The 56,579-nt window shown below is 67.0% G+C and carries 49 protein-coding genes, 1 tRNA gene and 1 riboswitch (1 of these 51 running past the window's edge); of the genes, 24 read left to right on the top strand and 26 right to left on the bottom strand.

Annotated elements, in window-relative coordinates; all coding sequences use genetic code 11:
• Positions 1-684 carry the beginning of an exodeoxyribonuclease VII large subunit gene (gene xseA / locus ACOYJQ_RS15455; protein ID WP_433459663.1) on the bottom strand. Its footprint begins 921 nt before the window's first position, so only the first 684 of its 1,605 coding nucleotides appear in the window; it begins with the start codon at positions 682-684; its stop codon lies off the left edge, out of view.
• Between the two features lie 116 nt (positions 685-800).
• Here xseA and purD point away from each other — a divergent pair, with 116 nt between their 5' ends.
• From purD to groL, 7 genes are all read left to right on the top strand, one after another.
• Positions 801-2,075: a phosphoribosylamine--glycine ligase gene (purD, locus tag ACOYJQ_RS15450; RefSeq protein ID WP_433459660.1), complete on the top strand. Its 1,275-nt coding sequence runs from the start codon at positions 801-803 to the stop codon at positions 2,073-2,075.
• A 58-nt stretch (positions 2,076-2,133) separates the two neighbouring features.
• Positions 2,134-3,657, top strand: coding sequence for a histidine--tRNA ligase (gene hisS / locus ACOYJQ_RS15445; protein WP_433459659.1), 1,524 nt, complete (start codon positions 2,134-2,136; stop codon positions 3,655-3,657).
• Between the two features lie 39 nt (positions 3,658-3,696).
• On the top strand, positions 3,697-4,848 hold the full coding sequence (locus ACOYJQ_RS15440) for an ATP phosphoribosyltransferase regulatory subunit (protein ID WP_433459658.1): 1,152 nt from the start codon (positions 3,697-3,699) through the stop codon (positions 4,846-4,848).
• Positions 4,845-5,831, top strand: coding sequence for an ATP phosphoribosyltransferase (gene hisG, locus ACOYJQ_RS15435; protein ID WP_433459657.1), 987 nt, complete (start codon positions 4,845-4,847; stop codon positions 5,829-5,831). Before ACOYJQ_RS15440 ends, hisG begins: the two co-directional genes overlap by 4 nt.
• A gap of 198 nt (positions 5,832-6,029) precedes the next feature.
• Positions 6,030-6,512: an META domain-containing protein gene (locus tag ACOYJQ_RS15430; protein ID WP_433459656.1), complete on the top strand. Its 483-nt coding sequence runs from the start codon at positions 6,030-6,032 to the stop codon at positions 6,510-6,512.
• 257 nt (positions 6,513-6,769) lie between these two features.
• The gene (gene groES, locus ACOYJQ_RS15425; RefSeq protein WP_433459654.1) at positions 6,770-7,057 is read left to right on the top strand and encodes a co-chaperone GroES; all 288 of its coding nucleotides are present in this window, start codon (positions 6,770-6,772) and stop codon (positions 7,055-7,057) included.
• A 51-nt stretch (positions 7,058-7,108) separates the two neighbouring features.
• A complete protein-coding gene (gene groL, locus ACOYJQ_RS15420) occupies positions 7,109-8,743 on the top strand; it encodes a chaperonin GroEL (RefSeq protein WP_433459652.1) in 1,635 nt (544 codons plus the stop codon).
• Positions 8,744-8,873: 130 nt separating this feature from the next.
• Here the strand turns inward: groL and ACOYJQ_RS15415 are convergent, their stop codons facing one another.
• Positions 8,874-9,920 carry a methyl-accepting chemotaxis protein gene (locus tag ACOYJQ_RS15415; protein WP_433459650.1) on the bottom strand — a complete coding sequence of 349 codons (1,047 nt, stop codon included), beginning with the start codon at positions 9,918-9,920 and terminating at the stop codon, positions 8,874-8,876.
• 337 nt (positions 9,921-10,257) lie between these two features.
• Between ACOYJQ_RS15415 and ACOYJQ_RS15410 the strand changes: the two genes are divergently transcribed.
• From ACOYJQ_RS15410 to ACOYJQ_RS15370, 9 genes are all read left to right on the top strand, one after another.
• Entirely contained in the window at positions 10,258-11,058 is an 801-nt protein-coding gene (locus ACOYJQ_RS15410; protein WP_433459648.1) for a class II glutamine amidotransferase, read from the top strand.
• Between the two features lie 14 nt (positions 11,059-11,072).
• Complete coding sequence (murJ, locus tag ACOYJQ_RS15405; protein WP_433459645.1) at positions 11,073-12,635, top strand: murein biosynthesis integral membrane protein MurJ; 1,563 nt, start codon at positions 11,073-11,075, stop codon at positions 12,633-12,635.
• Between the two features lie 90 nt (positions 12,636-12,725).
• Entirely contained in the window at positions 12,726-13,769 is a 1,044-nt protein-coding gene (gene trpS, locus ACOYJQ_RS15400; protein WP_433459644.1) for a tryptophan--tRNA ligase, read from the top strand.
• Positions 13,770-13,896: 127 nt separating this feature from the next.
• Positions 13,897-14,457: a NifU family protein gene (locus tag ACOYJQ_RS15395; protein WP_433459643.1), complete on the top strand. Its 561-nt coding sequence runs from the start codon at positions 13,897-13,899 to the stop codon at positions 14,455-14,457.
• A 152-nt stretch (positions 14,458-14,609) separates the two neighbouring features.
• A complete protein-coding gene (locus ACOYJQ_RS15390; RefSeq protein WP_433459642.1) occupies positions 14,610-15,218 on the top strand; it encodes a malonic semialdehyde reductase in 609 nt (202 codons plus the stop codon).
• Positions 15,219-15,504: 286 nt separating this feature from the next.
• Positions 15,505-16,266 carry a tRNA (adenosine(37)-N6)-threonylcarbamoyltransferase complex dimerization subunit type 1 TsaB gene (tsaB, locus tag ACOYJQ_RS15385; protein WP_433459640.1) on the top strand — a complete coding sequence of 254 codons (762 nt, stop codon included), beginning with the start codon at positions 15,505-15,507 and terminating at the stop codon, positions 16,264-16,266.
• A 63-nt stretch (positions 16,267-16,329) separates the two neighbouring features.
• Positions 16,330-16,830: a ribosomal protein S18-alanine N-acetyltransferase gene (gene rimI, locus ACOYJQ_RS15380; protein ID WP_433459792.1), complete on the top strand. Its 501-nt coding sequence runs from the start codon at positions 16,330-16,332 to the stop codon at positions 16,828-16,830.
• 252 nt (positions 16,831-17,082) lie between these two features.
• Entirely contained in the window at positions 17,083-17,457 is a 375-nt protein-coding gene (locus ACOYJQ_RS15375) for a Fur family transcriptional regulator (RefSeq protein WP_433459791.1), read from the top strand.
• 7 nt (positions 17,458-17,464) lie between these two features.
• Positions 17,465-18,289 (top strand): lysophospholipid acyltransferase family protein, encoded by an 825-nt coding sequence (locus tag ACOYJQ_RS15370; protein WP_433459638.1) that lies wholly within the window; start codon positions 17,465-17,467, stop codon positions 18,287-18,289.
• A 39-nt stretch (positions 18,290-18,328) separates the two neighbouring features.
• On the opposite strand, the gene ACOYJQ_RS15365 is transcribed toward ACOYJQ_RS15370, so the two are convergent.
• On the bottom strand, positions 18,329-20,566 hold the full coding sequence (locus ACOYJQ_RS15365) for a primosomal protein N' (protein ID WP_433459636.1): 2,238 nt from the start codon (positions 20,564-20,566) through the stop codon (positions 18,329-18,331).
• 139 nt (positions 20,567-20,705) lie between these two features.
• Between ACOYJQ_RS15365 and ACOYJQ_RS15360 the strand changes: the two genes are divergently transcribed.
• Positions 20,706-21,677, top strand: a complete 972-nt coding sequence (locus tag ACOYJQ_RS15360; RefSeq protein ID WP_433459634.1) for a tyrosine recombinase XerC — start codon at positions 20,706-20,708, stop codon at positions 21,675-21,677.
• Positions 21,678-21,681: 4 nt separating this feature from the next.
• Here the strand turns inward: ACOYJQ_RS15360 and ACOYJQ_RS15355 are convergent, their stop codons facing one another.
• From ACOYJQ_RS15355 to ACOYJQ_RS15320, 8 genes are all read right to left on the bottom strand, one after another.
• The gene (locus ACOYJQ_RS15355) at positions 21,682-22,380 is read right to left on the bottom strand and encodes an orotate phosphoribosyltransferase (protein ID WP_433459632.1); all 699 of its coding nucleotides are present in this window, start codon (positions 22,378-22,380) and stop codon (positions 21,682-21,684) included.
• A gap of 93 nt (positions 22,381-22,473) precedes the next feature.
• A complete protein-coding gene (locus ACOYJQ_RS15350; RefSeq protein WP_433459629.1) occupies positions 22,474-23,076 on the bottom strand; it encodes a nitroreductase family protein in 603 nt (200 codons plus the stop codon).
• A gap of 269 nt (positions 23,077-23,345) precedes the next feature.
• Positions 23,346-23,747 carry a F0F1 ATP synthase subunit epsilon gene (locus ACOYJQ_RS15345; protein ID WP_433459627.1) on the bottom strand — a complete coding sequence of 134 codons (402 nt, stop codon included), beginning with the start codon at positions 23,745-23,747 and terminating at the stop codon, positions 23,346-23,348.
• 76 nt (positions 23,748-23,823) lie between these two features.
• Entirely contained in the window at positions 23,824-25,275 is a 1,452-nt protein-coding gene (atpD, locus tag ACOYJQ_RS15340; RefSeq protein ID WP_433459625.1) for a F0F1 ATP synthase subunit beta, read from the bottom strand.
• 121 nt (positions 25,276-25,396) lie between these two features.
• Complete coding sequence (locus ACOYJQ_RS15335; protein WP_433459623.1) at positions 25,397-26,275, bottom strand: F0F1 ATP synthase subunit gamma; 879 nt, start codon at positions 26,273-26,275, stop codon at positions 25,397-25,399.
• 69 nt (positions 26,276-26,344) lie between these two features.
• Positions 26,345-27,874, bottom strand: a complete 1,530-nt coding sequence (atpA, locus tag ACOYJQ_RS15330; RefSeq protein ID WP_433459622.1) for a F0F1 ATP synthase subunit alpha — start codon at positions 27,872-27,874, stop codon at positions 26,345-26,347.
• Complete coding sequence (locus tag ACOYJQ_RS15325; RefSeq protein ID WP_433459620.1) at positions 27,874-28,437, bottom strand: F0F1 ATP synthase subunit delta; 564 nt, start codon at positions 28,435-28,437, stop codon at positions 27,874-27,876. Before ACOYJQ_RS15325 ends, atpA begins: the two co-directional genes overlap by 1 nt.
• Positions 28,438-28,770: 333 nt before the next feature.
• Positions 28,771-29,538 carry a YggS family pyridoxal phosphate-dependent enzyme gene (locus ACOYJQ_RS15320; protein WP_433459618.1) on the bottom strand — a complete coding sequence of 256 codons (768 nt, stop codon included), beginning with the start codon at positions 29,536-29,538 and terminating at the stop codon, positions 28,771-28,773.
• A gap of 215 nt (positions 29,539-29,753) precedes the next feature.
• Here ACOYJQ_RS15320 and leuS point away from each other — a divergent pair, with 215 nt between their 5' ends.
• From leuS to holA, 3 genes are read left to right on the top strand one after another with little or no spacing between them, the layout of a single operon-like run.
• A complete protein-coding gene (leuS, locus tag ACOYJQ_RS15315; RefSeq protein WP_433459616.1) occupies positions 29,754-32,390 on the top strand; it encodes a leucine--tRNA ligase in 2,637 nt (878 codons plus the stop codon).
• On the top strand, positions 32,377-32,967 hold the full coding sequence (gene lptE, locus ACOYJQ_RS15310; protein ID WP_433459615.1) for an LPS assembly lipoprotein LptE: 591 nt from the start codon (positions 32,377-32,379) through the stop codon (positions 32,965-32,967). Before leuS ends, lptE begins: the two co-directional genes overlap by 14 nt.
• Before the next feature lie 6 nt (positions 32,968-32,973).
• Positions 32,974-34,011 carry a DNA polymerase III subunit delta gene (gene holA, locus ACOYJQ_RS15305; RefSeq protein WP_433459614.1) on the top strand — a complete coding sequence of 346 codons (1,038 nt, stop codon included), beginning with the start codon at positions 32,974-32,976 and terminating at the stop codon, positions 34,009-34,011.
• A gap of 117 nt (positions 34,012-34,128) precedes the next feature.
• Here holA and ACOYJQ_RS15300 read toward each other — a convergent pair whose 3' ends face one another.
• The 3 genes from ACOYJQ_RS15300 to ACOYJQ_RS15290 all read right to left on the bottom strand — a co-directional run bounded on the left by ACOYJQ_RS15300 (position 34,129) and on the right by ACOYJQ_RS15290 (position 37,236).
• Entirely contained in the window at positions 34,129-35,280 is a 1,152-nt protein-coding gene (locus ACOYJQ_RS15300; RefSeq protein ID WP_433459613.1) for a CobW family GTP-binding protein, read from the bottom strand.
• A gap of 108 nt (positions 35,281-35,388) precedes the next feature.
• A complete protein-coding gene (locus ACOYJQ_RS15295; RefSeq protein ID WP_433459611.1) occupies positions 35,389-36,663 on the bottom strand; it encodes a D-alanyl-D-alanine carboxypeptidase family protein in 1,275 nt (424 codons plus the stop codon).
• Between the two features lie 192 nt (positions 36,664-36,855).
• Positions 36,856-37,236 (bottom strand): BolA family protein, encoded by a 381-nt coding sequence (locus tag ACOYJQ_RS15290; RefSeq protein WP_433459609.1) that lies wholly within the window; start codon positions 37,234-37,236, stop codon positions 36,856-36,858.
• 109 nt (positions 37,237-37,345) lie between these two features.
• Here ACOYJQ_RS15290 and ACOYJQ_RS15285 point away from each other — a divergent pair, with 109 nt between their 5' ends.
• Positions 37,346-38,011, top strand: coding sequence for a J domain-containing protein (locus ACOYJQ_RS15285; RefSeq protein ID WP_433459607.1), 666 nt, complete (start codon positions 37,346-37,348; stop codon positions 38,009-38,011).
• Positions 38,012-38,027: 16 nt separating this feature from the next.
• Here the strand turns inward: ACOYJQ_RS15285 and ACOYJQ_RS15280 are convergent, their stop codons facing one another.
• Positions 38,028-39,053, bottom strand: a complete 1,026-nt coding sequence (locus ACOYJQ_RS15280; protein WP_433459604.1) for a nicotinate-nucleotide--dimethylbenzimidazole phosphoribosyltransferase — start codon at positions 39,051-39,053, stop codon at positions 38,028-38,030.
• 300 nt (positions 39,054-39,353) lie between these two features.
• Between ACOYJQ_RS15280 and ACOYJQ_RS15275 the strand changes: the two genes are divergently transcribed.
• A tRNA-Gln gene (locus ACOYJQ_RS15275) sits at positions 39,354-39,428 on the top strand.
• 61 nt (positions 39,429-39,489) lie between these two features.
• Here ACOYJQ_RS15275 and ACOYJQ_RS15270 read toward each other — a convergent pair.
• The 4 genes from ACOYJQ_RS15270 to ACOYJQ_RS15255 all read right to left on the bottom strand — a co-directional run bounded on the left by ACOYJQ_RS15270 (position 39,490) and on the right by ACOYJQ_RS15255 (position 44,590).
• Complete coding sequence (locus tag ACOYJQ_RS15270; RefSeq protein WP_433459603.1) at positions 39,490-40,389, bottom strand: HD domain-containing protein; 900 nt, start codon at positions 40,387-40,389, stop codon at positions 39,490-39,492.
• A gap of 193 nt (positions 40,390-40,582) precedes the next feature.
• Complete coding sequence (locus ACOYJQ_RS15265) at positions 40,583-43,099, bottom strand: DUF4214 domain-containing protein (RefSeq protein ID WP_433459602.1); 2,517 nt, start codon at positions 43,097-43,099, stop codon at positions 40,583-40,585.
• A 115-nt stretch (positions 43,100-43,214) separates the two neighbouring features.
• A complete protein-coding gene (locus ACOYJQ_RS15260; protein ID WP_433459600.1) occupies positions 43,215-43,619 on the bottom strand; it encodes a GtrA family protein in 405 nt (134 codons plus the stop codon).
• Positions 43,616-44,590 carry a glycosyltransferase family 2 protein gene (locus ACOYJQ_RS15255; protein ID WP_433459598.1) on the bottom strand — a complete coding sequence of 325 codons (975 nt, stop codon included), beginning with the start codon at positions 44,588-44,590 and terminating at the stop codon, positions 43,616-43,618. The genes ACOYJQ_RS15260 and ACOYJQ_RS15255 overlap by 4 nt, the downstream gene beginning before the upstream one ends.
• Positions 44,591-44,893: 303 nt before the next feature.
• Between ACOYJQ_RS15255 and ACOYJQ_RS15250 the strand changes: the two genes are divergently transcribed.
• Positions 44,894-46,198 (top strand): hypothetical protein, encoded by a 1,305-nt coding sequence (locus ACOYJQ_RS15250; protein WP_433459597.1) that lies wholly within the window; start codon positions 44,894-44,896, stop codon positions 46,196-46,198.
• A gap of 18 nt (positions 46,199-46,216) precedes the next feature.
• On the opposite strand, the gene ACOYJQ_RS15245 is transcribed toward ACOYJQ_RS15250, so the two are convergent.
• The 5 genes from ACOYJQ_RS15245 to ACOYJQ_RS15225 form a co-directional block, all read right to left on the bottom strand.
• Positions 46,217-46,930 (bottom strand): ABC transporter ATP-binding protein, encoded by a 714-nt coding sequence (locus tag ACOYJQ_RS15245; RefSeq protein WP_433459595.1) that lies wholly within the window; start codon positions 46,928-46,930, stop codon positions 46,217-46,219.
• 66 nt (positions 46,931-46,996) lie between these two features.
• Entirely contained in the window at positions 46,997-47,782 is a 786-nt protein-coding gene (locus tag ACOYJQ_RS15240; RefSeq protein WP_433459594.1) for an ABC transporter ATP-binding protein, read from the bottom strand.
• Positions 47,783-47,784: 2 nt separating this feature from the next.
• Complete coding sequence (locus ACOYJQ_RS15235) at positions 47,785-48,651, bottom strand: branched-chain amino acid ABC transporter permease (RefSeq protein ID WP_433459592.1); 867 nt, start codon at positions 48,649-48,651, stop codon at positions 47,785-47,787.
• Between the two features lie 2 nt (positions 48,652-48,653).
• On the bottom strand, positions 48,654-49,535 hold the full coding sequence (locus ACOYJQ_RS15230) for a branched-chain amino acid ABC transporter permease (RefSeq protein WP_433459591.1): 882 nt from the start codon (positions 49,533-49,535) through the stop codon (positions 48,654-48,656).
• Between the two features lie 123 nt (positions 49,536-49,658).
• Complete coding sequence (locus ACOYJQ_RS15225) at positions 49,659-50,807, bottom strand: ABC transporter substrate-binding protein (protein WP_433459590.1); 1,149 nt, start codon at positions 50,805-50,807, stop codon at positions 49,659-49,661.
• A gap of 306 nt (positions 50,808-51,113) precedes the next feature.
• Positions 51,114-51,202, top strand: a riboswitch (glycine riboswitch).
• Between the two features lie 171 nt (positions 51,203-51,373).
• Between ACOYJQ_RS15225 and ACOYJQ_RS15220 the strand changes: the two genes are divergently transcribed.
• Complete coding sequence (locus tag ACOYJQ_RS15220; protein WP_433459589.1) at positions 51,374-52,645, top strand: D-amino acid dehydrogenase; 1,272 nt, start codon at positions 51,374-51,376, stop codon at positions 52,643-52,645.
• A gap of 40 nt (positions 52,646-52,685) precedes the next feature.
• On the opposite strand, the gene ACOYJQ_RS15215 is transcribed toward ACOYJQ_RS15220, so the two are convergent.
• Positions 52,686-54,626, bottom strand: a complete 1,941-nt coding sequence (locus ACOYJQ_RS15215) for a methyl-accepting chemotaxis protein (protein ID WP_433459588.1) — start codon at positions 54,624-54,626, stop codon at positions 52,686-52,688.
• Positions 54,627-55,049: 423 nt separating this feature from the next.
• Positions 55,050-56,435 (bottom strand): methyl-accepting chemotaxis protein, encoded by a 1,386-nt coding sequence (locus ACOYJQ_RS15210; RefSeq protein ID WP_433459586.1) that lies wholly within the window; start codon positions 56,433-56,435, stop codon positions 55,050-55,052.
• Between the last annotated feature and the right edge of the window lie 144 nt (positions 56,436-56,579).

Here is a 56,579-nt window from a genome sequence, read left to right as displayed (position 1 = left end):
CCACAGATCCTCCAGCGAGCCGCCGCCGCGCGCCACGATCAGCACGTCGGGACGCGGGACGGAGCCATCCACAGCCAGCGCATTGAAACCGCGAATCGCCGCCGCCACCTCCGCCGCGCTGGTTTCGCCCTGCACGCGCACCGGCCACACCAGCACGCGGCGCGGAAAGCGGTCGGCCAGCCGATGCAGGATGTCGCGGATGACCGCCCCCGTTGGCGACGTCACCACGCCGATCACGGCGGGCAGATAGGGCAGCGGCCGCTTGCGCGTCTCGTCGAACAGCCCTTCCGCCGCGAGCTTCTTCCGGCGCTCCTCGAGAATGGCCATCAGCGCGCCGACGCCGGCGGGCTCGATGCTCTCGACGACGATCTGGTAGCGCGAGGAAGCCGGGAAGGTGGTGATGCGCCCGACGGCGATCACCTCCATGCCCTCCTCCGGGCGGATTTTCAGCCGCTGGAACACGCCCTTCCAGATCACGGCATCGATGCGCGCGCCCTCGTCCTTGAGGCCGAAATAGGCATGGCCGGAGGAATGCGGCCCGCGATAGCCCGTGACCTCGCCGCGCAGGCGCACATGGCCGAAAGAATCCTCCAGCGTGCGCTTCAGCGCGCCCGACAGGGAAGAGACGGTCCATTCCGGCGCGTTGGTTGCGGATGTTTCCGGCGTGACAGGCTTGCGATTCATGCTCCCCACTTTAAGGGAAGGCGGGCGGCGCGTCATCCGCATATGGCGCGCGGAAATAATGCATGCTAAACGCCGCCGATGATCGACAGGACCACTCAAGGCATATGGAGCGCCGGATGAACATTCTGCTGCTGGGTTCCGGCGGGCGCGAGCACGCGCTCGCCTGGGCGATCGCCCGAAGCCCGCTCACCGGGCGGCTGTTCATCGCGCCCGGCAATCCCGGCACGGCGCAGGTGGGCGCGAATGTGGCGCTCGACATCGCCGATCACGCCGCCGTCGTCGCCTTCGCCCGGGAGAACGACATCGGCCTCGTCGTCGTGGGGCCGGAAGCGCCGCTGGTGGCCGGCATCGTCGACGATCTTCTGGCCGCCGGCATTCGGGCCTTCGGTCCGCGAAAGATTCCCGCGCAGATCGAGGGTTCGAAAAGCTTCACCAAGGCCTTGTGCGACGAATTCGGCATTCCCACCGCGGCTTATGCCCGTTTCACGGAGGAAGCGCCGGCGCTGGCCTATGTGCGTGCGCGCGGCGCGCCCATCGTGGTGAAGGCGGACGGCCTTGCCGCCGGCAAGGGCGTCGTGGTGGCGGAGACGGTGAGCGAGGCCGAAGACGCTGTGCGCACCGTCTTTTCCGGCGCGTTCGGCGCGGCGGGCGCGGCCGTCGTCATCGAGGATTTTCTGGCCGGCGAGGAAGCGAGCTTCTTCGCCGTCAGCGACGGCGACACGGCCGTTCCGCTCGCCTCGGCGCAGGATCACAAGCGCGCCTACGACGGCGACCAGGGGCCGAACACCGGCGGCATGGGCGCCTATTCGCCCGCGCCCGTGGTGACGCCGGAGATCGCGGAGCGCGTCATGCGCGAGATCGTCAATCCCACCGTGGCCGGGCTGAAGGCGCGCGGCACGCCCTATTGCGGCGTTCTCTACGCCGGGCTGATGATCGGCGCGGACGGGCCGAAGCTCATCGAATACAACGCCCGCTTCGGCGATCCCGAATGCCAGGTGCTGATGCCGCGCCTCAGGAGCGATCTCGTCGCGCTGATGCTCGCCGCCGTCGAGGGGCGACTTTCGGAAGCCGCCGTGGAATGGTCGGACGACGCGGCGCTCACGGTGGTGATAGCCGCGCGCGGCTATCCCGGCGCGGTGGAGAAGGGCAGCCGCATCCGCAACATCGAGGCGGCAGAAGAGGTGGAGGGCGTGACCGTGTTCCACGCCGGCACCCGCGCCGTCGATGGCCGCATCGAGGCGGCGGGCGGGCGCGTGCTCGCCGTCACCGCGCTCGCGCCGACCATCGCCGGGGCGCAGGCGCGCGCCTATGAAGCCGTCGCGAAAATCGACTGGCCGGAAGGTTTTTGCCGCTCCGATATCGGCTGGCGGGCGATTGCGCGCGTGACTTGAGCGCCTGCCTGCGCTAGAGGCTGTTTCGTCTTCATGAATATGGAACGTATTGCCTGCCATGTCCGGGTCGCCGAAAAGCCAACCGCAAAAACCTCAGTCCCCGAAACTTCTGGCCCGCCAGCCGCGCGGCTTCGCCGATCGCGGCCCCGCCGATATCGCCGCCACCGAGCGCATGCTCGCCCATATCCGCGAGATCTACGCGCTCTACGGCTTCGACGCGCTGGAAACGCCCTTCGTCGAATATACCGATGCGCTGGGAAAATTCCTGCCGGATCAGGACCGCCCCAACGAAGGCGTGTTCTCGTTTCAGGACGACGACGAGCAATGGCTGTCGCTGCGCTATGACCTGACAGCCCCCCTCGCCCGTCATGTGGCGGAGAATTACGACGCGCTGCCGAAGCCGTTCCGCAGTTACCGCGCCGGCTGGGTGTTCCGCAACGAGAAGCCGGGGCCGGGGCGTTTCCGCCAGTTCATGCAGTTCGACGCCGACACGGTCGGCGCGCCCTCCGTCTCGGCGGACGCCGAAATCTGCATGATGGCGGCGGATACGCTGGAGAAGGTCGGCATCGCCCGCGGGCGTTACGTCATCAAGATCAACAACCGCAAGGTGCTCGACGGCGTGCTGGAGGCCATCGGGCTGGGCGCGGACGAGCACGCCGCGCGACGTCTCGTGGTGCTGCGCGCCATCGACAAGCTCGACCGGCTGGGCGCGGAAGGCGTCGCGCTGCTGCTGGGTCCGGGGCGCAAGGACGAGAGCGGCGATTTCACCAGGGGCGCCGGGCTCGCGCCGGAGCAGATCGCGCGCGTGCTCGCCTTCACCGACGCGCGCGGCGACAACGCCGGGACGACCCTCGCCAATCTGGAAAAGGTGGTGGAAGGTTCCGCGCGCGGGCTGGAGGGCGTGGCGGAGCTGCGCGAGATCGCGGCGCTGGTGGAGGCTGCCGGCTACGACGACGGGCGCGTCTCGATCGATCCCGCCGTGGTGCGCGGCCTCGAATACTACACCGGCCCGGTGTACGAGGCGGAACTGACCTTCACCATCGCGGGCGAGGACGGCGCGCCGGTGCGCTTCGGCTCGGTCGCCGGCGGCGGGCGTTATGACGGGCTCGTGGCGCGCTTCCGCGGCGAGGCGGTGCCGGCGACGGGCTTCTCCATCGGCGTGTCGCGGCTGCTCGCCGCGCTCAAGATCGTCGGCAGCCCGATCGTCAGCGACACCGGCCTCGCCGGGCCGGTCGTGGTGCTGGTGCTCGACCGCGCGGAGATCGCCCATTACCACGCCCTCGTCGCCCGTCTGCGGGCCGCCGGCATCCGGGCGGAAATGTATCTGGGCGGCTCCGGCATGAAGGCGCAGATGAAATACGCCGACCGGCGCAACAGCCCCTGCGTCGTCATTCAGGGCTCGGACGAACGCGCGGCCGGCACCGTGCAGATCAAGGATCTCGTCGCCGGCGCGGAGCAGGCGGAAACGACGCGCCAGCTCGACAACGCCGCCTACAAGGCGCAGCGCCTGGCGCAGTTTTCCGTGCCGGAGGCGGAGATGGTGGAAGCGGTGCGCGGCGTGCTCGCCGCACGGCAGAGCTGATAAAAGACCGGGCTGATCGCGAATCAGGAGACGCGGCCGATGTCACAGGTATCGGAAGAAAATGCGGCCGACCGCGCCGGGGCGTTGCTCGCGCTTTTCGCGCGCGAGGGCTACCGGCGCATCGAGCCCGCCGTGCTGCAACCGGTCGATGTGTTTCTCGATCTCTCCGGCGAGGATATCCGCCGCCACATGTTCCTGACGCAGGACGCGGACGGCAACGAGCTGTGCCTGCGGCCCGACTACACCATCCCGGTGAGCCGTGATTACCTCGCCCGGCACGCGGCCGGCGGCGTCGCCTCCTTCAGCTATCTCGGGCCGGTGTTTCGCCAGCGCGCGGGGCGGGCGGGGGAATTTCCGCAAGGCGGCATCGAATCCTTCGGCCGCGCCGACCGCGAGGCGGCCGATGCCGAAATCGTGGCGCTCGGCGTCGAGGCGCTGACCGGCCTCGGCGTGGCGGAGCCTTCCGTGCGCATGGGCGACATCGGCCTGCTCACCGCGCTGCTCGACGCGCTTTCCGTCTCACCGCCGCAGCGCCGGCGCATCCTGCGCGCGGTGGCGGAAGGGCGCGCGCCGGATGCCTGCAACGGCAACGGCAACGGCGCCGATCACGCCGGCCTGCTCGCCGCGATCGAGGGGCAGGATCCTACCGCCGCGCGGGCCTTCGTGGAAGACGTGCTGTCGATCGCCGGCATCAGCAGCGTCGGCGGCCGTTCGGCGGGCGAGATCGCCGAACGCTTCCTGGCGCGCGCGACGGAGCGCAACGGCGGCCATCTCACCGACACGCAGCGCGAGGTGCTCGACCGCTATCTCGCCATCGAGGGCGATCCCGACAATGCGGCGGGCGCCATCCGCGCGCTGGCTGGCGACGCGGGGCTCGACATCGACGCGGCGCTCGCCGCCTTCGAGGCGCGTACCGGCTTCATCGCCGCGCGCGGGCTCGATGTGGGCGCGATCACGTTTGCAGCCAGTTTCGCGCGCAACCTCGATTATTATACCGGCTTCATCGTGGAGATGCACGACGGCACGCGGCCGGATACGCGGCCCATCCTGGGCGGCGGCCGCTACGACAGCCTCCTGACCCATCTCGGCGCGCCGCAACCCGTGCCGGCGGTGGGCTTCGCCGTATGGATCGACCGGCTCGACCCGGACAACACGCTCGATTCCAGCAATGCCCCCGGAGACGCCGCATGAGCACGCCGCTGATCATCGCCGTTCCCTCCAAGGGCCGTTTGCAGGAGAACGCCTTCGCCTTCTTTTCCCGCGCCGGTCTCCAGCTCGTGCGGCCGGGCGGCGAGCGCGACTATCGCGGCGCGATCAAGGGCGTGCCGGATGTCGAGGTGGCGTTTCTGTCGGCGTCCGACATCGTCGGCCAGCTCGCCACGGGCGCGGCGCATTTCGGCATCACGGGCGAGGATCTGCTGCGCGAGCAGCTCGCGGATGCGGATGCGGCGGTGGAGTTCGTCTCGCCGCTCGGCTTCGGCTTCGCCGACGTGGTGGTCGCCGTGCCGAAGGCGTGGATCGACGTGCGCACCATGGCCGACCTCGACGACGTCGCCGCCGACATCCGCCAGCGGCACGGACGCCGGCTGCGGGTGGCGACGAAGTACATCAACCTGACGCGCCGCTTCTTCGCCTATCACGGCGTCGGCGACTACCGCATCGTCGAGAGCCTCGGCGCGACCGAAGGCGCGCCGGCGGCCGGCACGGCCGAGATCATCGTCGACATCACCACCACCGGCGCGACGCTCGCCGCCAATGCGCTGAAGATCGTCGACGACGGGGTGATCCTGCGCTCGCAGGCCAATCTGGTGGCCTCCGTCTGCGCGCCGTGGTCCGCCGCCGCGCGCCGCGCCGCCCGCACCATCCTCACCCGGATCGCGGCGGAGGAGGAGGCGCGCAACACGCGCGAACTCACCGCCGTGCTGCCCGACGGCGCGCTGTTGCCCGACGATCTCGAAACCCGTTTCAGTGCCACCCTGCCGCTGGGCCTTCCCGACGCGCAGGGGCGCGTGACGCTGCATTGCCCCGGCCCGCAGGTTTTCGCGCTGGCGGATGCGCTCGCCGGCGCGGGCGCCGATCCCGTCACGGTCCGTTCCGTCGACTGGGTGCTGCGCCGCTCCAACCCGTTGATCGAAAAGCTGCTCGCCCGCATCGGCACGGGCGCTTCGGCCTGAGTCGAGCCATCCGACCCGGCGCGGTGCAGACTTCGAGGTTGCCTGCCCCGCCGCCGACAGTTATGGTCGGCGGCGCGTAGTTCCTGTCATGACGGTCGGACGACCGCGAAGCGTTCGGAATAGATGAAGTCCATGAAGCCTGTCCGTCTTTCGTTCCCTACCCGACTCATGGCCCTTCGATTCTCGGCCCGTGAAGAAATGCGCGCCGGCGCCGTTCTCGCCGCCGTTGCCGCCGCGCTGCTCGGGGCGTCGTCGGCGCAGGCGCAGATCAACAACGATCCGGGCATGCTGCGCGGCAACGAGGCGGGCGGGAAAAGCTCGGCGGTTCCGCAGCAGAAGGAAAAACAGTTTCCGGTGGGGTCGTCCTGGGCCGCCATCAGCCTCAACGACAAAACCTATCCCATCGGCCCCAGCCGCCCCTACTTCACGCTCGACAGCCAGTTCCAGCTACGCGGTTTCGGCGGCTGCAACACCTTCTCCGCCACGGCCTATCCCCTGCGCAGCCAGGGCTTCGCGGTGAGCCCCTTCGCCATGACGCGCCGCAGTTGCGGCCCGCAGATCGACGCCGCCGAACGCGCCTTCATGCTGGCGCTGCGCATGGTCCAGAAATGGGATCTCGTGAAGGGCCAGCTCGTGCTGCAAGGAATGTCGGGCACCATCCGCGCCGACCGCTCCCTCTGAGACCGCGAGCCGGAAAACGTCCGCCTTCCCCGGAAGAATGTGACGTCAAAACAAACGGTTGAAGCGGAATTGCGCTTCATTTCGCGCCGAACGCCAAAAATCGCCTCTCTCCCCGTCGGCGCGGCCTTGACATGATCCGGGCGCGTTACTAACTTCCTCTCCAGTTGTTAGCACTCACGTCGAGAGAGTGCTAACGCGATCTCGATATCCATCAACCGCGTCATCTGCGCGCGCCTGATAAAGAGGAAGCGGATTCCATGACATTCCGTCCGTTGCATGATCGTGTTGTCCTTCGCCGCGTCGACAGCGAAGAGAAGACCAAGGGTGGCATCATCATCCCCGATACCGCCAAGGAAAAGCCGCAGGAAGGCATCGTCGTCGCCGTGGGTCTCGGCGCCCGTGACGAGGATGGCGAGCGCATCACGCCCGACGTCAAGGAAGGCGATCGCGTGCTGTTCGGCAAGTGGTCCGGCACCGAGGTGAAGATCGACGGTGAAGATCTTCTGATCGTGAAAGAGTCCGACATCCTCGGAATCATCGGCTGATTGCCCCATCCGCATTTTCATCAGACGATTTAAGGCAGGAGTTATAAAGCCATGGCTGCCAAGGACGTAAAGTTTTCCGCCGATGCGCGCGAGCGTCTGCTGCGCGGTGTCGACACGCTCGCCAATGCGGTGAAGGTGACGCTCGGCCCGAAGGGTCGCAACGTCGTCATCGAGAAGTCGTTCGGCGCGCCGCGCATCACCAAGGACGGCGTGACCGTCGCCAAGGAAATCGAGCTTGAGGACAAGTTCGAGAACCTCGGCGCCCAGCTCGTGCGCGAAGTCGCTTCCAAGACCAACGACCTCGCCGGCGACGGCACGACGACCGCGACCGTTCTCGCCCAGGCCATCGTGCGCGAAGGCTCGAAGGCGGTTGCCGCCGGCCTGAACCCGCAGGACCTGAAGCGCGGCATCGACCTCGCTGTCGAGGCGGCCGTCAAGGACATCAAGGCGCGCGCCAAGAAGCTCGCCAACTCGCAGGAAGTCGCGCAGGTCGGCACGATTTCGGCCAACAGCGAGGCCGAGATCGGCAAGCTGATCGCCGAGGCCGTCGAGCGCGTCGGCAACGAGGGCGTCATCACGGTTGAGGAAGCCAAGAGCTTCGAGACGGAACTCGACGTCGTCGAGGGTCTCCAGTTCGACCGCGGCTACCTGTCGCCCTACTTCATCACCAATGCCGAGAAGCTGATCGTCGATTTCGAGGACCCCTACATCCTCATCCACGAGAAGAAGCTCTCCACGCTCCAGCCGCTGCTGCCGGTGCTTGAAGCCATCGTGCAGACCGGCAAGCCGCTGCTCATCATCGCCGAGGACGTCGAGGGCGAGGCGCTCGCCACGCTCGTCGTCAACAAGCTGCGCGGCGGCCTGAAGGTCGCGGCCGTCAAGGCGCCGGGCTTCGGCGACCGCCGCAAGGCCATCCTCGAGGACATCGCCATCGTCACCGGCGGCCAGACGATCTCGGAAGATCTCGGCATCAAGCTCGAGAACGTGACGCTGGCCCAGCTCGGCCGCGCCAAGCGCGTGCGCATCGAGAAGGAAGCCACCACGATCATCGACGGCTACGGCGCGAAGGAAGACATCGACGCCCGCGTCGCCCAGATCAAGGCGCAGATCGAGGAGACCACCTCGGACTACGACCGTGAGAAGCTTCAGGAGCGTCTTGCCAAGCTCGCCGGCGGCGTCGCCGTGATCCGCGTCGGCGGCGGTTCGGAAGTCGAGGTGAAGGAGCGCAAGGACCGCGTCGACGACGCGCTGAACGCCACCCGCGCCGCGATCGAGGAAGGCATCGTCCCCGGCGGCGGCGTCGCGCTGCTGCGCGCCAAGGCTGCCGTCGAGGCGCTCAGCACCGACAACGCCGACATCAAGGCCGGCGTCGACATCGTGCTGAAGGCGCTTGAGGCGCCGATCCGCCAGATCGCCACCAATGCCGGTGTCGAGGGCGCGATCGTCGTCGGCAAGATCCTCGACACCGAATCGCAGACCTTCGGCTTCAACGCCCAGACGGAAGAGTTCGTCGACCTGATCGAGGCCGGCATCGTCGACCCGGCGAAGGTCGTGCGCACCGCCCTTCAGGACGCGGCCTCCGTGGCCGGCCTGATCGTCACCACCGAGGCGCTCGTGGCCGAGCTGCCGAAGGAGAAGCCCGCCCTTCCGGCCGGTGGCCCCGGCGGCTTCGGCGGCGACTTCTGATCCGCCCGATGAAATCCCGGATCATCCGGGATTTCACGGCACCCGACATGACGGCCGGCTTCAGGAATGGAGCCGGCCGTCAGGCTTTCAGACCCGCCTCAAAGCCTGCATGCGACCGGCCGCGCCGCCGTCACGCGCCTTTCGCGACGATATCGCGCACGACGCAGCCGAACCATCCGAGCCCCCGATAGGTTTCGTAGCCCGGCGTTCTCGCGTAGCCGACAAGCTGCCCGTCGGCGGTGTAACTGCCCGCTTCCCGCTTCGCATCCAGAACGAAACGTTCGCCGAGGATGCCCTTGCCGGTGGAATCCGCCAGCACCTGAAAGTTCTGGTCGAGAATCATCACGCGCGAGATCTTGCGTTCCTCCTGCGTGAGACGCACGCCCTCGACGACGGTGCGGGCCTGCGGCCCCCAATCGAAATGAATCCCGAGCACGCCGAGGGCCGGCGCGGCGCCGGCGCCATCCGCGAAGATCGGCGCGGCGTAGGTCGCGGCAAGGGCGTTCTCCAGTTCCCCCACCCGCTTGATGTCCGCGACGCTGTAGCCGTCCGGCCCTCCTCCCGCCAGCGCCTCCCGGAACCAGGGCTGGGACGCGACGGAATGGCCGACCACGTTCGGATATCTGTGCGGCCGCCCGTTGGCGAGCACGCGCCCGCCGGCATCGCAGATCCAGAGATCGAGATAGACGGTGTAGGCATCCAGAATGACGCCGAGCCGCTCCTGCGCATGGCGGCGGGCCTCGGCAGCCGGGTTGCCGGCGCAGGCGACGATGGCGGAATCCGTGGCCCACCAGCGCACGTCGCAGGTGCGTTCGTACAGGTTGCGGTCGATGATCTCGATGGCGTTGAGGGCGAGATCGGCGAGCCGCTGCCCGTTGAACAGATCGATGATGACGCCGCCGACCCGCTCCAGTTCCGTCAGATCGGTCTGCACCTCGCCTTGCAGGGCCTCGGTGATGGCCATGACCTTTTCGGAAACGCTCTTGACCTCCTCGGCCACCACGGAAAAGCCGCGGCCCGCCTCCCCGGCGCGGGCGGCCTCGATCAGCGCGTTGAGCGCGAGCAGCTTCGTCTGGCTCGCCACCTTGGCGATATCGGCGATCTTGTCGCGAGCCGTCAGGTTGATGCGCCCCGTCAACTCAAGGATTCGCTCCGGTTGATAGTTTATATTCGACATATCTCCCCCTCACTCGTCCAGAGGGATGATACGATTGTCATGATTCATTCGCAATTTATCGGCACCTGGCAACAAGCCTATATTTCAGCATATCTTTCATGGACGGCCTGTTTTTTAAGCATATTGCATGCAAAGCGAGATGGATTCCTTTCTTTGCAGCGGAATAACCAGCCTGTAATTTATGCGCCGGGCGGCGGAACGAGCCTGGAGGGAACCGTCGGGACAGCGCACGGATGCATCTCTGCACAGGATTCGGGGCTGTGTTGCAGTGCATGGCATACGAAGCGCGCGTTCGGCCCTTGCATTCTCCTGACATCAAATCCAGTATGTAGACATCATGTGCCGTCTTCTTGCCTATTCGGGTGATCCCACCTTCATGGATGCTCTGGTCTGCGCGCCGAACAACTCGCTTGTGCGCCAGTCCCTGCACGCCTGCGAGGGCAAGACGGCCACCAACGGCGACGGCTTCGGTCTCGCCTGGTACAGCGACCGCGAAGAACCCGGCCTTTTCAGGGACTTGCGGCCCGCATGGTCCGACGAAAACCTGCGGTCGCTCTGCGCGCAGGTGCGTTCGCCGCTGTTCTTCGCGCATGTGCGCGCCGCCACGAACACCGCGACCACGCGCGCCAACTGCCACCCTTTCGCCTGCGGCCGTTACGCCTTCATGCACAACGGCCAGATCGGCGCCTATCATAAAGTGCGCCGCAGGCTGGAGGCGTTGTTGCCTGACGAGCTTTTCGACCTGCGGGCGGGCACGACCGATTCGGAGCTGCTGTTCCTGCTCGTTCTCGCGGAAATGGAGCGCGGCGAGAAGCCGGCGGGCGCCGTCAGCCGGGTGATGCACCAGACCAAGGAGCTGATGCTGGCGGCGGGCGTCGCGGAAGCGCTGCGCTTCACGGCCATCCTCAGCGACGGACAGACGATCTGGGCGTTCCGCGTCGCCTGCGACGGCCTTTCGCCGCGGCTTTACCTGCGCGAGCGGCCCGGCGCGACCATCATCGCCTCCGAACCGCTCGACAGCCTGCGCGATGCGTGGACGCTGGTGGCCGACAATTCCGTCACCACCATCCGGCACGGCCTCGGCGCAGTGACCGAGCCGCTGGCGATCACCGGGCCGTGCTGGCCCGTCGCCGCCTGACGCGCCCTGCCCGCATGTCTGGCAACCGATCGCTCGTGCGCGCCGGCACCGTCGTGGGTGCGGCCGCCGTCGCGTCGCGCGTGCTCGGCTTCGTCCGTGACGTGCTGATGGCGCAGGTGCTGGGCACCGGCGCGGTGGCCGACGCCTTCCTCGTCGCCTTCCGCATTCCCAATGTCGTGCGGCGCGTGCTGGGCGAAGGCGGGCTCAACGCCGGTTTCGTGCCGCTCTACGGCGCGATGCTCGCGCGCGACGGCCAGGCGGCGGCGCGGGCTTTCGCGGGGCGCGCCATCGGTGACGCCGCGTTGTTGCTGCTGGCGCTCACCGCCGTCGCCGAACTTCTCGCCGGGCCGCTCGTGTTCCTGTTCGCGGCGGGTTTCACGGAGGAAGGCGGCAAGCTCGCGCTGGCGGCCTTCTACACGCGGCTGGCGCTGCCGTTCATCGCCTTCACCGGCCTTGCGTCGCTCCTCGCGGCGCTGCTCAACGCGCACCGGTATTTCACCGCCGCCGCCGTCGCGCCGGCGCTGGTGAACGCGCTGCTGATCGTCGCGCTGTTGCTGGCGGACGGCGACGCCGCCGCGAGCCCGCACGCCGGCGCCGATCCGCAAACAGGCGCATGGCTTGCGGCGGCGGTCAGCCTGTCCGGCCTGCTTCACCTCGCCGTCGTCGCCTGGGCGGTGGGGCGGATGCCGGAACGCCCGCATCTGCGCCGGCCGGCCCGCGCCGGAAACGCAGGCGGAAACGGATTGGGCCATCTGCTGCGCTTCGCGCTGCCGGCGCTCGTCGCCAGCGCGATGACGCAGGTCATCCTGCTCGCCGCGACGGCGCTCGCCTCGGCGGAGCCCTCCGCCGTTTCGTGGCTCTATTACGCCGACCGCGTTTTCCAGTTGCCTCTGTCCTTCATCGGCGTCGCGGCGGGGGTCGTGCTGCTGCCGGAATTCGTCGGCGGACGGGATGCGCGGCGGGATGTCGCGCCCGCGCTGACGGCTTTCCTCACCGGCGCGCTGGCGCTGGCGCTGCCGGCGGCGGCGGGGCTCATCGCGCTCGGCCCCACGGTGACGGCGGTGCTGTTCGAACGCGGCGCCTTCACGGCGGCGGACAGCCGGCAGACCAGCGCGCTGCTGATGGCGCTCGCCACCGGGCTGCCGGCGGCGGCGGCGAGCAAGGTGCTGATCCAGCCGTTTTTCGCCAGCCGGCGACTGGCGACGCCGTTCGCCGCGGGCATCGGCGGCGTCGCCGTGACGCTCGCGGCGGCGCGGCTCACGGATATCGGCACGGCGGCGAGCCTCGGCCTGTGGGCGCAGGCGCTCGCCCTCGGCAGCGGCGCGCGGCGGAATATCCTCTGGTCACGGTCTTTCGGCGTCCGCATCGGCGGGCTGACGCTCGCCGCGCTCGCCATGGGACTGATGGTCGCGACGCTGGACCGGCTCGCGGCGCCGTGGCTCGCGGCGGAGCAGCCTTTCGTGCTGCGCGCCGGCGTGCTGACGGGGCTTTGCCTCGCGGGGATCGCGGCCTATGCGGCGCTTGCCGCGCCGCTCGGAGGCATCCGCGAGCTGGTGCGCGGGAAAGGGGCGCGGTAGCGCTTTTTCCCTTGCCCAAACGCCCGCGCCTGCGATAACCCGCCTGCAATGAATTGACCACAGACCCGACGAAAGGGATGGGACGTCGTCATGTCCGTCTTGAAGAAACGTGTATTTTCCGGCGTGCAGCCCACCGGCAACCTGCATCTGGGCAATTATCTCGGCGCGGTATCGCGTTTCGTCGCGTTGCAGGAGCAGTTTGACTGCATCTATTGCGTCGTCGACATGCACGCCATCACCGTCGCGCAGGAGCCGGAGGCGCTGACGCGCCAGATCCGCGAGGTGACGGCCGCCTTCATCGCGAGCGGCGTCGATCCGAAGGCGCATGTCGTCTTCAACCAGAGCCAGGTTTCCGAACATGCGGAACTGGCGTGGATCTGCAACTGCATCGCGCGCATCGGCTGGATGAACCGCATGACGCAGTTCAAGGAAAAAGCCGGCAAGGACCGCGAGAACGTCTCGCTCGGCCTTTACGCCTATCCCGCGCTGATGGCGGCGGACATCCTGGTCTACCGCGCCGACGCGGTGCCCGTGGGCGAGGACCAGAAGCAGCATGTGGAACTCACGCGCGACATCGCCCAGAAGTTCAACAACGATTACGCGGAATCCATCGCCCGCCACGGCTTCGGCGAAACGTTCTTCCCGCTGCCGGAGCCGCTCATCCAGGGCACCTCGACGCGGGTGATGAGCCTGCGCGACGGCACCAAGAAGATGTCGAAATCCGACCCTTCCGACTATTCGCGCATCAACCTCAAGGATGACGCCGACGCCATCGCGCAGAAGATCCGCAAGGCCAAGACCGACCCCGAGCCGCTGCCGGAAACGGTGGAGGAACTCGCGGGGCGTCCCGAGGCCGAGAATCTCGTCGGCATTTTCGCAACGCTCGCCGGGCAGACGCGCGAGGACGTGCTGCGCACCTTCGCCGGCGGCCAGTTCTCCGCCTTCAAGACCGCGCTGGTCGACGTGGCCGTCGAAAAGCTCGCGCCGATCGGTGCGGAGATGCAGCGGCTGTCCGCCGATCCCGGCTACATCGATTCGGTGCTGGCCGACGGCAGCCGGCGCGCGCGCGCCATCGCCCGCGAGACGATGAACGCCGTCAAGGACATCGTCGGTTTCGTGCGCGAGCGCGCATGAGGCGCATGCGCACGCCATCCGGCCATTGAAACGGAGAGCGAAAACCGCCAGATTGGAACCGTTCGCCGCATCGTTGCGGCGCGCGCGGATCACCGCCGCCCTTGAACCGGTCAGGTGAGGAGAAAACATGTTCATCCAGACGGAAGCCACCCCCAACCCGGCGACGCTCAAGTTCCTGCCGGGCCGCGACGTTTCGCCCGACGCGCCGATCGAGATCCGCTCCGACATCGAGGCCACGCGCTCGCCGCTCGCGCAGCGGCTGTTCGACATCGACGGCGTGTCCGGCGTGTTCTTCGGCAGCGATTTCGTGGCCGTGACCAAGAATACCGGTGAGTGGCCGCACCTCAAGCCCGCCATTCTGGGCGCGATCATGGAACATTTCCTCTCGGGCGAGCCGCTGATCGCCGAGGGAAACGGCGCACGCTTCGACGACGAGGAAGAGTTCTTCGACGACGCCGACATCGATACCGTGGAAACCATCAAGGACCTGATCGAGACCCGCGTGCGCCCGGCCGTGGCCGGCGACGGCGGCGACATCACCTTCCGCGGCTACCGCGACGGCGTCGTCTTCCTCGCCATGAAGGGCGCATGCTCGGGCTGCCCGTCGTCCACCGCCACCCTGCGCCACGGCATCGAGAACCTGCTGCGCCACTTCCTGCCCGATGTGCAGGAGGTGCGCGCCGTCTGAACGGCAGGCCGCCGGTTCTTCCGGCGCTTGCATGCGTGCAAGCGAAGCTTGCACGCCCGTTGTGCGCTTGCGCATGACACGATGTTGCGTCGCGACATACCATAGCCGGCACTTTCCCCGTATCGTTTTTCGATGCAATACCGGAGATGGATATGACGACAGACAACGCTCCCGGCCGTCCGATCGACGCCGCCGCTCTCGAACAATTGTTCCTCGCCGCGCGCACGCACAATGCCTGGCGGGACATTCCGGTGCCCGACGACCTGCTGCGCCAGGCCGCGGAAATCTCCAAATGGGGACCGACGAGCGCCAACGCCTCGCCGGCGCGCTTCGTCTTCGTGCGCTCGCCCGAAGCCAAGGCAAAGCTCGCGCCGCTGCTGAGCGAAGGCAACCGCGCCAAGTCCCTCGCCGCGCCGGCCACCGTCATCGTCGGCTACGACACGGAATTTCCCGACAAGCTGCCCAAGCTCTTCCCCCACGCGGACGCGCGCGCGTGGTTCGCCGGCAATCCGGCGCTCATCGAGGAAACCGGCCTGCGCAACTCCTCGCTGCAAGGCGCTTACTTCATCCTCGCGGCGCGCGCGCTCGGTCTCGATACCGGGGCGATGTCGGGCTTCGACAAGGCGGGCGTCGACGCCGCCTTCTTCCCCGACGGCAAGATCAAGACCAATTTCCTGATCAACGTCGGTTACGGCGATCCGGCCGGCCTGTTCGACCGCCTGCCGCGCCTCGACTTCGACGAATACGCGCGCATCGACTGACACCCGCGCCTGCGGTCTTCCCCCGAAGCGCCTCGCCGGCCCGACCCCATCCTGACGAACACCGCATCGGATCGGGTTCAGGGCCGCCATCCCCGCTTATCGGCGCGCCCCGCATCGGCAGGGGGTGACATCGCCGTCGCTTCGTATCATAGATGTCAGCGGATATCGGACGATACGGCAAAGCGCGGCGCCTCCCGAACGCGGAAACGGCGCGGCGCGGATTTGCCGGCGCATCGACCCGCAGGGCGCACGCCTCGCGGGCCGGTGCCAGAGGCGGGGGAGCGGGTTGCGCATATTGGCCATCGACACGGCGCTCGGCGCTTGCGCCGCCTGCGTGATCGATACGCGGGCGGCGCCTGAGGACGGCGGCGCGGATACCTTCTCCCGCGACGTTCTGGCGACGGAAACGCTGCTGCTCGCGCGCGGTCATGCGGAAGCGCTGCTGCCGCTGATCGAGCGCGTCGTGGCGCGTTCGGCTTCCCCGGAAAAAGAATCGACGCAAGGCGGATCGGCGCAGGACGGATTCGCCGCGCTCGACCGGGTGGCCGTCACCATCGGGCCGGGCAGCTTCACCGGGCTGCGCGTCGGCATCTCCGCCGCGCGCGCCATCGGGCTTGCCGCCGGCGTGCCGGTGGTCGGCGTCTCGACGCTGGCGGCCTTTCTCGCGCCGCAGGTGCTGGCGGCCGATTCGCGCCGCCCCCTGCTCGCCGCCGCCATCGACGCCCGCCACGGCGCCATCTATTTTCAGGCCAGCGCGCCCGGCGGGCGCGTCGTCGTGAGCGCCCGCCACATCGGCCTGCGGGACGCCGCGCGTCTGCTCGGCACCGGCGCGGTGACGATCGCCGGGCCGGCGGCGGAGCTGCTGGCGGCGGAGGCAAGGGCCGTCGGCCTCGATACGAAAATCGCCGATTCGGCCCCGGCGCCGGATATCCGCTGGGTGGCGCGACTCGGGCTCGCCGCCGACGCGGACACCGCCCTGCCGCAACCGCTCTACCTGCGCGGCGCCGACGCCAGGCCGCAGGACAAGGCAAGGCTTCCCCGCCAGTGACGCCATCCCGCGGCCGCCGCTTCCAGACACCCTTCCCGACGATCCGATTGTGACGTGACTGTCATGCTCCGCGACCTGTTCACCTTTCATCGCCCGCCGCCGCGCATCGCCCCGCTGACCGGCGATCACGCCGAGGCAGCGGCGGCCATTCACGCGGCAAGTTTCGCGCGGGCGTGGGAGGCGACCGAGCTTGAGCGCATGCTCGCCGGCAAGGCCCATGTGGCGGACGGCGCCTTCGCCGGCGGCACCTCGGAGAGGCAGGCCCCGCTCATCGGTTTCCTCCTGTCGCGAATCGTCATCGACGAGGCCGAAATCCTCACCGTCGCGGTCGCGCCCGACGCGCGCGGGACGGGTGCGGGACGGCTGCTTCTCACGCATCATCTCGACAGGTTGCAGCGTTTCGGCGTGCGCGCCGTCTTCCTGGAGGTGGAAGAAGGCAACGCGCCCGCTCTCGCGCTTTACCGCCGGGCCGGCTTCACCGAAATCGGCCGCCGCCCCGGCTATTACCCCGCCCCCGACGGCAGCCGCGCCGCCGCGCTCACGATGCGGGCGCAGTTGGACTAGGACGGCGTTTCCTGTAAGCTTCGCGTGCCGGGAAATCCTGCTCCCGCATGGCCTTGCGGCGACGGCCCGCGCCCGACGACGATAGTGTGGAGAATTGCGATGCCCCCCCTTCCCAAACGAGCCTCCGGCGGGAAACAGCAGGCGGGGAACGCCGTGAGCGGGCGCGAAAGCGTCGGCGGAAATGCGGGCAAGGCCGCGCGCCCGGGCGAGAAGAACGTCATCGAGCGCCTGTGCAGCGCCAACGGCCTGCGCATGACCGGGCAGCGGCGCGTCATCGCCCGCGTCATCGCGGAGGCCGACGACCATCCCGACGTGGTGGAGCTGCACCGGCGCGCCATGCGCGTCGACGAGAACATCTCGCTGTCGACCGTCTACCGCACCGTCAAGCTGTTCGAGGATCAGGGCATCATCGAGCGTCACCGCTTCGGCGACGGGCGCGCCCGCTACGAAAGCGCGCCCACCCGCCACCACGACCACCTCATCGACATGAACACGGGCGCGGTGATCGAATTCCACTCGGACGAGATCGAGGCCCTGCAAGCGGAAATCGCCCGCAAGCTCGGCTATCGGCTGGTGCATCACCGGCTGGAGCTCTACGCCCTGCCGCTCGACGACAAATCGAAATAGACGCATCATGAGCAACCTGCGCTTCTGGAGCCGCGTCGCGGTGCTCGTGCCCGTCACCCTGATCGGCATTCCGCTGCAATGGGCGGCGCTGCGCCTGGGCGCGCCGGGCCGACGCGCCATTCCGCTGGCCTATCACCGCATCGTCTGCGCGACGCTCGGCGTCCGGCGCATCGTCCATGGCGAGCCGCCGCGCGGACCGGCGGCGCTCATCCTGTCGAATCACGTTTCATGGCTCGATATCTGCGTGCTGTCGGCGCTCACGCCGCTGTCGTTCATCGCCAAGGCGGAAGTCGGCACCTGGCCCGTGGTGAGCCTGCTGGCGCGGCTGCAACGCACCGTCTTCATCGACCGCACCCGCCGCGCCGACACCGCCCGCGCCAATGGCGCGGTGGCGCGCCGCCTGCGGGAGGGCGACCGCATCGTGCTGTTCGCCGAAGGCACCACCGGCGACGGCACACGCGTGCTGCCGTTCCGCTCGGCGCTCGTCGGCGCGGCGCGGGAGGCGCTGACGGCGGACGGGGCCGGCGACGTGGTGCTGCAACCGCTCGCCATCACCTACGTGCGCCGCGACGGCCTGCCGCTGCAACGCGGCGACCGGCCCGCCATCGCTTGGCACGGCGACATGGAGCTTGCGCCCCATCTCAAGGGCATCCTCGCCGGCGGCCCCATCGACGTGCAACTGACATGGGGCACGCCCATCCCCTTCGACGCCGGCACCGACCGCAAGCGGGCGACCCGCCGGGCGGAAGAGGAAGTGCGCGCGAAAGTGCGCGAGGCGCTCGCCGGCGGCGGCCGGATCGGGCCTTCACCGCAGCGCGATACGGGCGTATGATCCTTTCATGATCGATCCGCCGGATCACGCGGTCGAAACCTACATGAAACTATACGGGTCCACATCCACCGCCACACGCAGCCGGGCGGCGTGTTTTGGCGCGCGCGCCAGCCAGTCGCGCAGCCACGCTTGCAGGTCGAACGCCCGCCCCGCGCGCACCAGCAGCCGGAAACGATGGCGGCCGCGAATCATGGCGAGCGGCGCCTCGGCGGGCCCGAGCACCGCCACGCCGGCCGGCGGCTGCGCCGCCCGCGCCAGCGCGCGGGCGTGGTTTTCCGCCTCCGCCCGGTCGGGGCCGGAAACGACGATCCCGGCAAGACGGCCGAACGGCGGCAGGCCCGCCTCCTCGCGCACGGCGATCTCCTCGGCGTAAAAGCGCTTTCCGTCGCCGGAAAGGATGGCGCGCAGCACGGGATGGTCCGGCTGCATGGTCTGGATAAGCGCCCGGCCGGGCCGCTCGCCGCGCCCGGCGCGGCCCGTCACCTGCTGCATGAGCTGAAAGGTGCGCTCGGAAGCGCGCGGATCGCCGTTCGCCAGCCCGACATCCGCATCGATGACGCCGACCAGCGTCAGGCCGGGGAAGTTGTGGCCCTTGGCCACGAGCTGCGTGCCGATCACGATATCCACCGCGCCCTCGGCCACCTCCTGCAATTCCGCGCGGATGCGCTCCGCCCCGCCGGGCGAATCGCTGGACAGCACGATGGCGCGCTTGCCCGGAAACACCTCCGCCACCTCCTCCGCCAGACGCTCCACGCCGGGGCCGCAGGCGGCCAGCGTATCGGCCTCGCCGCAGGCGGGGCACACATCCGGGCGCCGCTCCGTATGGCCGCAATGATGACAGACGAGCGCGCGCCGGAAGCGATGTTCCACAAGCCACGCGGAGCATTGCGGGCACTGGAAGCGATGGCCGCAATGCCGGCACAGCGTAAGCGGCGCGTAGCCGCGCCGGTTCAGAAACAGCAACGCCTGCTCCCCCGCCTCCAGCGTTTCGTTGACGGCGGCGACGAGCGGCGGCGATATCCAGCGCCCCCGCTCCGCCGGGTGGCGGCGCAGGTCGATGGCGCTGATTTCCGGCAGCATCCGCCCGCCGAAGCGCTCCGGCAGCACGAGATGCCGATAGCGGCCTCTGTCGGCGTTCACCTTGCTCTCGATGGAGGGCGTCGCGGAAGCGAGCACCGCCGCCGCCGCCTCGAAGCGCCCGCGCACCACGGCCATGTCGCGCGCATGATAGGTGACGCCATCATCCTGCTTGTAGGCCGCCTCGTGCTCCTCATCCACCACGATCAGCGCCAGATCGCGGAACGGCATGAACAGCGCCGAGCGTGCGCCGGCGACGACGCGCACCGTGCCGTCCGCCGCGCCGGCGTGAATGCGCGCCCGCTTGCGCCCCGTGACACCCGAGTGCCACTCCGCCGGCCGGACGCCGAAACGCGATTCGAAGCGCGTCAGAAACTGGGAAGTGAGCGCGATTTCGGGCATCATGATCAGCGCCTGCCGCCCCAGGCGCAGCGCCTCGGCCACCGCCTCGAAATAGACCTCCGTCTTGCCGGAGCCGGTGACGCCCTCAAGCAGCGTCACCGAAAACGCGCCCTCCCGCACCGTATCGCACAGCGCCTGCGCCACCGAGTGCTGGGCATCGGACAACGCCGCGCGGGCGAAATCGGGATCGGGCGGCAGCACCACCGGCAGCGGCGGCAACGGCACCGCCTCCAGCGCCCCCTCATCCACGAGGCCGTCGATCACGCTCGTCGAGACGCCGGCCTCGTGCGCCAGATCGCGCCGGATGAAAGTATGGCCGTCGCGGATCGTCGCCAGCACCCGCGCGCGCGCCGGCGTCATGCGCCGCGGTGGCGCGCCCGCGAGGCGCACGCCGATGCGCGGCGGCTCCAGCATGCGGGCATGGTCTTCGCCGCCGTCGGGCACGCGCAGCGCGAGCTTCATGGCCAGGCCGCGCGGCGCAAGCGTGTACCACGCGATCCAGTCGAGAAAGGCGCGCAACCGCTCGCCGTAAGGCGGCACGTCGATACGCCCGATGACGTGCCGCAATCGTCCATGGGCTTCCTCGCCCATCGTCCGGCCCATCGCCTCGCCCCGCACCGCCCAGACGACGCCGACGGATTCGCGCTTGCCCAGCGGCACGCGCACCACATCGCCGGCGGCAAGCGCCATGCCTTCCGGCACCGCATAGGAATAGGCGCGGTCGAGCGCCACCGGCAGCAGAACATCCACGATCTGCGGGCCGTCTGAAGCCGGCGCGGGCGGGACGGGATGATTCATGACGGAGAAATGCGCTCGCGAAAACGGAACAGGGGCATGAACCGTAAAGGGATACGCGATTCCGTGTCCGCACGGAACAGCGCGCGACGGCGGCAGCCGCGTTTACGGCCGATTAGCGCCGCAATCCTATCATGGGCGCATGAGCAACCGCACGATGAACGACGCCGCGCCCTTTCTCATGTCGCCGGAGATCCGGGATGCCTTCGCCGACTGGCTGCGGCATCTCGGCTCGGAGCGCCGGCTGTCGCCCAAAACCCTGACCGCCTACGGACGCGACGCGCGCCAGTTCCTCGCCTTTCTCGCCACCCGCCGCGACGGCCCGCCGGCGCTCGCCGATCTGCGCGACCTGACGCCGGCGGACCTGCGCGCGTTCCTGTCCGAGCGCCGGCAGCAGGAAGCGGGCAACCGCACCCTGATGCGCCAGCTCGCCGGGCTGCGCTCCTTCGCGCGTTTTCTGGAGCGCACCGGGCGTGGCGAGGCTGCCGCCTTCACCACCGTGCGCGGGCCGCGCATCTCCCGCACGCTGCCGAAGCCCCTGCCCGTCGATGCGGCGCGGACCGTCACCGACGCGGAAGCCCGCGCCGGCGAGGAAAAACCGCAATGGGTGCTGGTGCGCGATGCCGCGGTGTTGTCGCTGCTCTACGGCTGCGGGCTGCGCGTCAGCGAGGCCCTCTCCATCGCGCGCAAGGACGCCCCCGTCGGCGGGCGCGACGACGTCACCGTCATCGGCAAGGGCAACAAGATGCGCACCGTGCCCGTGCTGCCGCAGGTGAGCCAGGCCGTCAGCGACTATCTCGCCCTCTGCCCCTACCCCCTCGCGCCGGACGAGCCGATGTTCCGGGGCGCGAAGGGCGGCCCCCTGTCGCCGCGCATCGTGCAATTCGCCATGCAGACGCTGCGCGGCGCGCTCGGCCTGCCGGAAAACGCCACGCCGCATGCCCTGCGCCATTCCTTCGCCACGCATCTGCTCGGCCGTGGCGGCGACCTGCGCGCCATTCAGGAACTGCTCGGCCACGCCTCGCTATCCACGACGCAGGGTTACACGAAGGTCGACGCCGCCCGCCTGATGGCGGCCTACGACGCCGCCCATCCGCGCGCGCAGAGGTCCTGATCAATCAGCTCTGGAAGGAGGACACGCCGCCATGCGCGGCGGACCACTCCGCCGGACGATGGAGAAAGCCCTCGACCTCGGCCAGAATGCCGGGATCGAAATGGCCGCTTTCCTTCGCCGCCGCCAGCACATCCCACCATGTCGTGAGATAATGCAGCTTGATGTTGAGCTTCTCCATTACCTCCCGGCTGTGCGGAAAGATGTCGTAGAAGAACAGCACGAAGCAATGGTCGACCTGCGCGCCGGCCGTGCGCAGCGCCTCGGCGAAGTTCACCTTGCTGCGACCGTCCGTCGCCAGATCCTCGACGAGCAACGTGCGCGCCCCGACATGCACCTCGCCCTCGATCTGCGCATTGCGGCCGAAGCCCTTCGGCTTCTTGCGGACATACTGCATCGGCAGTTCGAAGCGATCGGCGATCCAGGCCGCGAACGGAATGCCCGCCGTCTCGCCGCCGGCGATGATGTCGATCGATTCGTAGCCGATTTCGCGCACGATGGTGGACGTGGCGAAATCCACCAGCGACGAACGCAGGCGCGGAAAGGAGATGATCTTGCGGCAGTCGATGTAGACCGGGCTTGCCCAGCCGGACGTGAAGATATACGGCGTCTCGGCGTTGAAATGCACCGCCTTGATTTCAAGCAGCATCCGCGCGGCCTGGCGCGCGATGAGTTCGCGTTCGACGGGGGGCGGCAGAGTGGTCATGAAAGTCTCCTGAGCGGCTGAATTGGCTGCGAGCCTTCAACCACGCTGCGCCCCTTTCGGCAAGACCGTTTTACGACCGGCAACGGCGCGCCTTCACTGCGCCTGCCAGAACGTCACCTTCTCCGCCGGATCAGGACGGGGACGGTCCTGCAATTTCTCGCGCTCCGTGCCGATATGAATGAAGCCGGCGATCTTTTCTCCGGCTGCAAGGCCGAGGATGCGCTTCGCCGCCTCGTCATAGGCCGCCCAACCGGTCAGCCAGACGCCGCCGAAGCCGGCGAGCGCCGATGCCGTGAGAAGATTCATGCAGACGGCGCCGGCGGACAGAACCTGTTCCCACTCCGGCTTCTTCGCCTGCGGATCGGCGCAACTGACGACGACGATCGCTACCGGCGCGGCGGCGAAATGAGCGACGATCTTGGCCGCCTGCTTGTCGCGCCGGTCTGGATCTTCATCCGGGTTCTGCGATACATAGGCTTCAGCCAGACGCTCGCCCGCCACGCTCTTGGCCTTGCCTTCCAGCACGATGAGCCGCCAGGGTTCGAGCCTGCCGTGATCGGGAACCCGCAGCGCGATCGCGATAAGGCGTCGCAGGAGATCGGCGTCGGGGCCTGGCGCGCCCAGTTCGAGCACCGCCGCCGAGCGTCGCCGCTCCAGCCGCCTCAACCGCCTGTCGATCCGCGCCTCATCCGACACCGCTTGTCTCCCCCGTCTGTGAGGGAATCACCATAACGAACGACGAGAAAGAGTAAATAGCTGATCTTTCTTTAGAATTGGAGGATACCCAGTCAATGCCCAATAAAGAAGGCGGCTTGCGCCGCCTTCCTCATCGCTTTTATTCACCGCAACCTACAGCGACTTCAAGCACAGAAGCGCCCTGAATCGCTGCTTCGCCCTGTCCATTTTCGAACATCAAACCGGGAAAACAATACCCGTTTTTCGGTTTGAGGCGGTAAACGGCCGGATCACCGGGTCGCGGCGGCGCGCAGGTCCCGCAGTTGCACAAGCCTGTCGGATGCAGCCTGCTTATCCTCAAAGGTTTTGGCGTCGCGCAGATCTTCCTCGGCATCGCGAATATCGCTGTCGACGGAAACCGCGTCGATGTCCTCGACCGGAATGGCGTACTCAGCCAGCACGGTCAGGCCGGACGGATTGACGTCCAGGAAGCCGCCGCGCACGAAAAGACGGCGCAGGCTCTGGCTCGCATCGCGAATCTGGACGACACCGGGCTTGAGCACCGCCATCAGCGGTGCGTGGGCCGCGAGCACCGTCATCTCGCCGTCGACGGACGGCACCGTGGCGCTTTCAGCCTCGCCCGCGAACAACAATTTCTCAGGCGAGACCAGCTCGACATGAAAGGTGGCCATGACGGTACTCCCGACCTCTGTTCAGCATGCGGGGCGAAACCGGCCCCGCCCGTTCATCGCTCACACGCCGCCGGCATCACGCGGCTTCGGTGGAGAGCTTCTGCGCTTTCTCGACGGCCTGCTCGATGGTGCCGACCATGTAGAACGCCGCTTCCGGCAGGTGGTCGTACTTGCCTTCGACGAGACCCTTGAAGCCCTTGATGGTGTCTTCAAGGCTCACCAGGGTGCCCGGCGAGCCGGTGAACACTTCCGCGACGTGGAAGGGCTGCGACAGGAAGCGCTCGATCTTGCGGGCGCGGGCCACCGTCAGCTTGTCATCTTCCGAAAGCTCGTCCATGCCGAGAATGGCGATGATGTCCTGCAAAGCCTTGTAGCGCTGCAACACCTGCTGCACCGAACGCGCGACATTGTAGTGCTCCTCGCCGACGACGAGCGGCGACAGGATGCGCGAGGTGGAGTCGAGCGGGTCGACCGCCGGATAGATGCCCTTTTCCGCGATGGCGCGCGACAGCACCGTCGTCGCGTCGAGATGGGCGAAGGAGGTGGCCGGCGCGGGATCGGTCAGGTCGTCGGCGGGCACGTAGATGGCCTGCACCGAGGTGATCGAGCCCTTGGTCGTCGTGGTGATGCGCTCCTGCAACGCGCCCATGTCGGTGGCGAGCGTCGGCTGGTAGCCCACGGCGGAGGGGATGCGGCCGAGAAGGGCCGACACTTCCGAACCCGCCTGCGTGAAGCGGAAGATGTTGTCCACGAAGAACAGCACGTCCTGGCCCTGGTCGCGGAAGTGCTCGGCGACGGTCAGACCCGTCAGCGCCACGCGCGCGCGCGCGCCCGGAGGCTCGTTCATCTGGCCATAGACCAGCGCGCACTTGGAGCCGGCGGCCGAGCCGTTGTTCTCCTTCGGGTCGACGTTCACCTTCGATTCGATCATCTCGTAGTAAAGGTCGTTACCCTCGCGGGTGCGCTCGCCGACGCCGGCGAAAACGGAGAAGCCGCCGTGCGCCTTCGCGATGTTGTTGATCAGTTCCTGAATGAGCACAGTCTTGCCGACGCCGGCGCCGCCGAACAGGCCGACCTTGCCGCCGCGCGAGTAAGGCGCGAGCAGGTCGACGACCTTGATGCCGGTGACGAGGATCTGGGCTTCCGTCGACTGCTCGGCATAGCTCGGCGCCGACTGATGGATGGCGCGGAAATCATCGGCCTGGACCGGGCCGGCTTCATCCACCGGCTCGCCGATCACGTTCATGATGCGCCCCAGCGTGCCCGCGCCGACAGGCACGCGGATCGGCGCACCGGTGTCCGTGACCTCCTGGCCACGCACCAGACCTTCCGACGTGTCCATCGCAATGGTGCGCACGGTGTTTTCGCCGAGCTGCTGCGCAACCTCGAGCACCAGCCGCTGGCCGCGGTTCGTGGTCTCCAGCGCGTTCAGGATCTCCGGCAACTGCCCGTCGAACTGCACGTCGACAACAGCACCGATCACCTGCGTGATGCGGCCGGTATTCTTAGCCGGGGAAACATTCGTCATGGTGCAGCTCCGTCCGAGCCCGTCCGGGCCTCTCATTCGTCCAAACATCCGGCGCAAGCCGACCTCGGCCTGGCCCTTCCTGTTGCATTTGGCGCCGCAGCGCCTCCTCCCGCGCGCCGCGTCAGATCGCCTCGGCGCCCGAAATAATCTCGATCAGTTCCTTCGTGATCATCGCCTGACGCGACCGGTTATAGATCAGCGTCTGCTTCTTGATCATTTCGCCGGCGTTGCGCGTGGCGTTATCCATCGCCGACATGCGCGCGCCCTGCTCGGAAGCCGCATTCTCCAGCAGCGCCCGGAAAATCTGCACCGACACGTTGCGCGGCAGCAGCGTCTCGAGGATTTCTTCCTCGTTCGGCTCATAGGAGTAAACCGCGTCCGCGGCGCCGTCATCGACACGCTCCGGCAGTTGCGCCGGAATGATCTGCTGTGCCGTCGGGATCTGCGAGATCACCGAGCGGAACTCCGAGTAGAACAGCGTCGCCACATCGAACTCGCCGGCATCGAACGCCGCGATCAGCTTCTTGCCGAGCCGGTCTGCGACATCGAAGGTCAACGTCTTGACGTCGCGCAGATCCACCGTCTCGATGATGTAGTCGGCGTACTGCCGGCGCAGGGCCTCGAAGCCCTTCTTGCCGACCGTGATGATCTTCACCTTCTTGCCCTGCGCGAGCAGCGTCTGGATACGCTCGCGGGCAAGACGGACGATCGACGAATTGAAGCCGCCGCACAGGCCGCGCTCGGCGGTGGCGATGATCAGCAGATGCGTATCGTCCTTGCCCGTGCCGGCGATCAGCCGGGGCGCGCCCTCACCAGGCCCGATCCCCTGCGCCAGATTGGCGAGGACGCGATCGATGCGCTGGGCGAAGGGACGCGCGGCTTCCGCCGCGAGCTGGGCGCGGCGAAGCTTCGCCGCAGCCACCATCTGCATGGCCTTGGTGATCTTCTGCGTCGCCTTCACGGAGGCGATGCGGTTGCGCAGATCCTTCAAGCTCGGCATGGTTGACGCCTATCTCCTCGCCGGGGACGCGACAGCGTCACGCCCCTTCCCGATCCATATCCGATCCGATCAGTTGAACGACCGGATGAACTCCTCGACCGCAGCCTTCAGCTTGGCGGCCGTCTCGTTCGACAGGTCCTTCGTCACGCGGATATCCTCGAGAATATCGGCATGGCTGGCACGAACGAAGGTCAGCAGCCCTTCCTCGAACGCGCGAACCTTCGCGACCGGAATGACGTCGAGATAGCCGTTGACGCCGGCGTAGATCACGACCACCTGCTCCTCGCTCTTCAGCGGCGAGAACTGCGCCTGCTTCAGCAGCTCCGTCAGGCGCGCGCCGCGGTTCAGCAGGCGCTGGGTCGACGCATCGAGATCCGAACCGAACTGGGCGAAGGCGGCCATCTCGCGATACTGCGCCAGTTCGCCCTTGATCTTGCCCGCGACCTTCTTCATCGCCTTCGTCTGGGCGGAGGAGCCCACGCGCGAGACCGAGAGGCCGACGTTCACCGCCGGGCGCACGCCCTGATAGAACAGATCCGTCTCAAGGAAGATCTGGCCGTCGGTGATCGAGATCACGTTGGTCGGGATGTAGGCCGACACGTCGTTGGCCTGCGTCTCGATGATCGGCAGCGCCGTCAGCGAACCGAGGCCGTTTTCCTCGTTGAGCTTCGCGGCGCGCTCCAGCAGGCGGGAGTGCAGGTAGAACACGTCGCCGGGATAGGCTTCGCGTCCGGGCGGACGACGCAGCAGCAGCGACATCTGGCGGTAGGCGACGGCCTGCTTCGACAGATCGTCATAGACGATCACGGCATGGAGGCCGTTGTCGCGGAAATACTCGCCGATGGCGGCACCGGCGAACGGCGCGATGTATTGCAGCGGCGCCGGATCGGAAGCGGTCGCGGCGACGACGATCGAGTACTCGAGCGCGCCCTGCTCCTCAAGCACCTTCACGAACTGGGCGACCGTGGAGCGCTTCTGACCGACCGCGACATAGACGCAGTAGAGCTTCGCCTTCTCGTCGTCGCCCTGGTTGATCGGCTTCTGGTTGAGGATCGTGTCGAGCGCAATGGCGGTCTTGCCGGTCTGGCGATCGCCGATGATCAGCTCGCGCTGGCCGCGGCCGATCGGGATGAGCGCGTCGATGGCCTTGAGGCCCGTCGCCATCGGCTCGTGCACCGACTTGCGCGGAATGATGCCCGGCGCCTTGACGTCGACCTGGCGGCGCTCGGTCGCCTCGATCGGCCCCTTGCCGTCGATGGGATTGCCCAGACCGTCCACGACGCGGCCCAGCAGGGCGCGGCCCACCGGCACGTCGACGATGGTCTTGGTGCGCTTGACCGTCTCGCCTTCCGAGATGTCGCGGTCGCTGCCGAACACGACGACACCGACGTTGTCGCTTTCGAGGTTGAGCGCCATGCCGCGCACACCCGACTCGAATTCCACCAGCTCGCCGGCCTGAACCTGATCGAGACCGTAGACGCGGGCAATGCCGTCGCCCACCGAGAGAACCTGGCCGACCTCGGTTACTTCGGCTTCCTGGCCGAAGTTCTTGATCTGCTCCTTGAGAATTGCGGAAATTTCCGCGGCGCGGATGCTCATCAGCCGACCTCTTTCAACGCGAGACGGATAGAATTAAGTTTGTAGCGCAGGCTCGCGTCGACCATGCGACTGCCGAGCTTGACAACGAGTCCGCCGATGATGGCGGGATCGACCTTGACGTCGAGAACGATCTCGCCGCCTTTCGCGACGCCCTTGAGCGCCGTCCTGATTTCCTCGAGAACCTTGTCGGAAGGCTGCTCCGCCAGCGTCACCTCGGCGCGCACGACGCCCCGGCTCTCCGCCACCAGCGCCCGGTAGGACCTGATGATCTCACTGACCAGGAACAGGCGGCGCTTGGCCGCGACAAGCCTGACGAACTTGCCCGCGAGGCCGCCGATGCCGGCCTTGTCGAGCACGGCGGCGATGGCGGCAAGCTGCTGCTCCGCCGTGAACACCGGCGCGCGCACGAGCCGGGCGAGGTCCGCGCTCTCGGCGACCAGCGCCTCGAACCGGGCGAGATCCGCGCCGACGGCATCGATGCTCTTCTCTTCTGCCGCGAGTTCGAAGAGCGCGGTGGCATAGCGTCCCGCGACGCCGGAAACGATCGATCCGCCTTGTGGCACGGGCCTTTCTCCGGGGCTGTTGAGCAGGTGGCGCGAGAAACCATATCCGGCAAACCGCACCAAACGCCCGCTGCAAAACTCTGTGGTGAGAACGGAAAACGCGGTCCGCATTCCCGTCTGTTGGCGTGCCGTAACATAGGCTCGGGCGCTGCGCAACCCGGCATCTCGCGATCGGGCATTCACGTTGCACCAACGCCACGCCCGCGGTGGATCTCCGCGCCGCGCGCCCTGCTTTAGAGGCTTTCGACATTTTGCTGAAACGCGGAAAGCCTCCGGTTTTTTATTTTGAGCGCGTTCTTGAGCGCGTTCTTGCCGATTTAATCGGAAAACGCCTTAAGCCGGGTAAGCACGCGCGCCGAAGATGGCGCTGCCGACACGGACATGCGTCGCGCCGAGCATCACGGCCTGCTCGTAATCGGCGCTCATGCCCATCGACAAATTATCGACGTCGTTTCGTTTCGCGATCTTGCGCAGCAGTGCGAAATACGCGGACGGAGGCTCGCCGGCGGGCGGAATGCACATCAGCCCGGCGATCGCGAGGCCCTGCTCCTCCCGGCATGCGCGGATGAAGGCGTCGGCGTCCTGCGGCGCCACGCCCGCCTTTTGCGGCTCCTCGCCGGTATTGACCTGCACGAACAGCGCCGGCATGCGCTCCGCCCCGACGCGCGCCTGCTCGCGCGCCAGTTCCCGCGCCAGCGACGGCCGGTCGAGGGAGTGGATGGCGTCGAACAGCGCCACGGCCTCGCGCGCCTTGTTGGTTTGCAGCGGCCCGATGAGGTGCAGGCGCACGCCGGGAAAATCCGCCTTCAACGCCGGCCATTTCGCCTTCGCCTCCTGGACGCGGTTCTCGCCGAAATCCCGGTGACCTGCCTCCAGCACCGGCCGAATCGCATCGGCCTCGAACGTCTTCGACACCGCGACAAGGGTGACTTCCGCCGGATCGCGGCCCTCTTCGCGGGCGCTGCGGTCGATGGCCGCGCGGATGGCGGCAAGACGCGCACGCGCGTCGTCTCCGTCTCCAGGAAGACGCGCAATCGCATCGTCTTCATTCTCGGAAAGACCCGCCCGCGCGTCGTTTCCGTTTTCGGATATCGGCATCATGTCCAGTTCCGCCCCGTCGTCTTGTCGGATTGCACCGGCCGGTCCATCATGGCGGCCGAGAGCACGTTGACGGCCCGCCCCTTTCCGTGCCCTAGTCCCCGGCGATGCGCGGCGCCCGGCTGTCCGGGACGGCCGCCGCGCGTCGTCGCCCGCTTTCCGGCCGGCATCGATGTGCGCCAGCGGATTCCAGATAGCAAGACCAAGATTGCAGACTCATGAGTGCGGACCCCAGCAACACGGAACGATACAACCCCAAGGACGTCGAGCCCCGGTGGCGCGACGCGTGGGAGGCGCGGCGGCTCTTCCGGACGCCGAACGATGATTCGCGCCCGCCCTACTACGTGCTCGAGATGTTTCCGTATCCCTCCGGCCGCATCCACATGGGCCACGTGCGCAACTACGCCATGGGCGACGTGGTGGCGCGCTTCAAGCGCGCCAAGGGCTTCAACGTGCTTCATCCCATGGGCTGGGACGCCTTCGGCATGCCGGCCGAAAACGCCGCCATGGAGCACAAGGTCCATCCCGCGCAATGGACCTACGCCAACATCGCCGCCATGCGCAAACAGCTTCAGTCGATGGGCCTGTCGCTCGACTGGAGCCGCGAGTTCGCCACTTGCGACCCCACGTATTACCGGCACCAGCAGAAGCTGTTCCTCGATTTCCTCAAGGCCGGCCTCGTCGACCGCAAGACGTCCAAGGTCAACTGGGACCCGGTCGACCATACGGTGCTCGCCAACGAGCAGGTCATCGACGGACGCGGCTGGCGCTCGGGCGCGCTCGTCGAGACCCGCGAGCTGACGCAATGGTTCCTGAAGATCACCGATTTCGCGCAGGAACTCGACGACGCTCTCGACACGCTCGACCGCTGGCCGGAAAAGGTGCGCACCATGCAGCGCAACTGGATCGGCCGCTCCGAGGGCCTGCTGGTGCGATTCGCGCTCGATGCGGCGCGCGCGCCGGAGGGCTTTGACGAGGTCGAGGTCTACACGACGCGCCCCGACACGCTGTTCGGCGCGAAGTTCCTCGCCATATCCGCCGATCATCCGCTGGCGAAGCATCTGGCGGCGGACAACGGCGCGCTCAGGGATTTCATCGACGAGTGCCACCGCACCGGCACCGCCGCCGAGGTGCTGGAAAAGGCCGAAAAGAAGGGCTTCGATACCGGCCTCGCCGTGCTGCATCCCTTCGATCCCGCGTGGAAGCTGCCGGTCTACGTCGCCAATTTCGTGCTCATGGACTACGGCACCGGCGCGGTGTTCGGCTGCCCGGCGCACGATCAGCGCGACCTCGATTTCGCCAATGCCTACGGGCTCGGCAACACGCCCGTCGTCTGCCCGCCCGGCACCGATCCGGCGACGTTCGCCGTCACCGACACCGCCTTCACGGATGACGGCGTGCTGATCAACTCGCGTTTCCTCGACGGGCTTTCCATCGCCGCGGCGAAGGAGGAAGTCGCGAGCCGCCTCGAAGGGCAGGAGCGCCGCGGCCGGCCGGTGGCGGCGCGCAAGGTGAACTTCCGCCTGCGCGATTGGGGCATCTCGCGCCAGCGCTACTGGGGCTGCCCGATCCCGATCATCCATTGCGAGACCTGCGGCCCGGTGCCGGTGCCCGACGAGGATCTGCCCGTCAAGCTGCCCGAGGACGTGAGCTTCGACGTGCCGGGCAACCCGCTCGACCGTCATGACGCCTGGAAGCGGGTGCCCTGCCCGAAATGCGGCGGCGCGGCCCGGCGCGAGACGGACACGATGGACACGTTCGTCGATTCGTCATGGTACTTCGCCCGCTTCACCGACCCGAAGAACGAGGCCGCGCCGACCGATCCGGCCACCGCCGACCACTGGCTGCCGGTCGACCAGTACATCGGCGGCATCGAGCACGCGATTCTGCATCTGCTCTATTCGCGCTTCTTCGCGCGGGCGATGTCGAAGACCGGCCACATGAACGTGCAGGAGCCGTTCGCCGGCCTGTTCACTCAGGGCATGGTGGTGCACGAGACCTACCGCGACGCCGGCAAGGCATGGATCGAGCCCGCCCGGGTGCGTTTCGAGACCGCCGACGACGACACGCGCCGCGCGTTCCATATCACGACCGGCGAGCCGATCGAGATCGGCTCGATCGAGAAGATGTCGAAGTCGAAGAAGAACGTCATCGACCCGGACGAGATCATCGGCACTTTCGGCGCGGATACGGCGCGCTGGTTCATGCTGTCCGATTCGCCGCCCGAGCGCGACTTCATCTGGTCGGAGGAAGGCGTTCAGGGCGCGCATCGCTTCGTGCAGCGCCTGTGGCGTCTCGTGCAGGAGGCGGCCCACCTCTCCGCCGGCGAGGGCGTGGAAGACGATGCGGCGGTGCTGGCGCTGCGCCGGGCCGCCCACCGCGCCGTCATCGGCGTGGAGGACAACATCGAGCGGCTGCGGTTCAACCGCGCCGTGGCGCAGATCTACGAACTCGCCAACGCGCTTCAGGACGCGCTGGTGCCCGCGCGCGCCAACGGGGCGAGCGCGGCGCTGGTGGCCGCCGCGCGGGAGGCGGCGACGTTCCTCACGCAGATATCGGCGCCGATGATGCCGCATCTCGCGGAGGAATGCTGGGCGGCGCTCGGGCAACCGGGCCTCGCGGCGCAAGCTCTCTGGCCCGTCGCCGACCGTGCATTGACGGTGGAGGATGTGATATCCTTGCCGGTGCAGGTCAACGGCAAGAAACGCGCCGATATCGAGGTGGCGCGCGATGCCGATCAGGCCACCATCGAGGCAGCCGTTCTCGCTCTCGAAGCCGTGCAGAAGGCGACCGGGGGACGTGCGGTCCGCAAGGTCATCATCGTCCCGCAGAGGATCATCAATGTCGTCGTCTGACACGTTCCGCCGCCCGCCGCTCCGCCGCCTGCTCCGCCCGGCGGTCCGGGTCGGCGCGGCGGTGCTCGCGGCCGCCCTGCTCGGCGGCTGCTTCCGTCCGCTGCATGGCGTGTCCGTCGGCGGCCATGCCGTACAGGATCATCTCGCGTCCATCGAGGTCGCGACAATCAACCCGGACAACCGCAGCCACACCCGGCTGGCCTATTACACCCAGAGCGAGCTGACCTACCGCCTGACCGGCGGCGCGCCGGACGACGGCGCGGCGAAGCGCTTCCGGCTGGAGACGTCCGTCACCGAATCGGTCTCTTCCACCATCGTCAACACCTCGACGGGCAACGCGGAAGCGGCGTTGCTGACCGGCACGGCCGAGTTCAGGCTGCTGCCGGCGGCGGGCGGCGAGCCCGTTTTCGCCGGCAAGGCGGTGGCTTCCTCCGCCTACGACCGCACGCCCCAGCGCTTCGCCTCGTTGCGCGCCGCCCGCGATGCGCAGATCCGGGTGGCCAAGGCGCTGGCGGAGCAGATCCATACGCGCGTCGCCGCCAGGTTCGCGTCGGGCGCCGTCACGGCCGGGCGATAGGGGCCGATGGTCGCGGTCAAGGCGGGCGACGTCGAGCGGGTGCTGGCGAAGCCCGATCCGAAGGCGGTGGTGTTTCTCGTCTACGGGCCGGACACCGGCCTCGTATCCGAGCGCGCCCGGCGGCTCGCCGAATCGGTCGTGGACGACCCGTCCGATCCGTTTCAGATGGTGCGTCTCGAAGGCGACGACGTGGCCGCCGATCCGCTGCGGCTCGCCGACGAGGCCAACACGATCGGGCTTTTCGGCGGTCGGCGCGCCATCCGCGTCAGCGCATCGTCGCGCAATCTCGCGCCGGCGCTCGCGCCGCTTTTCGCCGCCCCGCCGCAGGACGCCGTGGTGGTGGTGGAGGCCGGCGACCTGCCGCGCTCCTCGCCGTTGCGCACGGCCTGCGAGCGGTCGGCATCGGCGCTCGCCATTCCCTGCTATGCGGACGGCACGCGCGACATCGCCGCGCTGGTCGACGCCACCCTGCGCGATCATGGCCTCGCCATCGGGCCGGATGCGCGCGGCGCGCTCGTTGCGCTGCTCGGCGGCGATCGGGTGGCGAGCCGGTCGGAAATCGAGAAACTCGCCCTTTACGCGCGCGGCCAAAGCGAGGTCACGCTGGCGGACGTGCATGCCGTCGTCGGCGACGTGTCGGCGCTCGCCGTCGACGCGGTGGTGGACGCGGTTTTCGGCGGCGATCAGGCGGCGCTCGATGTCGCCTTCATGCGGTTGATGCGCGAGGGTTTCGACGCCGGCGTGCTGCTCGGCTTCGTGCTGCGACATGCGCTGACGCTGCTGCCGGCGCGCCTCGCCATCGAGAACGGCGACAGCGCCCCGGCCGCGCAGGTGGAAGGCATGCGCAGCCTGCATTTCAGGCGCAAGGCCGCCGTGGAGCGGCAATTGCGCCTGTGGCCCCACGCCCATCTCGTCCGCGTCGCCCGCGACCTCGGCACGGCGATCGCCGCGACGCGCCGCAACGCGACGCTGGCCGAAGCGCTGGCGCAAAAAGCGCTGTGGCCCATCGCCGCCGCCGCCCGGCGCGCGGCGACGCGCGCCTAAAGCGTTTTCAAGCAAAGCGGATACCGCTTTGCGTGGAGAAAACGCGTCAAGTCAATAAGATAGAGCAGTTTGCGTTCAAATCGATCAATCGGCTTGAACGCAGAAAGCCGCTTGCTGTCAGCGCAGCGCCAAGGGATTGCTCGTGAGCGCGGCGGCATCCGGCGCATCGACCATCGCCTCGCCGGTGAACGCGCCCCACAGACGGCGCACGAACGATTCGTCGAGATCGCGCAGGATGAACACGAGCCGCGTGGTGTGATCGGCATCCGGCCATGCGGGCAATGTCACCGGCGCGTGGAAAAGATGCTGGACGCCCTGCACGACGACAGGACGGGCGGGATCGTCGGCAAGCCGCACGATTCCCTTCACGCGCAGAAGCTGCGGCCCGTGCGCCGCGCGCAGCAGATCCAGAAACGCCTCGAAGCGCCCGCGCCCGATCGGGGTCGCGCTCCTGAGGCAAAAGGCGCGAATGCGCGCGTCGTGACGGTTCACATCATGATCATGGTGATGATGATGATCGTGGTCGTCATGATGATCGTGATGATGGTGCGCTTGTTCGGAAAAAGCTTCGGCGTTGAGCCATTGGCGCACGTCGGGAATCTTGCCTTCCGCGTCGTACAGCCCGGCATCCAGCAGGCGCGCGGCCGTCGCCTCGCCCTTCGCGGCATCGAGAACGGGAGCCGCCGGGTTGAGGCGGCGCAGGCGCGCCAGCAATTCCGGCTCCGCGGCGCGGATATCGGTCTTGGTGAGCACCAGCCGGTCGGCGACAGCCACCTGTTTCACCGCCTCCTCGTGCGCGTCGAGCGTTTCCGCGCCGTTGACGGCATCCACCGCCGTCACGACGCCGTCGAGCGCGAAACGCAGGCTGAGATAGGGGTGGTAGATGATCGTGTGCAGGATCGGCGCCGGATCGGCCAGGCCCGTCGTTTCGATGACGACGCGCCGGAAGGGCGCGATGCGGCCGTTGTCGCGCCGGCGCAGCAGATCTTCCAGCGTGGCGATCAGATCGCCGCGAATCGAGCAGCACAGGCAGCCGGACGACAGCAGCAGGAGCCCTTCGTCGGCGGTTTCGACCAGCAGATGATCGATGCCGATCTCACCGAACTCGTTGACGACGACGACCGTATCCGCCAGCGCCGGATCGCGCAGCAGCCGGTTGAGCAGGGATGTTTTTCCCGCCCCGAGAAAACCGGTCAGCACCGTGAGCGGCAACGGCGCGGGAGCGCCCGCAGGACGGCCCGCCCCTGACGCAAGCGATGAAACTGTCATGACTTTTCAAAATCCCGATGAAACATTATTGCATCGGATCATACATCAGAATGCCGCGTCGGGAAGAGCGTAAACCGCTCTTCCCTCACGCCATCGGCGGCGGGGAGATCATGGCCGCGGCGGCGGCAAGGGCATCGCCGCGGCGCGCGCCGGCTGCGCCTTGCCCTGCTTGATGGCGCCCTGAAGCGCGATGGGCGCGGCGCCCGGCGCGACCGCCGCAGCGGCCTCCGTCGCGGCGAAAGCCTGCACCGACGCCGGTGCGGCCGGCGCCGCCTGCTGCACGGCGGGCTTCGATCCGGGTGCCGGCCCGATAAAGACGGGAATCGGCTCGATGGCGGCGCGTTTGATCAGCGTGCCTGGCTTCTCGCCCTCCATGCGCGTGCCCGAGCGCCGCGTCGCGCCGGTCAGGAAGCCGATCGCCGAATCATCGCCCGCCACGCCGGCATGAACCGGCGCGTTGTCGTCGTCCGCGAGATTGTTCCGGTTCTTGCCGCAAACCTCCTCGCGCAGATCCGGCGCGAAGGCGACGGCGCCCGGCGGAATATCCTCGACTTGCCGCGAACCCGAGCGCGGCCCCGCGAAACCGCGGTCGAACAGCTCGGCCGCGCGGATGGTGCGCGCGGTGGCCGTGCGCTCGCCGAGCAGCACGACGATCAACTGGCGGCCGCCCTGCCGCGCCGTCGCGACGACATTGAAGCCGGACGAGCAGATGAAGCCCGTCTTCATGCCGTCGGCGCCGGGATATCGGCCGATCAGGCCATTGGTGTTCTGATAGGTTTTCTTGCCGAGCTGCACGCCGCCGATGCCGAAATAGGGGCGGAACTGCGGAAAATCGCTCAGGATGGCGCGGGCGAGCAGCCCGAGATCGCGCGCGGTGACACGCTGGCGCGAATCGGGCAGGCCGTGGGGATTGACGAAATAGCTGCCGTGCATGCCAAGCCGCCCGGCCTCCGCGTTCATCGCCGCGGCGAAGGCCGCCTCGCCGCCGGCGACCGCTTCCGCCAGCACGACGGCAAGGTCGTTGGCGGACTTCACCAGCATCATCTTGAGCGCGTTGTCGACGGTCAGCACCGTGCCGGGTTTGAAGCCCATCTTCGACGGCGGCGTCCTGGCGGCCGTCGCGGACACCTTGATCGGCGTATCGAGCGAAAGGCGGCCGTCCCGCACTTCCTTCAACACCAGATAAGCCGTCATCAGCTTGGTGACAGAAGCCGGATACCACGGATCGCCAGCCTGCTCCTCATAAAGCACCCGCCCGCTCGCCGCATCCAGAAGCAGGGCCGGCCCGGCGAGAGCCCCGCCCGCCGACAGCGCCGGCAGACAGGAAAGACACGCCAGCATTCCCGCGCCCATCAGACGTTTCCGCAGCCCGGCTACCGTCATTCGCATCATCCCGCTTCCCGACCGTCTGTTCCGGCTCATCCCCGCCCCGTCGCGCGCCACTTTAGCGCCTGCACGGCGCGCGCGCCACCCGCGACGCGGCATGCCCGGCGATCACTTTACCGGCAATGCGGCATGCGGATGACGACCGGCGACACATGCGCCGAAAAGCGCCCTCAGCGACGGTTTGTCGCATCACGGCGCGCGTTTTCCGGCCTCCTCCGGCGTCAACGCCGTCAGGGCGAGCGCATGCAGGCCCGCCGTGAACTCGGGCGCCAGCAGGGCGTTGATCCGCCGGTGACGCTCGACGCGGCCGAGAGACTCGAACGCCTTCGAGACGACAATCACCTCATAATGCGTCTCGCCGCCCTCGCGCCATCCGCCGTGTCCGACATGCCTGTGCGATTCGTCGCGCACCGTGAGCGTTTCGGGGGCGAGCGCATCGCTCAACAGCCGGCGGATACGCTCCGCCCGCCCTCCGGCGGCCGGCCGGCCGGATGCCGTCGCCCCCGATATTTCCGTTGTTGGTGTTTCCGCAATTGGTGTTTCCGCCGTTGAAGTCTGCGTCGTCGGCATGGCTGCCACCCCCTGTCGTTTTTCGCGCGGCCGTTTATCCTCGATGCGGTATTGTCGTCTTTCATCGGGACTTGTCCAGCGGTGAAAGGCACACCATAAACTGAAGCCCATGAACCTGAACTCACGCCTGTTCGACCGAATCCGTGTCCGCCCCCGAGTCGCCGAGGAAGCCAGTTCCACGGATGCGGTGACGTGCGATCATGCCGGATGCAACGCGCCGGGCTTGTTCCGCGCCCCCAAGGGCCGCGGGCGGGAAAAGGAATACTGGAACTTCTGCCTTGAACATGTTCGGGCCTACAACCAGTCCTACAATTATTTCAACGGCATGAGCGACAGCGACGTCGCCGCCTTCCAGAAGGACGCGACCATCGGCCACCGGCCGACCTGGGCGATGGGGGTCAATCCGGCGACGCGCGAGGCCTACCGGGCGCGCAGGCAGGAGGGCGCGGGCCGGGGCGAATCATACGCCGGCGGAACGGCGGGATCGGGCGCCTGGGAGGTAGACGATTCGCTGGGGCTTTTCGGCGCGCGCACCGCCCAGGCGCGGCGCGCGCCCACGGACGACGCCCATCCGCGCCTGTCGGGCACCGCGCTGAAGGCGCTCGACAAGCTCGGCCTCGAAGCCGGCGCGGACGCGGAGACGATCAAGGCGCGCTACAAGCTGCTGGTGAAACGCTTCCACCCGGACGCGAACGGCGGCGACCGCTCGTTCGAGGATCGTTTGCAGGAGATTCTGCAAGCCTACAACACGCTCAAGGCCATCGGCCTGTGCTGAGAGGGGGCGAGACGCCTCACCCCTGCCTTTCAATACCGGTCTGCGTGAAGGTCGCCATCTCGCCGTGGCACGCGGCGGCGGCCTTGACGATGCCGGCCGCGAGCGCCGCGCCCGCCCCTTCGCCCAACGCAAGGCCGAGCGACAGCAACGGTTTCTTGCCGAGCCGCTCCAGAACGGCGGCATGCGCCTCCCCGGCGGCGAGATGGCCGGCCATGCAATGGCCGATCGACGCCGGATCGACGGCATGCAGAATGGCAGCCGCCGCCGTGACGGTGTATCCATCGAGCAGCACGGGAATATGCTCAAGCCGCGCAGCGAGGATCGCGCCTGCGGCGGCGGCGATTTCACGGCCGCCGAGACGGCGAAGCACCTCGAGCGGATCGTCAAGATGCCCGGCATGAAAGGCGAGCGCCTGCTCGACCGCGGCAATCCGCGCATCGGCCGCGCCGGCATCCCACGCGCCACGCGCCACCCACCGGCTTGCGGGCCCGCCGTAGAGCGCCGCATGCACGGCGGCGGCGGCTATGGTGCCGCCGATGCCCATCTCGCCGATGCTCAGCAGATCGGTCCCGCCCGCGATGGCCTCCATGCCGAAAGCCATGGTGGCGACGCAGGCTTTTTCGTCGAGCGCCGCCTCGCGGGTGATGTCGCCGGTCGGCAGATCGAGGGCGAGATCGAAGACCTTGAAGCCGAGATCGTAGGAGGCGCAGATCTGGTTGATGGCGCCGCCGCCGGCGGCGAAATTATCGAGCATCTGCCGCGTGACCGCCTGTGGCCAGACCGATACCCCGTGCGCGGCGACGCCGTGATTGCCGGCGAACACGACGACGAGCGGCCGGCGCACGGCCGGCTTCGGATTTCCCTGCCAGGCGGCGAGCCATTCGACGACGGCTTCGAGATCGCCCAGCGACCCGACGGGTTTCGTCAATTCCCGATTGCGCGCGCGCACCGCGGCGACGGCGAATTCATCCGGGCCGGGCAGGACGTGGAACAGCCCGCGCACGTCATCGAAGGGCATTCCGGTGGCATTGATCGGGATCATCCTTAACGTCCTGAAAGCGGAATCATGTTATGAGATATGTTCTGCATAACAGGCGTCCGCCGCCGATGCGAGCCATAACGTGAATCCGGCGTGCGGCGACACATGGCGGAACGAGTGCGACCTGGCGGAATCAAAGCAAGACGATTGCCAGCAGCGAAACTCCGCACTATGATCCGGCGTCCTGACAGATTCGGCTCGGCCAAGGGCGTGTTATCAGGGGATTGTCGCGATGCCGCCCGCCTTTCGGCTTTGTAGACACCCTGCGATCTGTTAACGACGGCATCCGTCAGGAATGCGCTTTGGGGCGTCGCCAAGTGGTAAGGCAGCGGATTTTGATTCCGCCATGCGGAGGTTCGAATCCTCCCGCCCCAGCCAAATCTTCCCGAAACTTCAAGAGGTTAAAAACCGGGTGCGTGCACCGGACCGCGGCATGCCGTCAGCCGGTGTCGTCGGCATAGACGCGGATGTAGCGTCCGCCCACCTCGATGCCGACGAAGCGCTGATCGAAGACGATGCAGAGCCTCTGCGCCAGCGCCACCACCGCGTCGGTGCTGTCGCTGCGGATGCGCGCGAGCAGGATCTGCCGGCGGCTGCCGTCGAAGATCGAATCGGCGTGCTGCACGGTGGCGGAGGGAAAGTTGCGGGAGATGGTCTCGCAGAGCAGGTCCATGTCCGCGTCGGTGATCGCCCGCTTCGCGGTGTTGGGCACGTAAACGAGATGCACCGCCTGGCCGATGACGCTGTCGAGATGCCGGGCGATCACATCGGCGCCGTCGCCCTCCAGGCCCGCGTCGGCGCGGATCGCCCGTTCCGCCTCGGCGGCGGTCTCGTCGAAGAGCGTCTCGATCACGGCATTGGCGCCGCGGCCGGCGGAGATGAGTTGCCGGCACCCCTCGAGATAGCCGAGACGGCGGTCCATCCCCCAGCCGGCCGGCGGCGAGACGGCGATCGCGCGCAGGTTGGAAATCACGTCGGCGGTTTTGACGATGCGGGCTTCCGGCGATTTGTGCGCCATGGCGGCGATGCGCTGCCGGCGCCGCTCGTCCTTGGGCAGGGTCATGTCGTCGGAATTTTCAACGACGATCCGGGCCACCCGCGCGCCGAAGGCGGCGGCGAGATCCTCGGCGGAAATCGGCGTGTCCTCAACGACGTCGTGCAGCAACGCGGCGATCAGAAGCTCCTCGTCCTCGCCGCCGGTGGCGCGCGCGACAAGGTCGAGCACCTCGATCAGGTGGTTGATATAGGGCTCCTGCGCCGCGCCCTTGCGCCGCTGGTTGGCGTGCGCGTCGGCCGCGTAAGCGAGGGCGCGGGTGAGCCCGAGAACGTTCGTGCTCATGCCGGCACCGCCCTGCTCTCCATCCGGCCCGATAAGCCGTTGCCGGGGCCGCGATCGCCCGCTTCCCTGGCGACGAGCGCCTTCAGCCTGTTCACCGAGCCCATGCCGAACCTCCGTGCGCGCCATGGTATGTACATCGTGCCGCGGTTTTATGCACGTGAACTTTGTGCGACGACGCGAGAAGATGCAGACGTCATGCGGAAACGGAATCCCAGGCGATGAGCGAGGCGTAGCTGAAATCCCTCACGCCCGTCAGCCTGAGAACGTTGTCGGCAAGACTGTCGCCGTCCGGATCATAGAACAGGAAGCCATCCTCGCCGACGGCGGCGAAGTAATACAGCAAACTGTCATCGTCGGCGAACGCCGCTTGCGCGACACTCACGGCGGTTCGGTGATCGCTTTCGGCGCCGGCGCTTCTGGCGAAATTACTGTCGGAGCCCGCATCGCCCAAGGCTATCCTGTCGCCCTCGGCATGGTTGAAATCCGCAACGATGTTGGCATTGTCAACAGAAAGTATACGCGCGGCTTGAGCGGCTTCTTCGATATATTTATAATATTCTGTCGATCCGACCTGCAAAGCCTGATCGGGAAAGGATTCTCTGTCGATTTCATAACCGACCTTTCCACGAAAGGCAAAGATATCCGCCCCTGCTCCGCCCGTAACGTTGTTGGTAGCAACGTAAGCATTGCCGCTCTGCGCCGTAGCGGATATGATGACAACATCGTTTCCGTCACCGCCATACACGGTATTGCCGGAACTCCAAGCGTCACCAGCCTCTGCCGTGGCGGATATGGTAATGATATCATTGCCATCATCACCATGCACGGTGTTACCCAACGCATCGCTATGAGGTGGCTTGGACGAATCGCCCGCCGTCATCTCGCTGGTAGCAAAGATGGTAATGATGTCGTCGCCATCGTCGCCATGCACGGTATTGGAACCCGCACTGCTCATATTTGGATTCAACGGATCTCCCGCCACCGCCTTGCTCGTGGCAGAGATGGTGATCGTGTCATGACCGCCGCCGCCATGAATAACGCTGTGACCAACAAAATTTTGACCGGAACCAGAGCGTAAATCGCTTATATTGGCTGCGACCGTGATGGTATCGTTACCTTCACCGCCATAGACAGTGTTGCTTTCGGCCCCGGCAGCGACAAATGGGCTGGGGCTGTAGCGGCCTTGCTCCTTCGTTGCCGTCCCGCCCACGGCGGCAATCGTGATGATGTCGTTGCCATCCCCACCATGGACGGTATTGTTGCGAACGTAGCTGTGAGAACCAGCATCGCTCCCTGTTGCCACTCCGCCCGTGGCCGTGATCGTGACTGTGTCGTTGCCTTCGCCGCTATAAACGGTGTTGCGCTCGACGAAGCCGCTGGCGCTGGCGCTGGCGTTCTGATTTGTCGCCGTTCCGCCCGTGGCCGCGATGGCGATGGTGTCGTCACCCTCACCGCCATAGACAGTATTGGAATAGATGCCGGCGGAGGAACTGACATCCTCGGCGCTGCCATTCTGACTTGCCGCCGTTCCGCCCGTGGCCGTGATGGCAATGGTGTCATGGCCTTCGCCAGCATAAACCGTGTTGTCGTCGGCACGGACGTAAGCGGAAATGTAGCCACTCGAACCGACTGCCTCTCCGCCCGCGACAAGGATGGCAATATTCCGCGCCGCGCTCCCCGGTGACACAGACACGGTTTCATACGATACGTCTGTGCGCCCGGAAAACCGTGGCTCGGACAAGACGATATCGCCCTGCCCATCTTCATAAGCGGTCCAGTAGGAACTGCCCCGGATGAAGACCCGTCCATCATGCGCATCAACGTCATATGCCGCGTCGTCCGGTTGCAGCCTGACGGAGAAAACCTGACCATTCGTGAAAGAAACGGGGTTCGACACGGCGAAGCTCACACGATCCTTTCCTGCCGGAATTGTAACGGTCCCCCCCGTGGCGGCGCCCTCATTATAGATGACGTCCAGATTATAAGGATCATGCTCGTAAAGCTTGTAGGACACCGTGAGATCATCGCCGAGATCGCCGCTGCGAATGACGGCGAGGGTGAATAACCGGGTTTCGTTGCTGCCGCCGCTCTTCTCCGCGCCTCTGACCTCAAGCGACAGGCGAACCGGCCCGGAATCGCCCGCATCGCCGCCGTTCGCTGCCACGAACGCATCGGCCTTCGCCCGCGCTTCCTCGACGGTTGCGGCATCGCCGGTGATGCCGGCGAGCATGTCCCGCGTGGCGTTCTGCGACTGCTCGTTCCACACGAACCTGTCGCCGAGGCTCCCGGCGCTCGCGGCGAAGATCAGGCCGGCCTTCACCTTGTTGGCGAGATAAGCCTGATCGGCGCTGCCTTCGTTGGTGGAGGCGTTGGTGAGGATGCTGGCGGCGATATGGGCCGGCTTGTGAACGCCGTCGCGAATCTGCGCCGTGTAATAGTTGAGGCCGTCGTCATCGGCCTCGCGGCCAAAGACATTGCGATAAAACGCTTTCAGAAAATCCTGAATAGCGGCGGTGTCGGTGTTGTCGAGCGTATCGAAGTAGGAATAGAGCGCCCTTGCTTCGGGCGAGGCGGCGAAGGATTCAGAAATGGACTCGACCGGAGCGCGTTCCCCAAGGCGGGCGACCCAATAAACCAGCCCTTCGGGATCGGGAGCGCGGTTGAAGTACCCGATATAAAGCTGCGCAGCGTGTTCCCCGGCCGTCGCCATGTTTCAAATCCCTTCATCATTCACAACGGCGTGGCTGCAACCGTCCTCGCGCAATATACGGCGCATCAAATGACATGAATGACACAATCGTTTCAACGACGAAGCGGCAGCTTGCTCAGGTCTTCCGAAATGTCAGGCGGCTGTGGCCGAGGTAGTTCAGCACCGGGCCGACGACGACCGTCAGCAGCAGCGTCGCCGGCGCGGGAAGTTCGAGCCATTGGCCGATGAGGGCGGCGACGACGCCCCAGACGAGCACCACGGAATTGGCGGCCTGAAAGCGCAGGAAACCCGCCCATGACAGGCTGGCGGAGAAGGTCCACAGGCAATTGAGGTAATAGGACCAGATGCTCGCCACCCCATAGCCGGCGACATTGCCGGCCAGTTGCGAGCCGCCCGCCCCCACGACGAGAAAGAAGACCGCGGCGTGAATCAACGTCGCGACACCGCCGACGAGGCAGAAACGCATGAAGGGGTGGCGCAACGCCCGCTCCGCGATCGCTCTCAATGGATTGCCCGTCACGCCTGTTCCCGCGCCCGGTCTTCGTCAGGCCCAGGGGCCTGCCGCTCATGGATCTCGCGGATGATGAAGACGGGCCGCTGCTTCGTTTCGAGATAGGTGCGGCCGAGATATTCGCCCAGAATACCGATGCCGACGAGCTGCACGCCGCCCATGAACAGGATGGCGGACATCAGGGATGCATAGCCGGGCACGCTGCGGCCGCCGATGAGCGTCGAAACGACGAGAATGAGGCCATAGAGAAAAGCGAGCCCGGCGATGAGCGCGCCCACATAAGTCCAGACGCGCAACGGCCAGGTGCTGAAACTCGTGATGCCTTCGAGCGCGAAGTTCCACAGCCGCCACTTGTTCCATTTGGTCGAGCCCGCGACCCGCTGCTCCCGGACGAACTCCACCCGCGCGCGCCGGAACCCTACCCAGGCGAAGATGCCCTTCATGAACCGCTGCCGCTCCGGCAGCATGTTGACGACATCGACCACCCGCCGCGACATCAGGCGAAAATCCCCCGTGTTCTCGGGGATGGGCGTTTCCGCGATGATCTTGCTGAGCTTGTAGAACCATTCGGCCGACCGGCGCTTCAGCCATGTATCGGAGCTGCGGTCGGCGCGCCGGGCCTCCACCACGTCATAGCCTTCCTCCGCCCAAAGGCGTACCATCTCGGGAATGATCTCGGGCGGGTCCTGAAGGTCGGCGTCGATGGGGATGACGGCGTCTCCCCGCGCCACCGACAGGCCGGCGGTCAGCGCCGCCTCCTTGCCGAAATTGCGCGCCAGCTCCACCACGCGCACGCGCCCGTCCCGCTCCGCATGCGCCTTGAGAATCGCCAGCGTCCGGTCCCGGCTGCCGTCGTCCACGCAGACGAATTCCAGTTCATAGGCGGGAAGCGTTCGCTCGAGCAGCCCGGTGAGGCGCGAGAAAAAAGCGTCGATGGCCTCTTCCTCGTTATAGAATGGCGTCACGATCGACAGCAACATGCCCGTTTTCCCGATTCTCCGAACGTCCAGCCTCATTGCATCGACGCTTCGCCGGATGATGTCAATCGCCCGCGAGCGCCGCCCGGCAGCGCCACCAAGCGGGGCCATCCGGGCAGGGCCATCCGGGCAGGGCCATCCGGGCAGGGCCATCCGGCGCGAAAATAAACATAATTGAAAACAAACATACTTGCGGCGGAATTTCTGGTATCCGCAAGCAGGTTTGTCGATCGCATCGTGAAGGCCATGACAGATTACCGCATTGAAGAACCCGCATCCCCGGCGGCCGCGGCACAGCGCTCCATCATGAATATCCGCGCGGGCATCGCGATCTTTTTTCTGATCGTCATCGGCTATGTCGGCCTGTCGGGCTACGTTCCGCTCTATGCGGACGGAGCGAACTACATCCTTCAGCTTCTCGCGACGAAGGAATTCGTGCACATCGCGGAAAATCGCATCTTCGCGACCTTCCTCACGCAAACCCCCGTCATCGTCGCCCTCAACCACTATGCGCCGACGCCGGAAGAAGCAATCGCGATCTACAGCCTGTCGCTATTCGCGGTGCCGGTTCTCGCTTACGGCTACGCGCTATGGCTCACGCGCGCCGACCCGGTTGCGTTCACGCTGACGATCGCCGCGATCTGCATCGGCTTTCTGCCGACGGTTTTCGTCATCGTCGGAGAGTTCCACGTGCTCTACGCGCTGGCGTGGCTTTACGCCGCCATCGTCCTGTCGCAGGCGCGCGACACGGCGCTCAACGCCTTCCTGCTGCTCGCCACCGCCATCGTCTGCATCAAGTCCTACGAGGCGTCGGCCGTCATCGCGCCCCTGCTGGCCGTCCTGACGTTCTTCATGCTGCGTTCCACCCGCAAGGTGACGGAACAGGCGTATCTCGCTCTGCTCATGGTGTTGCTGGCGATCGCCGCCGGGGTCGGCATCCACGGCTATCTGAAACCCAGGGATGCGGGCAACGCCGGCGGGTTCGTCACGTCGCTGTTCAAGATTGTCGAGGACAGCGAACTGCTCGTCATCGCCGCCATCGTGCTTTCGGCCGCCGTCGCCTCCTTCATCCGCAACGGCATCGCCCGCGCCGCGCTCGCCGCCGCCACGGCCTGGGCGGCCTTTCAGCTTCTGGGGCGCGAGGCCGCCAGCGGCTATACCGACGTGCTCGGGCTCGGCTCGCCCAACACGCAGCGGGCGCAGGTGCTGCCCTTCCATCTCCTCCTGATAGCGGGGCTTTTTCTCAACCGGCTCCTCGGCACAGGCCGGCGGATCGCGCCGCAAACATGGTCGTTCGCGCCGCTGCTCGTGCCGCTCGTCGCGCTGACGGCCGTCTACATCACCGATGTGCGCCGGTGGAACACGTTCATCGTCAAGGCATGCATCGAGCTGGAGCGGCCGGCGGGGGCGGCTTTCTACGACGATCCGAGCGTGAAAACCTACGGCTGGGACTGGGAAATGCCGACGCTGAGCGTGCTGTTGCGGCCGAAAGGCAGCGACCGCCTCCTTCAATATCCCGGCTATGCGGGCTGGTATCCGTTCGATCCGGCGACGGATGTCCCGGACATTGCCGGCTACGGCCGCGGCACAGGAATATGCCGGTCGCGGTGAGGCGGCCGGCAGCGCTTCTCACACGCCCAGATACGCCTCCAGCACGCGCGGATGGTCGAGCAGTTCCGTGCCGGTGCCCGCGAGCACGATCTCGCCGGTCTCGATCACATAGGCGCGGTGGGCGATCTTCAGCGCCTGGCGCACATTCTGCTCCACGAGGAAGACCGTCAGCCCCTCCTCGTTGATCGTCCTGATGATGCGGAAGATTTCCTGCACGATCAGCGGCGCGAGGCCCATCGACGGTTCGTCGAGCAGCAGGATGCGCGGGCGCGCCATCAGCGCGCGGGCGATGGCCAGCATCTGTTGCTCGCCGCCCGAAAGATTGCCCGCGAAGCCGTCGAGCCGCTCGCGCAGGCGGGGAAAGAGACCGAGCACATGCTCGAAATCGGCCGCGACGGCGTCCGTGTCGTCACGGTGATAGGCGCCGAGTTCGAGGTTTTCGCGCACGGTCAGCCTTGTCAGGATGGCGCGCCCCTCCGCCACCTGCGACAGGCCGAGATGGACGATCCGGTGCGGCGCAAGGCGCGCGATGTCGCGCCCGGCGAACGCCACCCGCCCGGCCGCTTTCGGCACGAGGCCGGAAAGCGCCAGCAGCGTCGTGGACTTGCCCGCCCCGTTGGCGCCGACGAGCGTCGTGATCTCGCCCTCGTTCAGCGTGAAGCCGATGCCCTTCACCGCCGCCACATGGCCGTAGTTCACCCTCAGGCCGGAGACTTCCAGCAACGCGCTCATCGAACCACCTCCCGCACCCCGGCATCAAACCAACAAGTGTAAGCACTTTCTGGAAAGTTTGATGCGTTAACAAATAGCTGGCGCAGCAGCGCCGGCATCGTCGTCGCGCCCCAGATACGCCTCGATGACATCCGGGTTGACGCGCACCGCCTCCGGCCTGTCGCAGGTGATGATGCGGCCGAAGTTCAGCACAGCGACGCTTTCGCACAGGCCCATCACGAAGCGCATGTCGTGCTCGATCAGGAAAATGGTGTAGCCGCGCGCGTTGATGGCGCGGATGGCGCCCATCAGTTCCGTTTTCTCGGCCGGGTTCATGCCGGCCACCGGCTCGTCGAGCAGCAGGAGGCGCGGCTCGGTGGCCAGCGCGCGGGCGATCTCGAGCCGCCGCTGTTCGCCGTAGGAGAGCGAATCGGCCACGTCCGCCGCCTTGTCGGCGAGCCCCACCCAGCCGAGCAGTTCCAGCGCCCGCTCGCGCGCCGCCGCCTCCTGCGCGCGGTAGCCCGGCAGCGAGAACAGCGCCTGCGCGAAACCGTAGTCGATGTGCCGATGACGGCCGACGAGCACGTTCTCCAGCAGCGACATCTCGTTGAAGATGCGGATGTTCTGGAAGGTGCGCGCGATGCCGAGCCGGGTGATCCGGTGCGGCGCGAGACCGGCGAGATCCGCGCCGTCGAAGGCGATGGTGCCGGATGTGGGCGGAATGAGGCCGGTGATCAGGTTGAAAACGGTCGTCTTGCCCGCGCCGTTGGGCCCGATGAGGCCGAACACCGCGCCCTGAGGCACCTGCAAGGTCACGTCGTCCAGCACCTTGAGGCCGCCGAACGACTTGGAGACGGAGGTGAGCTTGAGCATCCTTACCCCCTCATTCCGAACCAGCGGCGCAGCCGCGCCGGGTCCCACAGCCCATTGGGCAGGAACAGCACCACCGTCACCAGAATGAGACCGTTGACGATCAGCCGGAAGTCGGCGAGCCCGCGCAGAAGCTCCGGCAGCAAGGTGAGGAAGAACGCGCCGATCACCGGCCCGGCGAGCGAGCCGACGCCGCCGAGAATCGCCATGGTCAATATTTCCACACCGCGGTCGAAGCCGTATTCCTGCGGGCCGATGAAGAACGTCAGATGCGCGTTGAGCGCCCCCGCAAGCCCGGCGATGGCAGCCCCCAGCACGAAGGCCGCGAGCTTGTGCGCGCGCAGGTCGATGCCCATGAGGCTCGCCGCCGTCTCGTCCACCCGGATCGCCGCGAACGCCCGGCCGGTCTTCGAGCGGTGCAGGCGCGCGAGCACGAACAGCACGAGCGCCAGCGCCAGCGCCACATGCCACCATTGCGTGTATTGGGGAATGCCGTTGAGCCCCAGCGCGCCGCCGGTGATGCCGTCGGTATTCAGGATGACGACGCGCACCACCTCGCCGAAGCCCAGCGTCGCCATGGCGAGATAGACGCCGCCCAGCCGCAGCACCGGCACGCCGATGGCGAGCGCCACCAGCGACGGCGCGGCCATGGCGACGACGAGCGAGAGCGCGAAGGGCGAATCGTAGTTCATCGTCGCCAGCGCCCCCGCATAGGCGCCGATCCCCATGAAGGCCGCATTCGCCAGCGCCAGCAAGCCGCAGGCGAGCGTGAGCCAGATGGAGAGCGCCAGCAGCGCATTGATGCCGAGCGACAGGATGAGATTGGAGTAGACGGCCCAGAACTCGTCGAACCAGAGAAGAAAAGCGTCCATGATCAGGCCTTCCGCTCGCTCGCCTTGCCGAAGAGGCCGGTGGGCCGCACGAGCAGGATCAGGAACAGCAGGCCGAACGCCACCGCATCCCGCATCGTGGAGCCGACATAGGCCACCGCGAACACTTCGGCGAAGCCGAGGAACAGCCCGCCGATCACCGCGCCGCGGATGTCGCCCATGCCGCCAAGGATGATGACGGCGATGCCCTTGTGCAGCATCGGCTGGCCCATCAGCGGATAGACGGCGTTGGAATAGAGGCTGATCATGACGCCCGCCACGCCGCCGAGCCCCGCCGCCAGGAACGATGTCTTGCGGAACAGTCCTTCCACGTCAATGCCGAGCAGCGCCGCGGCCTTCGGCGATTCCGCCACCGCGCGCAGCGCCTTGCCGGCGGAGGTGCGCCGCAGCCCCGCGAGCAGCGCCGCCATGATGACGAAGGTCAGCAGCACGATGCCGATCTCCACCGCCGTCACGTGCAGCCCGCCGAACGTGATGGAATCATCCGGCACCACGCCGGGCGGGAAACGCAGGTTGTCCGCGCCGAAGATGCCCTGCACCGCGCTGTTGAGCACGATGGCGACGCCGATGGTGGCGATCATGGGGATGAGATGCGGCGCATCGCGCTTGCGCAACGGCGACAGCACCAGAATATCGACGGCGAGCCCGAACAGGCCGCTGACGAGGAAGGCGACGACGAGCGCGGCCGCGATCGGCAGATCGGCCAGCACGACGGCCTGAAGCGCCGCATAGGCGCCGACCATGAACACCGCGCCGTGGGCGAGGTTGATGACGCCGAGCACGCCGAAGATCAGCGTGAACCCCAGCGCGAACAGCGCATAGACGCTGCCGAGAGACAGCGCGTTGACGAGTTGTTGGGCGAGCATTGTAAATCGGCTTCCGCAGCAGACGGCGCCGCCGCTTCGGTTGACACGCGAAGACGCGCGCCGCTTCGACAGGAGCGCGCCCGGCGCGTTCGCCGGGCGCAAGCGATCATCGGGCGTGCAGCGTCACTTGACGATTTCGTAGACGCCGTTCTTCGTCACGGAAATGATCGGCTCCTGATCGGCGTCGTAACCCGCCGGCTTGCCGGCCTTGTCGAGCGCCTGACGGAACCTGAACGGCCCGGTCGCGCCGGTCCACGACACGTCGGGCAGAGCGTCGCGCAGCGCGGCGCGATCCCTGGCGATATCTCCCGACACTTCCACCTTCCGCAGCGCCTCGGCCACGATGTGGAGCGCGTCATAGGTCTGCGCCGCGAACTGATCCGGCGCAAAGCCGTACTTCTTCGTATAGGCGGCGATGAACTTCGCGTTCTCGGGCGTGTCGTTGCTCGCCGACCACGGGCTGCCGACCCACAGATTGTCGGACGCCCCCTTGGCCAGCTCGAAGATCTTCACGGAATTCACGCCGTTGCCGCCGATGAAGGGCAGGTCGATACCGAGCTGGCGCGCCTGCACGAGAATCGGCGCGCCCTCCGCGAGCAGCGCCGAGAGCACCACGGCATCGGGCCCGCTCGCCTTGATCTTGGTGAGCTGCGCCTTGAAATCGACGTCGCCCTTGGCGAAGGTTTCCGTCGTCGTCACCGGAATATTCTGGTCCTTCAGCGCCTTGGCGAAGTTGTCATAGCCGGATTTGGTGAACACGTCGTCGTTGCCGTAGAGCACGGCGACCTTCTTCACGCCCTCCTTCTCCACCACTTTCCTGATCGTCACGGGCAGCACGTCCGCCTCGGTGACGGAATTGCGGAAAATGTAGTTGCCCACGGCCGTGATGCCGTCGGCCGTGTTGGAGGTGCCGAACACCGGCGTCTTCGACGCCTGGGCGATGGGGTTGGCGGCGGAAGCGGAATTCGACAGCGTGGGGCCGAAGATCAACAGCACCTTGTCCTGGAAGATCAGCTTCTTGTAGACGTTGATCGCCTCTTCCTTCTTGCCCTGCTCGTCCTCGACGACGAGCCGGATGGTGTTGCCGTTGACGCCGCCGGCGGCGTTGATCTCCTCCGCCGCCAGTTCGAAGCCGTTGCGAATCGCCGCGCCGTACTGGGCGGCGAGCCCGCTCAGCGCCGCCGCGACGCCGATCTTGACCTCGGCCGCCTGCGACGTCACCGTGCTTGCACAGACCGCAAGCGCAACAAGCGCCGATTTCATGAGCTGCATCGTTTTCTCCCAAAGGATCAGTGGTTTACCATCTCAGAGGCAATCGCGCCGACACGGCCGGGGGAGCTGGCCGCCGAAGCGCCCGGCCGCACAGACGGCCCGCCGGATATGGAAAAGCACGATCGCGACGGCGCGACATGAAGTTTCATACTGGCTACCGTTTTCGGCCAGCCACAACGCGCCGTCAAGATATTTGCGTAATATGATTGCAACAGAAGCCGAACAATGCAACCGCCCGCCCCGTTCGCAGGCAGCACGCAAGCGATTGCGCGCAGGCGGGTTTTCTGATAGGGGAAACACGTTCGATATGATGGACCGGGAGAGATCGGGCCAGCCCGACGCCGACGGAGCAACCGCCCCGGAAACTCTCAGGCACAAGGAACCGATCCGTCAGAACGATCTGGAGAGAGGCGGCCGGGCAACCGGAAACGCCCACCGAAGGGGATGACGTTTGCCGTCGCGTCTTGGCGCCGGCGAGCGGCTCAAGCTCTCAGGTACAGGTACAGATGGGGCGCTCACCGACCGGCTTGCCGGTCGTCCGGCAGCTCTTCTCTGGAACCTGATTCATGTCTTCCATCGTCATCATCGGCGCCGGCATCACGGGTGTGACCGCCGCCTGGTCGCTCGCGACGCGCGGCTATGACGTCACGGTCGTCGACCGGGGCCGTTATCCCGCCATGGATACCTCTTTCGCCAACGGCGGGCAGCTTTCCGCCTGCAATGCGGAAGTGTGGAACAATTTCGCCACCGTCATCAAGGGCCTCAAGTGGATGCTGCGCAGCGACGCGCCGCTGCTCGTCAACCCCGCTCCCTCCTGGCACAAGTATTCGTGGATGGCGGAATTCGTCGCCGCGATCCCGCGTTATCGCACCAACACCATCGAAACCACGCGCCTCGCCATCGCGGCGCGCCGGCATCTGTTCGCGATCGCGGAAGACGAGGGCATCGACTTCGATCTCGAAAAACGCGGCATCCTGCATGTTTTCCACGACAAAAAGACTTTCGAGGCCAGCGTTCGCGTCAACGCCCTGCTGACGGAGGGCGGGCTCGACCGGCGCGCGGTCACTCCCGAGGAAATGCGCGCCATCGAGCCGGCGCTGACGGGCGATTATTACGGCGGTTTCTTCACGCCCTCCGATTCCACCGGCGACATCCACAAATTCACGCGCGGCCTTGCGGAAGCCTGCAAGCGGCGCGGCGTGCGCTTCGTTCAGGATGCCGTCGTCACCGGCATCACCCGCGACGGCGCGACGGACGACGCCGGCTTCGTCATTCGCTACGCCCCCTCCCTGCCCGATACGGGCCTCGCGCCCGAGCGGGAGCCGGCGGCGCGGGAGATCAAGGCCGCGGCGGTCGTCATCTGCGCCGGGGTGGGCAGCCGGGCGCTGGCCGCCTCGCTCGGCGACCGTCTCAATATCTATCCGGTGAAGGGCTATTCGATCACCGTCCAGACGGAGTCGGCCGCGTCGCAGGCGGCGACGCCCACCGTCAGCCTGCTCGACGAAGCGGCCAAGATCGTCACCAGCCGGCTCGGCGCGGACAGGCTGCGGGTGGCGGGCACGGCCGAGTTCAACGGCTTCAACCGCGACATCCGCGCCGACCGCATCCAGCCGCTGGTCGACTGGGTGCGCCGCGCTTTCCCCGCCATCGACACCGATCGCGTGGCGCCGTGGGCGGGCCTGCGGCCGATGATGCCGGACATGATGCCGCGCGTGCGCCGCGGCCGCATGAAGGGCGTGTTCTACAACACCGGCCACGGTCATCTCGGCTGGACGCTCTCCGCCGCCACTGCGGAACTCATCGCCGGGCAGGTCGCGGCCGACTACCCGGCCGCGTGAGGCGTCCCACGCGGCCGGAACCGACACGCTGCGCGGCGGTTCAGCCGGCGCGCACGCTCTTCAGGAAGCCGTCGACCTCGTGCCGCAGCAACTCAGCCTGCCGGCTCAGCTCGGACGCGGCCGACAGCACCTGAGCCGACGCGGTGCTCGCCTCGCCCGCGGCGGCCGTCACGCTGGCCATCGCGCCCGACACCTCGGACGCGCCGGCCGAGGCTTCCTGAATGTTCCGGGCGATTTCGCCCGTCGCCGCCGTCTGCTCCTCCACCGCCGCCGCGATGGTTGCGGCGATGACATTGATGTCCTCGATGGTGTGGCCGATGTCGCCGATGGCATCGGTGGCGCTACCGGTCGAGGCCTGAATGCCGCCGATCTGCCCGCCGATCTCGGCGGTCGCGCGCGCCGTCTGGTCGGCGAGCTGCTTGACCTCGGCGGCGACGACGGCGAACCCCTTGCCGGCATCCCCGGCCCGCGCCGCCTCGATCGTGGCGTTGAGCGCGAGCAGGTTGGTCTGCGCCGCGATGGAATCGATGAGTTCGACGATGCCGCCGATCTTCTCGGCCGCAACGGCGAGGCCCTTCACCGTGGCGCTGGTATGCTGCGCCTCCTCCACGGCCCTCGCGGCCATTTCGGAAGACTTGCTGACCTGCCGGGCGATTTCCGCCACCGAGGACGACATTTCTTCGGTGGCGGAGGCCACGGAAGCCACGTTGGCCGACGCCTGTTCGGAGGCCGCCGCGGCGGCGGACGATCTGTTGCTCGTATCCTCCGCGATGCCGGCGAGAGAGCGGGCCGCGGCCTGCAATTCCTCCGCGGCCGAGGCCAGAATCTCGACGATGCCGCCGACGGTGTGATCGAACCGATCGGCAAGATCGAGGATCGCCGCGCGCCGCTCCTCCCCCGCGCGCTGCTCCCGTTCGATCTGCTCCGCGCGCAGCCGCTCCGTCTCGCGCAGGTTGTCGCGGAATACGCCCATCGCGCCGGCAAGGGCGCCGATCTCGTCGCCGCGCTTCAGGTAGGGCACTTCCACGGAAAGGTCGCCGTGCGCCAACTGGGTCATGCGGTCGCGGATCACGTTGAGCGGCGTCAGTATCCGCCGTTGCAGGATGAAGATCAGGACCGCCGCCCCGAAAAAGGCGCTGATGAGCAGCCCGATGCGCAGCCGCAAATCCAGCTCCGCCGCCTCCCGCCTGGCGACGGCGTGATCGTGCGCGAGAGTCAGGGCGGCGTTGGCGACGCCGAGGAGGCTGACAAGACGCGGCGCGACATGGCTGCTCCAGCCCTGCGCATCCATATCCGTTTTTTCACCCGCAATCGCCGCCTTCAAAAGGCCCGTTTGCTGCTCGATGAGCCCCGCAGAAAAGTAATTGCGGTCGGCAGCCTCCATCGCATCCACGAAAGTGGGAGGCAGCGAGAGCCCGGCCGCCATGTCCCGGATGGTCTGCCAGGCGAGCTTCACTCTCTCTACATGGCTGAAATATTTTTCGGATTCGCGTTCCGCCGCGCCGGGTGAAGCCTGGAGACCCCGGATCGCGGCGAGGGCCGCATCGCCGGCCGCGCTGCGCATGTCCCATGCCAACGATTTGATGTCGAACAGGCGATCCGTCAGGCTGTCCTGAAGGCGCACGCTTTGCGTGAACTTCAGGGAAAGCTCCGTCAGATCATCGATCAGCGCCGTGGACACAGCCGTATATTCGCCGGCAAGACCGGCCGGCCGATCGGCCTTCGCCTTGCGGAACGCTTCCGTCGTCTGCGCCTGCAAGGCTGACAGCCAGCCATACCCGGTTCGCAGCTTGGTCGCCATCCCGGCGCTTTCCGGCAGGTTCGAAGATTGCACGAGGGCGATGGTCTGTTCGATTGCCCGCATTTCAATGGCGCGGGCGGCCTTGATTTGCCTCACATAGCCAGACAGATCGCCCTCTGTCGCAAGCGCCGAGCCGGTGTTGCCAAAGTCGACGCGCAGATTTTGCAGGGCTGTGAACATATGCGACATCGCATATGCAACAGTTTCAATCTCGGTAGCGTTTTCAGTATTTTTCCACGCAATACGAGATGATATCGATAACTGAATAATGGATGCAGCAGTAAGAAATCCGACGATCAACTTCAGGGTCAAGCTGATAGTTAATTTGTTCACGATACACCCCACCTGAAAAAGGAGAATTATTATCATTATTTTCTGACAATATGTAAGGTATGCTTCAGCTATTCGCTTGTCCAGCCCCGCATACCCGGCAAAACACAAAATTGTCACAATAATTATAGACGGTGCAAGCAGCGATTGCCCCGGCCCGGCGACGGCGCATCATGCCGGCCCGACGGACGTTTGCGGCGGAGAACGCCGCGCGTTTTCCGCCACGGAGGCGACGCCCGCGCCGTTGTGGCGCGGGAGTCGCCTGAATTTCCGCTACGCCGCGCGCACGGTGGCGAGAAAGCCGTCGACCTCCTTGCGCAGCACCTCCGCCTGATGGCTCAGCTCCGACGCCGCCGCCAGAACCTGTTCCGCGGCGGCATGGGCCTCGCCGGCCGTCGTCATGACGCCGGTGACGGCTTCCGACACCTGCGCCGCGCCCACCGACGCCTCCTGAATATTGCGGGCGATCTCGCTGGTTGCCGCCGCCTGCTCTTCCACCGCCACCGCGATGGAAGCGGAGATGGCGTTCATTTCCTTGATCGTGACGTCGATTTCCCCGATGGCATGGGCCGCCTCGCCCGTGGACGCCTGGATGGCGCCGACCTGCTCGCCGATTTCGGCCGTCGCCCGGCTGGTTTGATCGGCAAGAGTCTTGACCTCGGAGGCAACGACGGCGAACCCCTTGCCGGCCTCCCCCGCCCGCGCGGCCTCGATCGTGGCGTTGAGCGCGAGAAGGTTGGTCTGCCCGGCGATGGTATCGATCAGCGAGACGATGCTGCCGATCTTCTCGGCCGCCGCCGCGAGGCTCTTGACCTTATCGTCGGTCTGGCCCGCCTCGTTCACGGCCTTTGCCGCGATCTCCGACGACCTGTTCACCTGCCGCGCGATCTCGGCGACGGACGAGGACATCTCATCGGTCGCCGTCGCCACGGAGCCGACATTGGCCGTGGCCTGTTCCGACGCGGCGGCGGCGGCCGACGAGCGCTCCTGCGTATCCTCGGCGGTGGCAGAAAGCGCGTGGGCGGACGCCTGCAACTCGGACGCGGCCGATGCCACGACCTCGACGATGCCGCCGATCGCCCGGTCGAACCGGTCGGCGAGATCCCGCATGTCTGCGCGCCGCAGTTCCGCCGCCTGCCTGTCCCGGTCGGCCTGTTCCGCCCGCAGGCGCTCGGTCTCCTGCAGGTTGCCGCGAAACACGGCCATCGTCTTGGCGAGCGCGCCCATTTCGTCGGTCCGCGTCAGATACGGCACCTCCACCGACAGATCGCCGCCGGCCAGCACCGTCATACGTTCGCGGATCGTGCCGAGAGGCGTGAGCACACGCCATTGCAGGATGATGACCAGAACCACCGCCACCACGATGGATGCCGCGAGAAGCCCCACGCTCACCATGAAAGTCTGCTGCGCCTGCTCCCGCGTCTTCGCGGCATGGTCCCTGGCGGCGCCGAGGGCGACATTGGCGACGTCGAGAAGTGTCGCCAGCCGTGGCGTTATAAGAGAGGTCCAGCCCTGCGCGTCGGTATCGGGCTTCTCCCCGGCGAGTTGCGCTTTCAGAAGTCTGGTTTGACGCTCGACAAATCCAGATGAAAAATATTCACGATCCGCATTATCAATTGCCCGCTCGAACTCTACAGGCAAATTTATGCCGGCGCCCATGTCCTTGATGGCTTTCCAGGCCACGGATGAAGAAGCAAGATGGCCAATATACTTATCAAAAGTATCGCTATGCTTGTTTACGCGATCCGAATGCGGGGGGGGGGGGGGGGGGGGGGGGCGTGGAAATCAAAGATCAAAAAGACT

It is taken from the genome of Pseudochelatococcus sp. (assembly GCF_050946405.1).
In the GTDB taxonomy this organism is placed as follows: domain Bacteria; phylum Pseudomonadota; class Alphaproteobacteria; order Rhizobiales; family Beijerinckiaceae; genus Pseudochelatococcus.
This window is presented reverse-complemented; position numbering and strand designations above follow the sequence as displayed.

Excerpts from the sequence above, each read along its gene's own strand:
- purD (WP_433459660.1), top strand. The coding sequence starts at position 801 with ATGAACATTCTGCTGCTGGGTTCCGGCGGGCGCGAGCACGCGCTCGCC.
- hisS (WP_433459659.1), top strand. The coding sequence starts at position 2,134 with ATGTCCGGGTCGCCGAAAAGCCAACCGCAAAAACCTCAGTCCCCGAAA.
- ACOYJQ_RS15440 (WP_433459658.1), top strand. The coding sequence starts at position 3,697 with ATGTCACAGGTATCGGAAGAAAATGCGGCCGACCGCGCCGGGGCGTTG.
- hisG (WP_433459657.1), top strand. The coding sequence starts at position 4,845 with ATGAGCACGCCGCTGATCATCGCCGTTCCCTCCAAGGGCCGTTTGCAG.
- ACOYJQ_RS15430 (WP_433459656.1), top strand. The coding sequence starts at position 6,030 with ATGCGCGCCGGCGCCGTTCTCGCCGCCGTTGCCGCCGCGCTGCTCGGG.
- groES (WP_433459654.1), top strand. The coding sequence starts at position 6,770 with ATGACATTCCGTCCGTTGCATGATCGTGTTGTCCTTCGCCGCGTCGAC.
- groL (WP_433459652.1), top strand. The coding sequence starts at position 7,109 with ATGGCTGCCAAGGACGTAAAGTTTTCCGCCGATGCGCGCGAGCGTCTG.
- ACOYJQ_RS15415 (WP_433459650.1), bottom strand. The coding sequence starts at position 9,920 with ATGTCGAATATAAACTATCAACCGGAGCGAATCCTTGAGTTGACGGGG.
- ACOYJQ_RS15410 (WP_433459648.1), top strand. The coding sequence starts at position 10,258 with ATGTGCCGTCTTCTTGCCTATTCGGGTGATCCCACCTTCATGGATGCT.
- murJ (WP_433459645.1), top strand. The coding sequence starts at position 11,073 with ATGTCTGGCAACCGATCGCTCGTGCGCGCCGGCACCGTCGTGGGTGCG.
- trpS (WP_433459644.1), top strand. The coding sequence starts at position 12,726 with ATGTCCGTCTTGAAGAAACGTGTATTTTCCGGCGTGCAGCCCACCGGC.
- ACOYJQ_RS15395 (WP_433459643.1), top strand. The coding sequence starts at position 13,897 with ATGTTCATCCAGACGGAAGCCACCCCCAACCCGGCGACGCTCAAGTTC.
- ACOYJQ_RS15390 (WP_433459642.1), top strand. The coding sequence starts at position 14,610 with ATGACGACAGACAACGCTCCCGGCCGTCCGATCGACGCCGCCGCTCTC.
- rimI (WP_433459792.1), top strand. The coding sequence starts at position 16,330 with ATGCTCCGCGACCTGTTCACCTTTCATCGCCCGCCGCCGCGCATCGCC.
- ACOYJQ_RS15375 (WP_433459791.1), top strand. The coding sequence starts at position 17,083 with ATGACCGGGCAGCGGCGCGTCATCGCCCGCGTCATCGCGGAGGCCGAC.
- ACOYJQ_RS15370 (WP_433459638.1), top strand. The coding sequence starts at position 17,465 with ATGAGCAACCTGCGCTTCTGGAGCCGCGTCGCGGTGCTCGTGCCCGTC.
- ACOYJQ_RS15365 (WP_433459636.1), bottom strand. The coding sequence starts at position 20,566 with ATGAATCATCCCGTCCCGCCCGCGCCGGCTTCAGACGGCCCGCAGATC.
- ACOYJQ_RS15360 (WP_433459634.1), top strand. The coding sequence starts at position 20,706 with ATGAGCAACCGCACGATGAACGACGCCGCGCCCTTTCTCATGTCGCCG.
- ACOYJQ_RS15355 (WP_433459632.1), bottom strand. The coding sequence starts at position 22,380 with ATGACCACTCTGCCGCCCCCCGTCGAACGCGAACTCATCGCGCGCCAG.
- ACOYJQ_RS15345 (WP_433459627.1), bottom strand. The coding sequence starts at position 23,747 with ATGGCCACCTTTCATGTCGAGCTGGTCTCGCCTGAGAAATTGTTGTTC.
- atpD (WP_433459625.1), bottom strand. The coding sequence starts at position 25,275 with ATGACGAATGTTTCCCCGGCTAAGAATACCGGCCGCATCACGCAGGTG.
- ACOYJQ_RS15335 (WP_433459623.1), bottom strand. The coding sequence starts at position 26,275 with ATGCCGAGCTTGAAGGATCTGCGCAACCGCATCGCCTCCGTGAAGGCG.
- atpA (WP_433459622.1), bottom strand. The coding sequence starts at position 27,874 with ATGAGCATCCGCGCCGCGGAAATTTCCGCAATTCTCAAGGAGCAGATC.
- ACOYJQ_RS15320 (WP_433459618.1), bottom strand. The coding sequence starts at position 29,538 with ATGATGCCGATATCCGAAAACGGAAACGACGCGCGGGCGGGTCTTTCC.
- leuS (WP_433459616.1), top strand. The coding sequence starts at position 29,754 with ATGAGTGCGGACCCCAGCAACACGGAACGATACAACCCCAAGGACGTC.
- lptE (WP_433459615.1), top strand. The coding sequence starts at position 32,377 with ATGTCGTCGTCTGACACGTTCCGCCGCCCGCCGCTCCGCCGCCTGCTC.
- holA (WP_433459614.1), top strand. The coding sequence starts at position 32,974 with ATGGTCGCGGTCAAGGCGGGCGACGTCGAGCGGGTGCTGGCGAAGCCC.
- ACOYJQ_RS15300 (WP_433459613.1), bottom strand. The coding sequence starts at position 35,280 with ATGACAGTTTCATCGCTTGCGTCAGGGGCGGGCCGTCCTGCGGGCGCT.
- ACOYJQ_RS15295 (WP_433459611.1), bottom strand. The coding sequence starts at position 36,663 with ATGACGGTAGCCGGGCTGCGGAAACGTCTGATGGGCGCGGGAATGCTG.
- ACOYJQ_RS15290 (WP_433459609.1), bottom strand. The coding sequence starts at position 37,236 with ATGCCGACGACGCAGACTTCAACGGCGGAAACACCAATTGCGGAAACA.
- ACOYJQ_RS15285 (WP_433459607.1), top strand. The coding sequence starts at position 37,346 with ATGAACCTGAACTCACGCCTGTTCGACCGAATCCGTGTCCGCCCCCGA.
- ACOYJQ_RS15280 (WP_433459604.1), bottom strand. The coding sequence starts at position 39,053 with ATGATCCCGATCAATGCCACCGGAATGCCCTTCGATGACGTGCGCGGG.
- ACOYJQ_RS15270 (WP_433459603.1), bottom strand. The coding sequence starts at position 40,389 with ATGAGCACGAACGTTCTCGGGCTCACCCGCGCCCTCGCTTACGCGGCC.
- ACOYJQ_RS15265 (WP_433459602.1), bottom strand. The coding sequence starts at position 43,099 with ATGGCGACGGCCGGGGAACACGCTGCGCAGCTTTATATCGGGTACTTC.
- ACOYJQ_RS15255 (WP_433459598.1), bottom strand. The coding sequence starts at position 44,590 with ATGTTGCTGTCGATCGTGACGCCATTCTATAACGAGGAAGAGGCCATC.
- ACOYJQ_RS15250 (WP_433459597.1), top strand. The coding sequence starts at position 44,894 with ATGAATATCCGCGCGGGCATCGCGATCTTTTTTCTGATCGTCATCGGC.
- ACOYJQ_RS15245 (WP_433459595.1), bottom strand. The coding sequence starts at position 46,930 with ATGAGCGCGTTGCTGGAAGTCTCCGGCCTGAGGGTGAACTACGGCCAT.
- ACOYJQ_RS15240 (WP_433459594.1), bottom strand. The coding sequence starts at position 47,782 with ATGCTCAAGCTCACCTCCGTCTCCAAGTCGTTCGGCGGCCTCAAGGTG.
- ACOYJQ_RS15235 (WP_433459592.1), bottom strand. The coding sequence starts at position 48,651 with ATGGACGCTTTTCTTCTCTGGTTCGACGAGTTCTGGGCCGTCTACTCC.
- ACOYJQ_RS15230 (WP_433459591.1), bottom strand. The coding sequence starts at position 49,535 with ATGCTCGCCCAACAACTCGTCAACGCGCTGTCTCTCGGCAGCGTCTAT.
- ACOYJQ_RS15225 (WP_433459590.1), bottom strand. The coding sequence starts at position 50,807 with ATGCAGCTCATGAAATCGGCGCTTGTTGCGCTTGCGGTCTGTGCAAGC.
- ACOYJQ_RS15220 (WP_433459589.1), top strand. The coding sequence starts at position 51,374 with ATGTCTTCCATCGTCATCATCGGCGCCGGCATCACGGGTGTGACCGCC.
- ACOYJQ_RS15215 (WP_433459588.1), bottom strand. The coding sequence starts at position 54,626 with ATGTTCACAGCCCTGCAAAATCTGCGCGTCGACTTTGGCAACACCGGC.
- ACOYJQ_RS15210 (WP_433459586.1), bottom strand. The coding sequence starts at position 56,435 with ATGGGCGCCGGCATAAATTTGCCTGTAGAGTTCGAGCGGGCAATTGAT.